Origin of the sequence: Thalassospira sp. (assembly GCF_048059015.1) — a bacterium.
Classification (GTDB): Bacteria; Pseudomonadota; Alphaproteobacteria; order Rhodospirillales; family Thalassospiraceae; genus Thalassospira.
The window spans coordinates 1-42007 of record NZ_JBLLNT010000022.1 but is presented as its reverse complement, the minus strand read 5'-3'; the positions used below and the strand labels follow the sequence as shown (position 1 = coordinate 42007).

At 53.6% G+C, this 42007-nt stretch carries 42 protein-coding genes, 3 tRNA genes and 2 pseudogenes; 25 read left to right on the top strand and 22 right to left on the bottom strand.

Going from position 1 to position 42007, the window contains the following annotated elements:
- The 7 genes from ACMZ66_RS21755 to ACMZ66_RS21725 form a co-directional block, all read left to right on the top strand.
- On the top strand, positions 1-773 hold a 773-nt coding region (locus ACMZ66_RS21755; protein ID WP_416940573.1), incomplete at its 5' end, for an ABC transporter ATP-binding protein.
- A 185-nt stretch (positions 774-958) separates the two neighbouring features.
- Positions 959-1312 (top strand): hypothetical protein, encoded by a 354-nt coding sequence (locus ACMZ66_RS21750; RefSeq protein ID WP_416940571.1) that lies wholly within the window; start codon positions 959-961, stop codon positions 1310-1312.
- Positions 1279-2382 carry a glucose-6-phosphate dehydrogenase gene (zwf, locus tag ACMZ66_RS21745; RefSeq protein WP_416940569.1) on the top strand — a complete coding sequence of 368 codons (1104 nt, stop codon included), beginning with the start codon at positions 1279-1281 and terminating at the stop codon, positions 2380-2382. Before ACMZ66_RS21750 ends, zwf begins: the two co-directional genes overlap by 34 nt.
- Before the next feature lie 73 nt (positions 2383-2455).
- Positions 2456-3175 carry a 6-phosphogluconolactonase gene (pgl, locus tag ACMZ66_RS21740; protein WP_416940567.1) on the top strand — a complete coding sequence of 240 codons (720 nt, stop codon included), beginning with the start codon at positions 2456-2458 and terminating at the stop codon, positions 3173-3175.
- Between the two features lie 5 nt (positions 3176-3180).
- The gene (gene edd / locus ACMZ66_RS21735; RefSeq protein ID WP_416940565.1) at positions 3181-5013 is read left to right on the top strand and encodes a phosphogluconate dehydratase; all 1833 of its coding nucleotides are present in this window, start codon (positions 3181-3183) and stop codon (positions 5011-5013) included.
- Positions 5013-5951 (top strand): glucokinase, encoded by a 939-nt coding sequence (glk, locus tag ACMZ66_RS21730; RefSeq protein WP_416940563.1) that lies wholly within the window; start codon positions 5013-5015, stop codon positions 5949-5951. The genes edd and glk overlap by 1 nt, the downstream gene beginning before the upstream one ends.
- A 23-nt stretch (positions 5952-5974) precedes the next feature.
- Positions 5975-6616, top strand: a complete 642-nt coding sequence (locus tag ACMZ66_RS21725; protein ID WP_416940561.1) for a bifunctional 4-hydroxy-2-oxoglutarate aldolase/2-dehydro-3-deoxy-phosphogluconate aldolase — start codon at positions 5975-5977, stop codon at positions 6614-6616.
- Positions 6617-6687: 71 nt separating this feature from the next.
- Here the strand turns inward: ACMZ66_RS21725 and ACMZ66_RS21720 are convergent, their stop codons facing one another.
- On the bottom strand, positions 6688-6942 hold the full coding sequence (locus ACMZ66_RS21720) for a hypothetical protein (RefSeq protein WP_416940559.1): 255 nt from the start codon (positions 6940-6942) through the stop codon (positions 6688-6690).
- 148 nt (positions 6943-7090) lie between these two features.
- On the opposite strand from ACMZ66_RS21720, the gene ACMZ66_RS21715 reads away from it, so the two are divergent.
- Positions 7091-7960, top strand: coding sequence for a LysR family transcriptional regulator (locus tag ACMZ66_RS21715; RefSeq protein WP_416940557.1), 870 nt, complete (start codon positions 7091-7093; stop codon positions 7958-7960).
- A gap of 141 nt (positions 7961-8101) precedes the next feature.
- Here ACMZ66_RS21715 and ACMZ66_RS21710 read toward each other — a convergent pair whose 3' ends face one another.
- Positions 8102-8386 carry a DUF1127 domain-containing protein gene (locus ACMZ66_RS21710; RefSeq protein ID WP_416940555.1) on the bottom strand — a complete coding sequence of 95 codons (285 nt, stop codon included), beginning with the start codon at positions 8384-8386 and terminating at the stop codon, positions 8102-8104.
- Between the two features lie 131 nt (positions 8387-8517).
- On the opposite strand from ACMZ66_RS21710, the gene ACMZ66_RS21705 reads away from it, so the two are divergent.
- The 4 genes from ACMZ66_RS21705 (at position 8518) to ACMZ66_RS21690 (ending at position 11368) form a co-directional block, all read left to right on the top strand.
- Complete coding sequence (locus ACMZ66_RS21705; protein ID WP_416940553.1) at positions 8518-9387, top strand: LysR family transcriptional regulator; 870 nt, start codon at positions 8518-8520, stop codon at positions 9385-9387.
- A gap of 135 nt (positions 9388-9522) precedes the next feature.
- A complete protein-coding gene (locus ACMZ66_RS21700; protein WP_416940551.1) occupies positions 9523-10065 on the top strand; it encodes a sigma-70 family RNA polymerase sigma factor in 543 nt (180 codons plus the stop codon).
- Entirely contained in the window at positions 10062-10793 is a 732-nt protein-coding gene (locus tag ACMZ66_RS21695; RefSeq protein WP_416940549.1) for an anti-sigma factor domain-containing protein, read from the top strand. Before ACMZ66_RS21700 ends, ACMZ66_RS21695 begins: the two co-directional genes overlap by 4 nt.
- A 140-nt stretch (positions 10794-10933) precedes the next feature.
- Positions 10934-11368 (top strand): DUF7282 domain-containing protein, encoded by a 435-nt coding sequence (locus tag ACMZ66_RS21690; RefSeq protein WP_416940547.1) that lies wholly within the window; start codon positions 10934-10936, stop codon positions 11366-11368.
- Positions 11369-11431: 63 nt separating this feature from the next.
- Here the strand turns inward: ACMZ66_RS21690 and ACMZ66_RS21685 are convergent, their stop codons facing one another.
- From ACMZ66_RS21685 to ACMZ66_RS21640, 10 genes are all read right to left on the bottom strand, one after another.
- Entirely contained in the window at positions 11432-12493 is a 1062-nt protein-coding gene (locus tag ACMZ66_RS21685; RefSeq protein ID WP_416940546.1) for a nickel/cobalt transporter, read from the bottom strand.
- Positions 12441-13130: a DUF1007 family protein gene (locus ACMZ66_RS21680; RefSeq protein ID WP_416940544.1), complete on the bottom strand. Its 690-nt coding sequence runs from the start codon at positions 13128-13130 to the stop codon at positions 12441-12443. The genes ACMZ66_RS21685 and ACMZ66_RS21680 overlap by 53 nt, the downstream gene beginning before the upstream one ends.
- Complete coding sequence (locus tag ACMZ66_RS21675; protein WP_416940542.1) at positions 13096-14226, bottom strand: zinc ABC transporter substrate-binding protein; 1131 nt, start codon at positions 14224-14226, stop codon at positions 13096-13098. Before ACMZ66_RS21675 ends, ACMZ66_RS21680 begins: the two co-directional genes overlap by 35 nt.
- A 155-nt stretch (positions 14227-14381) precedes the next feature.
- On the bottom strand, positions 14382-15818 hold the full coding sequence (locus tag ACMZ66_RS21670) for a hypothetical protein (RefSeq protein ID WP_416940540.1): 1437 nt from the start codon (positions 15816-15818) through the stop codon (positions 14382-14384).
- Positions 15815-17419, bottom strand: coding sequence for a GMC oxidoreductase (locus tag ACMZ66_RS21665; protein ID WP_416940538.1), 1605 nt, complete (start codon positions 17417-17419; stop codon positions 15815-15817). The genes ACMZ66_RS21670 and ACMZ66_RS21665 overlap by 4 nt, the downstream gene beginning before the upstream one ends.
- On the bottom strand, positions 17419-17877 hold the full coding sequence (locus ACMZ66_RS21660; protein ID WP_416940536.1) for a hypothetical protein: 459 nt from the start codon (positions 17875-17877) through the stop codon (positions 17419-17421). Before ACMZ66_RS21660 ends, ACMZ66_RS21665 begins: the two co-directional genes overlap by 1 nt.
- Positions 17874-18569, bottom strand: coding sequence for a phytochelatin synthase family protein (locus tag ACMZ66_RS21655; RefSeq protein ID WP_416940534.1), 696 nt, complete (start codon positions 18567-18569; stop codon positions 17874-17876). Before ACMZ66_RS21655 ends, ACMZ66_RS21660 begins: the two co-directional genes overlap by 4 nt.
- On the bottom strand, positions 18569-18910 hold the full coding sequence (locus ACMZ66_RS21650) for a c-type cytochrome (protein WP_416940532.1): 342 nt from the start codon (positions 18908-18910) through the stop codon (positions 18569-18571). Before ACMZ66_RS21650 ends, ACMZ66_RS21655 begins: the two co-directional genes overlap by 1 nt.
- Positions 18910-20442 carry a multicopper oxidase domain-containing protein gene (locus tag ACMZ66_RS21645; RefSeq protein WP_416940530.1) on the bottom strand — a complete coding sequence of 511 codons (1533 nt, stop codon included), beginning with the start codon at positions 20440-20442 and terminating at the stop codon, positions 18910-18912. The genes ACMZ66_RS21650 and ACMZ66_RS21645 overlap by 1 nt, the downstream gene beginning before the upstream one ends.
- Before the next feature lie 405 nt (positions 20443-20847).
- Positions 20848-21819 carry an amino acid ABC transporter permease gene (locus ACMZ66_RS21640; protein ID WP_416940528.1) on the bottom strand — a complete coding sequence of 324 codons (972 nt, stop codon included), beginning with the start codon at positions 21817-21819 and terminating at the stop codon, positions 20848-20850.
- A 70-nt stretch (positions 21820-21889) separates the two neighbouring features.
- Here ACMZ66_RS21640 and ACMZ66_RS21635 point away from each other — a divergent pair, with 70 nt between their 5' ends.
- On the top strand, positions 21890-22726 hold the full coding sequence (locus ACMZ66_RS21635) for a transporter substrate-binding domain-containing protein (protein ID WP_416940527.1): 837 nt from the start codon (positions 21890-21892) through the stop codon (positions 22724-22726).
- Between the two features lie 61 nt (positions 22727-22787).
- On the opposite strand, the gene ACMZ66_RS21630 is transcribed toward ACMZ66_RS21635, so the two are convergent.
- The 6 genes and pseudogenes from ACMZ66_RS21630 to ACMZ66_RS21605 form a co-directional block, all read right to left on the bottom strand.
- Complete coding sequence (locus ACMZ66_RS21630; protein ID WP_416940525.1) at positions 22788-24323, bottom strand: ABC transporter substrate-binding protein; 1536 nt, start codon at positions 24321-24323, stop codon at positions 22788-22790.
- 18 nt (positions 24324-24341) lie between these two features.
- Positions 24342-25208, bottom strand: a complete 867-nt coding sequence (locus ACMZ66_RS21625; RefSeq protein ID WP_416940523.1) for an ABC transporter permease — start codon at positions 25206-25208, stop codon at positions 24342-24344.
- Positions 25208-26146, bottom strand: coding sequence for an ABC transporter permease (locus ACMZ66_RS21620; RefSeq protein WP_416940521.1), 939 nt, complete (start codon positions 26144-26146; stop codon positions 25208-25210). The genes ACMZ66_RS21625 and ACMZ66_RS21620 overlap by 1 nt, the downstream gene beginning before the upstream one ends.
- Positions 26147-26493: 347 nt before the next feature.
- Positions 26494-28086: a SpoVR family protein gene (locus tag ACMZ66_RS21615; RefSeq protein WP_416940519.1), complete on the bottom strand. Its 1593-nt coding sequence runs from the start codon at positions 28084-28086 to the stop codon at positions 26494-26496.
- Positions 28083-29420, bottom strand: coding sequence for a YeaH/YhbH family protein (locus tag ACMZ66_RS21610; protein WP_416940517.1), 1338 nt, complete (start codon positions 29418-29420; stop codon positions 28083-28085). The genes ACMZ66_RS21615 and ACMZ66_RS21610 overlap by 4 nt, the downstream gene beginning before the upstream one ends.
- 177 nt (positions 29421-29597) lie before the next feature.
- Positions 29598-31543: pseudogene (locus tag ACMZ66_RS21605) on the bottom strand (PrkA family serine protein kinase).
- Positions 31544-32146: 603 nt separating this feature from the next.
- Between ACMZ66_RS21605 and ACMZ66_RS21600 the strand changes: the two are divergent.
- Entirely contained in the window at positions 32147-32485 is a 339-nt protein-coding gene (locus ACMZ66_RS21600) for a rhodanese-like domain-containing protein (RefSeq protein ID WP_416940515.1), read from the top strand.
- 94 nt (positions 32486-32579) lie between these two features.
- On the opposite strand, the gene ACMZ66_RS21595 is transcribed toward ACMZ66_RS21600, so the two are convergent.
- Positions 32580-33182, bottom strand: coding sequence for a TetR/AcrR family transcriptional regulator (locus ACMZ66_RS21595; protein WP_416940513.1), 603 nt, complete (start codon positions 33180-33182; stop codon positions 32580-32582).
- Positions 33183-33326: 144 nt separating this feature from the next.
- On the opposite strand from ACMZ66_RS21595, the gene ACMZ66_RS21590 reads away from it, so the two are divergent.
- The 7 genes and pseudogenes from ACMZ66_RS21590 to ACMZ66_RS21560 all read left to right on the top strand — a co-directional run bounded on the left by ACMZ66_RS21590 (position 33327) and on the right by ACMZ66_RS21560 (position 39128).
- On the top strand, positions 33327-33731 hold the full coding sequence (locus tag ACMZ66_RS21590) for a RidA family protein (protein ID WP_416940511.1): 405 nt from the start codon (positions 33327-33329) through the stop codon (positions 33729-33731).
- Positions 33732-33865: 134 nt separating this feature from the next.
- Positions 33866-34420 (top strand): helix-turn-helix domain-containing protein, encoded by a 555-nt coding sequence (locus tag ACMZ66_RS21585; protein ID WP_416940509.1) that lies wholly within the window; start codon positions 33866-33868, stop codon positions 34418-34420.
- Between the two features lie 35 nt (positions 34421-34455).
- Positions 34456-34995 carry a GNAT family N-acetyltransferase gene (locus ACMZ66_RS21580; protein ID WP_416940507.1) on the top strand — a complete coding sequence of 180 codons (540 nt, stop codon included), beginning with the start codon at positions 34456-34458 and terminating at the stop codon, positions 34993-34995.
- Between the two features lie 305 nt (positions 34996-35300).
- On the top strand, positions 35301-36290 hold the full coding sequence (gene dctP / locus ACMZ66_RS21575; RefSeq protein WP_416940505.1) for a TRAP transporter substrate-binding protein DctP: 990 nt from the start codon (positions 35301-35303) through the stop codon (positions 36288-36290).
- 179 nt (positions 36291-36469) lie between these two features.
- Complete coding sequence (locus tag ACMZ66_RS21570; protein ID WP_416940503.1) at positions 36470-36970, top strand: TRAP transporter small permease; 501 nt, start codon at positions 36470-36472, stop codon at positions 36968-36970.
- Positions 36856-38237 (top strand): annotated as a pseudogene (locus ACMZ66_RS21565) (TRAP transporter large permease). The gene ACMZ66_RS21570 and the pseudogene ACMZ66_RS21565 overlap by 115 nt, the downstream one beginning before the upstream one ends.
- Positions 38238-38243: 6 nt before the next feature.
- Entirely contained in the window at positions 38244-39128 is an 885-nt protein-coding gene (locus tag ACMZ66_RS21560) for an isocitrate lyase/PEP mutase family protein (RefSeq protein WP_416940501.1), read from the top strand.
- A gap of 43 nt (positions 39129-39171) precedes the next feature.
- On the opposite strand, the gene ACMZ66_RS21555 is transcribed toward ACMZ66_RS21560, so the two are convergent.
- Positions 39172-39465, bottom strand: a complete 294-nt coding sequence (locus tag ACMZ66_RS21555; RefSeq protein ID WP_416940577.1) for a hypothetical protein — start codon at positions 39463-39465, stop codon at positions 39172-39174.
- Here ACMZ66_RS21555 and ACMZ66_RS21550 point away from each other — a divergent pair.
- Together ACMZ66_RS21550 and ACMZ66_RS21545 are read left to right on the top strand one after the other, a co-directional pair.
- Positions 39379-39990 (top strand): substrate-binding periplasmic protein, encoded by a 612-nt coding sequence (locus tag ACMZ66_RS21550; protein WP_416940575.1) that lies wholly within the window; start codon positions 39379-39381, stop codon positions 39988-39990. The two genes, ACMZ66_RS21555 and ACMZ66_RS21550, sit on opposite strands and share 87 nt — an antisense overlap.
- 30 nt (positions 39991-40020) lie before the next feature.
- Positions 40021-40428 carry a GFA family protein gene (locus ACMZ66_RS21545; RefSeq protein WP_416940499.1) on the top strand — a complete coding sequence of 136 codons (408 nt, stop codon included), beginning with the start codon at positions 40021-40023 and terminating at the stop codon, positions 40426-40428.
- A gap of 60 nt (positions 40429-40488) precedes the next feature.
- Here ACMZ66_RS21545 and ACMZ66_RS21540 read toward each other — a convergent pair.
- Both ACMZ66_RS21540 and rlmB read right to left on the bottom strand, forming a co-directional pair.
- A tRNA-Thr gene (locus tag ACMZ66_RS21540) sits at positions 40489-40563 on the bottom strand.
- Between the two features lie 98 nt (positions 40564-40661).
- Positions 40662-41534, bottom strand: a complete 873-nt coding sequence (rlmB, locus tag ACMZ66_RS21535) for a 23S rRNA (guanosine(2251)-2'-O)-methyltransferase RlmB (protein WP_416940497.1) — start codon at positions 41532-41534, stop codon at positions 40662-40664.
- Between the two features lie 196 nt (positions 41535-41730).
- On the opposite strand from rlmB, the gene ACMZ66_RS21530 reads away from it, so the two are divergent.
- Both ACMZ66_RS21530 and ACMZ66_RS21525 read left to right on the top strand, forming a co-directional pair.
- A tRNA-Tyr gene (locus tag ACMZ66_RS21530) sits at positions 41731-41815 on the top strand.
- Between the two features lie 37 nt (positions 41816-41852).
- A tRNA-Gly gene (locus ACMZ66_RS21525) sits at positions 41853-41926 on the top strand.
- Positions 41927-42007 lie beyond the last annotated feature (81 nt).

Below are 42007 nucleotides of genomic sequence, written 5' to 3'. Positions count from 1 at the left end.
TCCTGCAACTTGAAGAACTTCTGGATCGTAAGCCCAAGGAACTTTCGGGTGGTCAGCGCCAGCGTGTGGCGATTGGCCGTGCGATTGTTCGACAGCCCGGCGTCTTCCTGTTTGACGAGCCGCTATCGAACCTTGATGCGTCCCTTCGTGTCCAGATGCGCATCGAGTTAACAAAACTTCATGAAAAATTGAAGTCCACGATGATCTATGTGACGCATGATCAGGTGGAAGCGATGACGATGGCCGATAAAATCGTCGTCTTGCGGGCTGGTCGGGTCGAGCAGGTGGGAACTCCGCTGGAACTTTATCATCACCCGCAAAATCAATTTGTTGCAGGCTTCATCGGATCGCCTAAAATGAACTTCGTTTCGGCGGTTGTTGAGGCCGTATCGCAACAAACTGTTACGGTTAAACTGGATTCTGGTAAAGACGTCGTTCTGCCCGTTGATGGCAGTGGTCTTGCCTCCGGAGATCGTGTAACAGTGGGCGTCAGGCCGGAACATTGCAGCATTGCTGATCAGGACACAGCTTTGTTCGCAGGGACGGTCGATGTGGTTGAACATTTGGGCGAGGCTGGCCTCGTCTATGTGCAGACCGGTGCCGAAGAGCTTTTTGTTGCCCGTGTTGCTGGCGATACGGCGATTGCATCAGGAAGTTCAGTGGGTGTCAGCGCCCAGGTGCAGGATTGCTATTTGTTCGACCAGAATGGGCAGGCGAAGCGCCGTCTTGCGGTTGACAATGCACCGCTTGCTGCACAGCTGTCTGCCAGATAGGCAATTTCGGAAACGCCGGGATTGCCACCACGGCAAAATGCCGTGTCCCGGTCGTCTGCCAGGATCAAAAGATCCGGGGTCCCACCTTGGCGACGGGAAGGAAACGTTGGAAGGCTAAGGGCATAATGAAACAAAGGCTGAAGCATCGTATCGCTGATATCGTGATTTTCGGTGGGACCGGAGATTTGGCGTTACGAAAACTTTTCCCCGCACTTTACGAAATGGAACGGACCGGGCGTTTCGACGAAGAGACCCGTATCTTTGGCGCATCGCGTAGCGAACATAGCGACGAAGCATTCCGGGCCAAGCTCGAAGAAGCCGGGAAGAAGTTTATTCCGAAGGGCGAGTTTGAAAAGGAAACCTGGGCAAAATTCGCAAGCCGCGTGTCCTATGTTCAGGTATCCGCCGGTGACGAAGCCGGTTTCAAGGTTCTTTATGAAAAACTGTCCGATCAGCCTGATCGTGACCGTGTCTATTCTCGACCAGCCCGTCGCTGTTTGCCGACATGGCCTTTAACCTTAAAAAGGCTGGTCTGGTAACGCCGAACTCGCGCGTTGTCCTTGAAAAGCCGCTGGGCCACGATCTTGACAGCTGCCGTGAAATCAACGGCCAGATCGGTGAAGTGTTCGAGGAAAACCAGATTTTCCGTATCGACCATTATCTTGGCAAGGAAACGGTGCAGAACCTTATGATCCTGCGCTTTGCCAATGCGATGTTCGAACCGCTTTGGAACAGTGCACATATCGATCATGTGCAGATCACGGTTGGCGAAGAAGTCGGCGTTGAAGGACGTTGGTCCTATTACGATGATGCCGGTGCGATGCGCGACATGGTTCAAAACCATATGTTGCAGCTTCTATGCCTTGTTGCGATGGAAGCACCCTATGTCCTTGATCAGGACGCAGTGCGCGACGAGAAGGTTAAGGTCCTTAAGGCCCTTCAACCGATTACGGATGCCAATATCGATAGCTCCACTGTGCGCGGCCAATACCGTAAGGGTGCTGTTGGTGGCAAGGAAGTGCCGGGTTACCTTGAAGAAGAAGGTGCCAATGTTGACAGCACGACGGAGACCTTTGTTGCGATCCGTGCCGAGCTGAACAACTGGCGTTGGGCCGGTGTTCCGTTCTATCTGCGGACTGGTAAGCGTCTGCCGAAACGTCATTCAGAAATTGTCATTCAGTTCCGTGACGTTCCGCACCAGATTTTCCCGCTGGCAAAATCCATGACCAACTATCAGGCCAACAAGCTGGTTCTGCGTTTGCAGCCTGATGACGGTATCCATCTTGTCCTGAACAACAAGAACCCGGGACCGGGTCTTGTACGTTTGCGTCCGACCGCATTGAACCTGTCATTTGCCGAGGCCTTTGGTGGTCGCAGCCCGGATGCCTATGAGCGTCTGTTGCTTGATGCGATTGATGGCAATAACACGCTGTTCGTCCGTCGTGACGAACAGGACATTGCCTGGCAGTGGGTCGATGCCATTCAGGAAGCGTGGCACAACAATCATGTCACGCCAAAAGGTTATACGTCCGGAACATGGGGGCCATCGGCCGCCATTGCCTTGATCGAACGTGATGGCCGGACCTGGAACGAAGAAGCCGGGTTCTAATTGTGCTGCCCCGGTGCGAAGGTGCCGGGGCCTTGCGCAAGCTCTGCGTTACCCCCAACTTCGGGAAGAAGACATGACAAACGAACGCATTTTTAAAAGCGGCGATGAAATGCTTGCGGCAATGGTCAAGGAAACCATTGAGCGGCTTGAATTTGCTATTGCGACCCGCGGCCATGCCAGCATTGCTGTTGCCGGTGGCCGGTTCCCAAAACCGCTTTTCCAGACCCTTTCGGCCGCACGCCTTGACTGGGCCAAAGTCACCGTGACCCTTGGCGATGATCGCTGGGTCGGGCTTGATGATGATCAGTCCAATGAAAAGCTTGTGCGCGACAATCTGTTCATCAACGAAGCCCAGAACGCCCGTTTTGTGTCGTTGAAAACAGCTGATAGCAATCCGGAAGACGCGGTGGAAACCGTAAGCGCGCGACTTCGCACCGAAATGCACTGGCCGCTTGATATCGTATTTCTGGGGATGGGGGATGACGGTCATACCGCATCACTTTTCCCGTCCTCAACGCCCGAAGCCCTTGATAAGGGGCTTTATCCAAAACATGGCGAACTGGTTGCCGCCGCACGCCCGACCGTATCCCCGGTCCCGCGTATCAGCATGACCTTACCTGCCATTCTTAACGCCCGGTATATTGGTATCCATATTACCGGCCAATCCAAATGGTCGACCTTTGAAACCGCGAAAAACGGCACAGTAATCGAAGAGATGCCGGTTCGCGCAATTTTGCAGCAGAACGATGTTCCCGTCGATCTGTGGTGGAGCGCCGAGAACCCGAAAGGCTGAACCCCATGAAACGTGAAATAGAACAGATTACAAAACGCATTGTCGAGCGTTCCAAACCGACACGTGAAGCCTATCTTGCCAAGATCGAAGCTGCTGCTTCGGATCGCCCGCATCGCTCATCGCTGTCATGTGGCAACCTTGCCCATGCGTCAGCTGGCTGTGGTGCAGCAGAAAAGGCACGCATTAACGGTGACGAGGGTGCCAACCTTGGCATCGTGACGTCTTATAACGATATGCTTTCGGCCCATCAGCCGCTTGGCGTTTATCCCGATCGCATCAAAAAGGCCGTGTTTGAAGCTGGCGCAACCGCACAGGTTGCCGGTGGTGTTCCGGCCATGTGTGATGGCGTGACCCAGGGCCGCCCGGGCATGGAGCTGTCGCTTTTCTCGCGCGATGTGATTGCTATGTCGACGGCGGTTTCGCTGTCACATGATGTGTTTGATGGCGCTCTTTATCTTGGCGTTTGTGACAAAATCGTTCCGGGTCTTGTCATGGGCGCTTTGTCCTATGGCCATATTCCGGCGGTGTTTGTACCGGCTGGTCCGATGCCATCGGGGCTTCCGAACAATGAAAAGGCCCGCATTCGTCAGCTTTATGCGCAGGGCAAAGTCGGCCGCAAGGAACTGCTTGAAGCAGAAACCGCGTCTTATCACAGCCCGGGTACCTGTACCTTCTATGGTACGGCGAACTCCAACCAGATGCTGATGGAAGTCATGGGCTTGCATTTGCCGGGGGCCGCGTTCGTTAACCCAAACACCGATCTGCGTGATGCCCTGACCGAAGAAGCCGCACGCCGTGCGCTTCAGATCACCAAGCTTGGCAACGATTATCGTCCGATTGGCAAAATCCTTGATGAAAAGGCATTTGTGAACGGCATTGTTGGTCTTCTGGCAACCGGTGGTTCGACCAACCATACCCTGCACCTGCCAGCCATGGCGCGTGCGGCCGGTATCGAGCTTCGCTGGGATGACTTTGACGAATTGTCACGCATCGTGCCGCTTCTGTGCCGTGTTTATCCGAACGGTCAGGCAGACGTGAACCACTTCCATGCTGCTGGCGGTATGGGATTTGTGATTTCTGATCTGCTCAAGAACGGTATTTTGCACCCGGATCTTGAAACAATTCATAATGGCGGCATGGCAGCTTATGGTACCGAGCCGTATCTTGATAATGGCAAGCTTGCATGGCGTGATGCGCCGGCAGACAGCCATGATGAAGAAATCCTGCGCCCGACCGAAAAGGCGTTTAGTGCAGATGGTGGTCTTCGTATGCTTTCGGGCAACCTTGGCCGTTCTGTCATCAAAGTTTCCGCTGTTAAGCCGGAAAACCGCGTGATCGAAGCACCGGCTGCGGTCTTCACGTCCCAAGAAGCGATGATGGATGCCTTCAAGGAAGGCAAACTACATCGTGACGTGGTTTGCGTTGTGCGTTTCCAGGGGCCGAAAGCCAATGGCATGCCGGAACTGCACAAACTGACCCCGCCGCTCGGCGTTCTTCAGGATCTTGGTTACAAGGTCGCACTTGTGACTGATGGCCGTATGTCTGGTGCATCGGGCAAGGTCCCGGCAGCGATCCACGTCACGCCAGAAGGCATGATGAACGGTCCGATTGCCAAGGTGCAGGACGGTGACATCATCCGTCTCGACGCGGAAACCGGTGAGCTGATCCTTAATGTGACCGCGGACGAGATGGAAAAACGTGCCTTTGCAACGTTTGACAACAAGGCTGAACATCAAGATGGCTTTGGCCGCGAAATGTTTGGTGTCTTCCGCGAGCATGTTGGTCTGGCCGAGCTTGGCGCAAGTGCTGCCTTCCCGGGGGAGGCTGAAGTCGCGTAATGCAGCTGGTTGGTGATATCGGCGGGACCAATGCCCGCTTTGCCTGGCTGGACGACGCTGGCAATCCCTTTACCCCGATGACATTGCCGGTGCGTGACTATGCCACCATCGGTGATGCCATACGGGACTTCATGGCGAAAACCAACGCTACGGAGTTGCGTGAATTTGCTGTGGCGGTGGCGTGCCCCGCCATGGCGGACACGGTCAAGTTCACCAATAACCCGTGGGTGTTTTCCAAAGAAGCGCTTAAGGCCGAATTCAATCTTGATCGGCTTGTGGTGGTCAATGACTTTACCGGCCTTGCGATGTCGGTGCCCTATCTTGGCCAAGAAGACCTGATCACTTTGTTTGATGGTCCGGGGCGTCCGGGATTGCCATTGGCAATTGTCGGTGCGGGTACGGGACTTGGTGCTTCGGGTCTTTTGCCACATGAAGGCAAATGGCTTCCGATCCAGGGTGAAGGCGGGCATGTATCCTTGCCAGCCGTTGATGACCTTGATTACGAGATCGTCAAATTCCTGGGTCAAGAGCTTGATCGGGTATCGGCCGAACGTGTGCTTTCGGGTATGGGCATTGAAAACCTGTACCGTGCACTTGCCGCCATTGATGGTGTCGACGTCGCACCGAAATCAGCGGCCGAAGTCGTTGATGGTGCGCTTAAAGATGGTGACGCCCTGTGTCTTAAGGTGCTGGATCGCTTCTGCCTGTTTATGGGCGGGGTGGCTGGCGATCTTGTTCTGACACTTGGTGCATTTGACGGTGTCTTTATCGGTGGCGGTATTGGTCCGCGCATTGCCGATTACATGAAACAAAGCGGCCTGAAAGAGCGCATGATCGCCAAGGGCCGTTTCCGTGATTTGATGAATGATGTGCCGGTGCGCCTGATGACGGCGAAATACCCGGCCCTTATCGGTTGTGCCAAAATCCTGACGGCCTGACCGGGAAACTGGAGGAATAGTTTATGAGCCTTTCATCGCGTGAAATTCTGTCCAAAGCCCCGGTTGTACCGGTTCTGGTGATTGAAGACGTCAATGACGCGGTTCCGTTGGCCAAGGCACTTGTTGCCGGTGGTCTGCCGGTTCTTGAAATTACCCTGCGTTCCGATGCCGCCGAAGAAAGCATAAAGCGCATCATCGCCGAAGTCCCTGATGCGATCACCGGTGCAGGCACGGTTGTAAATGCCAAGCAGATGGAACGTATGGCTGAAATCGGGTGTGCCTTTGCTGTATCGCCCGGGCATACCGATGGGCTGCTGAAGGCGGCGGCAGACACTGGCTGCCCGCTTTTGCCGGGTGCTGGTACGCCGTCTGAAATCATGAACCTGATCGATCATGGCTATGACACGTTGAAATTCTTCCCGGCGGAACAGCAGGGTGGTGTTTCGATGCTTAAAGCCATTTCCGGTCCCTTGCCGCAGGTGAAATTCTGCCCGACCGGTGGTGTTTCGCTTTCCAACCTTGCGGATTATCTGGCGCTGCCAAACATCATCACCGTTGGCGGTTCCTGGGTCGCACCGAAAGATGCGGTCAAAGCCGGTGACTGGGCGACGATTACCCGTCTGGCACAGGAAGCAACCGATAAGGTCAATGCCCTGCGCGGATAAGCGTTGGGTGTGAGATAAACAAAAAAAGGGACCCGATCGGGTCCCTTTTGCATTTATGGGGCGCTGGTATCTTACCGGCCGCGAGCAGGAAGCTCGTTCGACATACGGTCGATAAACCAGGTCGATCCATTGAATTTGCGCTGCAGGCCGAGATCGGCAAGTTCTGCGTGGCTCATATTCTCAAGCAGGTTGCGGTGGCTTTTGCGTTTCGCCGCGTCCTTCGGACCATTGAGCAGACGATTAATCACGCTCGCAAACGGCATGCGCGCGGTGAACGGATCGGTAACTGCGTCGAACTGGCTGTTGCCAGAAAGCTGATGTGGCATGGTGGCCTCCTGGTATCTCAGGGTTGAAAAACTCATTTGCTGCCCGGTGTATCTCACATGCAAAATTAAACGGGAATTAGGTTGTTTCGCATAGCTGGTGTGCAAAAATGAACGAAACGTCTCGGGCATAAACGACTAAGGTACGGATATGAACTGGAACGATTTACGCTACTTCCTTGTTTTGGCAGAAGAAGGCAGCCTTTCTGGGGCTGCTCGTCGCCTGCGCAAGGAGCACACGACTGTCGCCCGCCGGATCGAAGCACTGGAAGGCGATGTTGGGACCAAGCTTTTCGACCGACTGCCACGTGGCTGGCAGCTGACCACGGCGGGCAATAATTTGCTGCCGGTGGCAGAACGAGTCGAAGAAGAAGCATTGGCGTTCGAGCGTCAGGCCAAGGGAGATGAAGGTGCGCATGGTGTTGTGCGCATTTCTGTTCCGCCGGTTGCCGGGCGTGTTCTTTTTGCGCCACGTCTTGCCCGATTGCTGAAGGCGCATAAGGGGCTTGAGTTCGAAATCATTGGGGCGGCCAGCGTTGTAAACCTTGCTAGGCGCGAAGCCGATGTTGCAGTTCGCATGGTGACCCCGCGCGAACCGGGCCTGATTACCCGAAAACTGGTTGAACTGGGTGTCGGGCTTTACTGCGGGATCGGTTATCGCGACCGTGTGCCTGAAAGTGACTGGGAATTCTGCGGTTACGAAGATACCGCTTACGGCGCATCAAAAAAGGAATGGGTGCGCAATGTGCTGGGTCGCGAATTGCCCTGCCGGTTTCGGGCTGATGAAACCGAAACGGTGCGTCAGTTCATCGCAGCGGGTCACGGCGTTGGCGTTTTGCCCCGCTATCTTGGGGATCGGGACGAAGAACTTGAACTGATTCATGCCGATGTCGATGGCGAAAGCCGCGAAACCGGCTGGATGGTGGTGCATCCCGATATGCGCCGATCACCCGGTGTTCGGTTGGTGATGGATGCGTTGATCAAGGCAGCCGACAATATATCCGAAGAATTTCAGGTCTGAACCAAATCAAAGGGCCCCCGAAACGGGGGCCCTTCTTTTGCCTTGAGGGAGGCATTTCAAACATCTCCGTACCCTTACGGGGATGCTTTGGTATCCAAAGCCTGTCGCTTGCCAATGGTTCAGGGCCAATGGCGGCTTTGATCAGATCCGATAACCTTCAAGCGACACAATGCCATCGCCGGTTCGTTCCAGACCGATATCGCACAGTTGCTCGTCACTTAACCGGTGTAGGGCAACACGGCCTTGATAGCGTTTGTAGGATTTGGCAACTGTATCGAGGATCGCCGGGATGATCGCACCAACGCCCATTGCCTTGGTGTGGCGCGAGGCGGGGGAAGTCAGGCATTGTGCGATCATCTCCGACGATGACTTGGACGAAACACATCCAACGACGGGATGGCATTCAAGCTGTTTGGTCATAGCCATATTGATGCTCCTTGATCGTGGTGGCTGTTTGATGAGGCACACTCTGACATGTGTGGAAATGTGATGTAATTCCGATAAATTTCGCTATGATTGTGCAAAATTGCGCATGTCACGGTTTTGGGTGTTTCAACATGAACTGGAATGATCTGAGATTTTTCGTAGCCCTTGCCGAAGAAGGCACGCTTTCCGGGGCTGCACGGCGCTTGGGCAAGGATCACACCACTGTGGCCCGACGGATCGAAGCACTTGAAACCCATCTTGGTGCGCATCTGTTTGATCGTCTGGCAACGGGCTGGAAACTGACCGATGCGGGCGAAAACCTTGTGCCCGTTGCTGGTCGGATCGAAGAAGATGTTCTGGCCTTTGAACGTCAGGCGCGCGGCGATGAAACTGCCCACGGTGTGGTTCGGATTGCCGTGCCGCCCGCAGCAGGGCGTTTGTTGTTTGCGCCCCGTCTTGCCGAATTGCTGCGAGATCAGAAGAACCTTGAATATGAAATCCTTGGATCAAGCGTGATTGCCAATCTTGCCCGGCGTGAAGCCGATGTTGCTGTGCGTATGGCGACACCCGATCAAAGCGGCCTGATTGCCAGACGGCTGACCAATCTTCGTTTCGCGGTCTATGCCGCAAAGGGATATACCGCCCGCGTTGCGCGCAAGGATTGGGAATTTTGCGCCGATGGCCGCAATACATTTGGCGATTATCAGCAAGGCTGGGTTTGGGAAACGCTGAATGGTGAATTGCCAACCCGCGTGAAGGCAGATGACAGCCAGACCGTGTTGGCCTTTGTTGCGGCGGGTCACGGGCTTGGTCTTTTGCCGCGCTATATGGCCGATCCTGATGATCGGCTTGAGCTGGTTTTTGATGATGAACTGGGCGAGGTCAGCAAACCGGTCTGGCTTGTGGTCCACCCCGATATGCGCCGGGCACCGGGGGTGCGCATGGTGATGGATGCGCTGATCAAAGCAACCGAGAGCATCCCGTCAGAATTTAAATCATAAATAGCACTAGAAGTTTGCGATCAAACTGATCAGGTCAGCTGTTTGCTGCGTAACAAGAGATGGCTCGGGATTTTGGTCCCGTATTTTATTTCTAAGTGCGTGTGACTTCGGTTTTGCGTACGCACGGCGGTGGTTATGACAACGACCCGGGATCTTGAAAATCTGCTTAAACAGTCGATCGATGGCGATATGGATGCCTTCGAACGACTTTATCATGCAACATCTTCGAAACTTTTTGGCATTGTGCTGCGTATCTTGAAGAACCGCGCCCAAAGCGAGGACGCGCTTCAGGACATTTATGTCCGTATCTGGCAGAAAGCAGCCGATTTCGAGCCGGGCCGTGCATCGATCATCACATGGATGTCGACGATTGCACGTAACCGGGCGATTGATATCGTGCGACGCCAAAAGCCGGAAGTCGATGCAGATGATGCCGAAATCGAAACGATCGCATCTGAAGTATCGATATTTGACGAAGTCGTCCTTGCCAGCGAAGTGCGCCAGCTTGACCTATGTATGAGCGGTCTTGAAGATGATCGTCAGGAAATGGTCAAATTGGCGTATCTTGAAGGCTGGTCACGGGCCGAGCTGGCAGAACGCTTTGCTCAGCCCGTGGGAACGATCAAGACCTGGCTGCACCGCAGCCTGAGACAATTGAAGGAATGCCTTGGATCATGACGGATCGGGACAATATTGACATGCTGGCGGCGGAATATGTGCTTGGCACACTTAAATCCGCACAGCGCCAGTCTGTAGTGGCCCGTCGCATGAACGAGCCTGACCTTGACGCGGCTATCGATGAATGGGAAGTGCGCCTTTCGCCACTTAATTCCCACTATGATGCGGTGATCCCACCCAAAAACCTGTTTGCCAATATCCGCACCCGGATTGACGAGGCGGGCAAGGCAATTACCGATCATATGCCAAGTCTGGCCGAGTTCGCCCACATGAAACGCAAGCTGGCAATGTGGCGTGCAGGTGCGCTTGGGTCTGCCGCGATTGCCGCAAGTCTCGTCATTGCTGTTTTGGCAACAGACGTCAGCGCACCGCTTCAGGATGATGGGAAGTTTGTGGCGGTATTTCACCGCGATGATACCCAGCCTGCCTTTGTCATGAGTGTTGATTTGGAAACCCGTGCGGTCACCATCCGCCCGGTCGAGGCAACTGTTCCCAATGGCAAAACCTATCAGCTTTGGATCGTATCGGAGCAAACCGGGCCGAAGCCAAAATCGCTTGGTCTTCTGGAAAATATCAGTCAGCCAACGACCAAGCAGCTTGGCGAATTTAATCCGGCGATGCTGCGCAATGCGACTTTTGGCATCAGTCTGGAACCGGCGGGTGGTTCACCAACCGGGCAGCCAACCGGTCCTGCGATCCATGGTCGTCTGATTTCTGTCGAACATTGAAGAAAAAATATCTCCTTTTCTGAAACCCGATTGATTTGCCTGCGTAGCTTCGGTGTGTGCGGTGAAAACCCCACAATAAAACCGAGATACGAGCGAACCGCAAAAGGCGTGTTCCAGATCAAAAGCAAAGGAGACTTCACATGACGTTCAAAACCAAAGCAACCGGTCTTGTTGGTGCCATGATGCTGAGCGCTGGCTTTGTCTTGGCAAGTGCTGCACCGGCAAATGCCATGGGTCCGATGGTCGAAGCCATGGATCAGGATGTGTCTGCGGGGACTGTTACCGCATCGAAAATCATGGCCGGTGAAAATGGTTGGCTTGTTGTCCATCGTACCGACAAGGACATGAAGCCGGGCCCGGTGGTTGGTTATGCGCCGATCAAAAAGGGTGAAAACATGGATGTCGCCGCCATCCTGCAGGAGCCGGTCAAGTCCGGCGAAATGCTGATGCTGATGGTTCATGCGGAAACCGGTGGCATGAAAACCGGCATCTTTGAATACACCCTGGGTGCCAAGGAAGACGGCCCGATCAAGCCGGATGGCAAACTGGTGATGAAAGTCGTTAGCGCGAAATAAGCGCCGAAGTTCAGGATTTCCAACAGCCCGCAGGTCCATCAACCTGCGGGCTGTTTTCGTATGTCAAAGCCAGCCCAGCTGTCGGGCGGACGCCATCAAAAGAAGTACGCCAAACAGCGTGATCGTCGCCGCACCGGCAAAGCCAACGGACCGGCGGATCAGGCCAGATGAGCTTTCCGAGACGGAAAACAAATGCTGGGTCCCGGTGCGAATGCCGATTGCGGCCAGTCCAATCAGGCTGATGGTCAAGGCAACCCCAATTGCCATGGCAAAGGCTGCACCAACCCCGATCAGAACCATCCCGTTTGCCAGCGTAAACAGCAAAACAAGGATCGATCCGGTGCAGGGGCGCAAGCCCACAACAACCCCGCTTGCAATCATATGCCAACGGTTTTGGCTGCGCGGGGCATCCATATGCCCGTGATCATGGTCGCAGGCATGGCCGTGATGGTCGTGATGATGATCATGCGTATGATGGTGGTTATGATGATCGTGATGGTGGTCATGATGATGCGCTGAACCATGATCACAGCAATCATCACGTCCCTGCAAAATCCGAAGCGCCATTAGTGCGCCAAGCCCGGCAATCAGGGCATAGGACACAGCTTCAAGAATAAGACCGTTTTGCGTGATCGCCGCCGGGCCAAGGTTCAGAATGATCGCCATGCCCCCGACCAGCGCAATCGCGGTGACGGCTTGAACAGCGGCAATCAGGGTTCCCATGGCAACACCCTGTTTCCAACCGGCATCGCGCGACAGGAAATAGGTGGTGGTGACCATCTTGCCATGCCCCGGGCCAGCCGCGTGAAACACGCCATAGGCAAAAGATAAACCGATGATGACAAGCCCCGGCCAGAAGCTGTCGCCGTCTTTGGCTTCGCGAAGGGTTGCGGTGATTTCACGGTTAAGCTTGGTCTGAATGATCACCGCCTGACCGACAATATCGGAAAGCCAATCGGGCAGGGAGATGAGGCTTTTATCTTCGGCGGCTTGGCTGGTGGTCGCCGCTGGCGGTGCTTCGCTTGTGCCCGCACCGCGCCCCAGCAGATTGGAAGACTGGGCGATTGCCGGATTATTTGACGAGAACGAATTCGCCAGGAGCAAGACCGCCAGTACCGCTGCCATCTGCCACTTTGCCCGCGCAAACAAGATCGGCACGGACCGGCGCGACAAGGTCAAAATAGATGCGGTTCTTTTCATCTTCGCTCATCTCGAAATGACAGGAGAGTTCCTTGTTGCCCGAAAACAGGATCGGGTCGACCTGTGTGAAGGCAACATCGATATAATATTCGGCATCATAGACCGACAGGCTGACATCATCCTTTGCCGGATCAAGCGGTTCGGCCAGGGTGAGCTTGAAGTCGTAAGTCACCCGGCGGTCGTCGGTGACATCGGCCTTGAAATCGGTAGCACCGGTAAAGCCCACCAGATTTTCATTCTGGCGCAGATGGGTTAGCCACGAAACGTCGGCCAGTGCGGCAAAGGCATTGTCACGCACGGCGATGTTTTCTTCATCAAAGAACCGGGTGTCGTGATTTTTGTCGAACTCGTCAATCAGCGTCATGCTGAACAGGTCGTCAAACAGCCAATGCACGTGAACGGCCGTGATCTTGTCACCCTCAAACACAAATTCCGCATTGGCATCAATCCAGACATGGGGATGTGCCGATGCGGAATGGCTGGTTGCCAGCATCAGGGTGCCGGCAACCAGTGATGCCGTGATGCTGTTACGAACCTTTGCCGAGGCAGTCGACAAGGGCATCAACATTTTGCGTAAGAATGTTCTGATAGGCATCCGGGCTAGCCGCGATGTTCGCACCCAGCGGGTCAAGAATTCCGGTCTGAATGCCGGTGTCGGAGACAACAGCTTCGACAATGGCCGGACGGAATTGTGGTTCGGCAAAGATGCAGACTGCGCCTGTGTCACGAATTTTGTCTTCGATTTCATGAAGGCGTTTGGCTCCGGGTTTTTGATCGGGCGATACCGTAATCGAACCAACTGCATTCAGACCAAAGCCGGCCTCCAGATACTGATAGGCATCGTGGAAAACGACATAGGGTTTGCTCTGAACCGGTTCGAGTTTTGCCCCAAGATCATCCCCAAGTGACTGCAAGCTTGCAAGTAACGTTTTGAGGTTTTCCTGATAGTCACCGGCATGTTCCGGGTCGATCTCAGCCAGCTCATCGGTGATTGCGCGTGCAATTGCAACACCATTGGCCAGATCCAGCCAGATATGCGGATCAACGCCGCCATGTTCATGATGGTGATCTTCATCACCATGGTTTTCATGCTCGTCATGTTCTGCATGGGCATCGTGATCGTCATGATGCGCATGATCATGGGTATCGTCATGACCGTGTTTGTGGTCTTCGCCGTGATCATGGTCTTCTGCATGGTCATCATGGTCATCATGGTCATCATGGCCATGTTTATCGTGATCATCTTCGCCGTGACCATGCGCGTGGGTTTCCCATGTGCCGCCTTCACGCATATCGCGCAGGGTCAAACCCTTAAGCGCGACCAATTCAAGCTGATGGCTGTTGGTCGACAGGGTCGAAAGTGGCTTTTCGAGAAAAGCTTCCAAGCTGTGAGACACATATACAACCAGATCCGCATTGTTCAGCGCGCGCGCTTCACTTGGGCGCAGCGAATAGGAATGCGGCGAGGATGCCCCATCAAGCAGAAGAACCGGCTCGCCAATGTCTTTCATAATTGCGCTGACAATGCCATGGATCGGCTTGATCGATGTTACGACCTTAGGCGCATCATCGCCATGCGCATGGGCAGTGGCGGCAAAGCCTGCCACCAGCGAGGTTGAAAGAAGCAAACGGCGAAGGGCAGAAGGAAAGGAGGACATATATTCGGACCGGTTTATGGTGGGAGCTGTAAAATGCGTTGAAAATTGTTATGTTATATCATAACATGACGTCAAGAATAAAATGGCCGGTGCGTGTTTTTGCTCATCGCTACCGGCCATTCAGTTTGTCATCAATTCTGCCTGCATGTGGCATATCAGGTGGCAGGCGCCTTATGCAGTTTTGGTGCAAGCCAACGCCACAACATCAATGTGGTGGCAAGCAGGACAGCACTGACCTGCACCACGAAAACCATCTGATAAGCAGGCGTTACGCCAAGCCCGGCAAGCTTTGACAGCTGAAAAGTAATCTCAAGGATTTCAATGCCGACTTCGGTGCCAAACATGATGACAAAGGCCGGGGCCAATGTGATCAGTTTGTTGCCATTGGCAGATGCAATCACCTGACTAACGACAATTGTCGTCGCAATCCCGATCCCGATGCTTGAAAGCATCTTGGTCCAATAAAACAGCGCCGCATCGGTTGCCGGATAGGGATAAAAGATCGTCGCAATCGATGAAATGATCAGGCAGGGAATGGCAAGCAGCCAAAGCCGTTCACGCCAGACCGGATTGCGCGCAATCAGGGCCCCGGCGCCAAATACCATGATCACCTGACTTGCCGCGCCAAGGGTTGCGCGATCATCAATCAATTCCGATGAACACAAATGTCTAACCAAATAGGCGGTGTCATAGACGCCCGTGGTCGGGATTTCCAAAATGAACAGAACGACCAATAGGAAAATTGCATCTGATGGCAGTTTGGCATCACTTGGCTTGGCCGACCTGACGCCAAAATAAAGTGCGACCGACAGCGCAAGAAACGCCGTCATCAAACCAAGACCGATCGGGCTTTCAACTCCGACAAAGCTGTTGGCTGTTGTCCATGCCTCGAACATGATGACAACAGACATGAAAAGACCAATCAGTTTCCAGTTCGGCGCCTGCTTTTCATCGGTATTTGCTGCTTCGTTCCCGGCTTCATGATTATGCGGCGTACGCATCACGACGGGCATGATCACCAAGAACAGGATCGGCAAGGCAGCAAGGATCAGGAAGTAGTTCCCTGTACCGACATCAAAGGCGACATATTTCACCAGTTGCGGGGCAATTAGAAATGCGATGGGTTGGGCCGCGGTCCAGACGGTCGTTAGCATCGACTTTTCGCGATCCGTCTTTGCCTGACTGATGGCAAGCTGTGCCAAAGGTGCGAAGAAGGAAATCGCAAAACCACCCATGCAGAAGCTGGCCAGAACGATAATCTCGCGCACCGAAAGTGCCGGGTCCCAATGCATGGTCAGGCCGACCATCGCATAACTGGCACTGGCCAGAAGGGCGGTGGCAAGGCACACCCGACGTGCAGTGTTGCTGTTGATCACAAAGGGCGCGATGGCCAGTGCCATGACAGCACCACCAATCAGAACTTCGATCAGAATGTCGGTCCGCTCGACCGAGATATTCAGAAAGCTGGCAAACTCGCCTTGGGAAACAGATACCGTCATGGTGGCGACAGATCGCAATCCGTTGCCCAGAAGAATGAACAGGGCGAGAAGCCCTGTTTCAATCAAGATCAGTTGTTTGAGTGGTGCGTTCATTTGGTCAATGCATCGGCCATATGGTCTGCTGCACGGATTGCCAGTGCAGCGATGGTCAAGGACGGAGCATTGACCGGGGTTGTTACATGCGAACTTGATCCCAGAATATAAAGGTTGCTGTGATCATGTGCGACAAGATCCGGGTTCACCACCGAGATATTCGGATCCGTCCCCATAATCGTCGTCCCGCCGATAATCGCATTCGACAGATACGGCGTATCGGTCTTCATGTCCTTTACACCAAGGGCCGCAAAGATCTTGCGATTGACCTCAAGCGCGTTTGACAGTCCCTTTTTGGTGTAATCATCAAGGGTAAAGGTCACCTTCGGACGCGGAATGCCAGAGCTGTCCTTTTCATCGGCAAGCTCAACCCGGTTGTTCCAGTTTGCCAAAACTTCGGCCGAGCTATTGAGACGCAAATGGCGTGAAATCTGATCATTGATGGCATGCGCCAGTTCCTGACCGACCATGCCCTTTTTTATCAGATCCTTTGCCAGATTGGTGGCATCGGAATTCCCCGACCACCCATCATTCATGAAACTGGTGCCAACGGCGGCATAATCTGATCGGAATTCACCATCACGCAACTCAACCAGACCACCGGTCTGTTGTGGCCCGCGATAGGGGAATATCTGTTCATCAAGCGTGCCCCAGCTGTCCTGGTTGGCTTGCGTCAAAAGATTGCGGCCGACCGCATCGGAACTGTTGGCAACGCCGTTGGGTGCTGTGTCCTGTTTGGAATTCAAAAGAAGACGCGGGTTTTCAATCGCGTGACAGCAGACAGCAAAATATTTGCCGCTGACCCAGAATTCGGATCCATCCGGTTTGCGGACTTTTACCCGACTGATCTTCTGATCCTGGCCAACCTCGATAAAGCTGACCAGTGCCTCGGTCTCAACGCGCACGCCAAGGTCTTCTGCCTTTTGCGCATGAACCGATGCATCATACTTCGCGCCAATCGGACAGATCGGCACGCAGGTATTGTTGCCGCAGCAGACCGGGCGTTTATCGAAAATCTCGGAATTGCGCGCATGGGAAAACGGTGCGGAATGCAAACCCAGTTTATCAAGCGCCTCGGTCACCTTCTGATCCATATAGCTCATCGGGATTGGCGGCATCTGATAGGGGGCGCCATCGCGTGGTGCGCCCCACGGATAGTTCGGATCCCCCGCAACGCCCCAGCGCTTCTCCGCTTCGATGTAATAGGGAACCAGAAGGTCGTAATTGATCGGCCAGTCGCGCGACACGCCATAGGTTGACTGCATGGTGAAATCATGCGGGCGTAGTCGATCGGCAAAGCCGGTCCAGTGCCAGGTGGTACCGCCGAACAAACGCAGATAGGCCCCAATGAACTGATCCGGGCCACCCTGAACGTAGAAGTCGTTATACTTCCCGTCCTCGGGATGGGGTGCATAGGGTTGCGACGGATAGGGGGATTGCGGCCCCTTGACCGGGTTTTCATAGAAGTTCTTGAGGTTTTCGGCGCGTGTGCGTTTCGGACCTGCTTCGAGCATGATCACATCAATGCCCTTTTGCACAAGGCTATAGGCCAGATGCGATCCGGCCATGCCCGATCCGATGATGACGACAGTTGCTTCCATCACATATCCCCCGCGACCGGATGATGGGCCCAATGGCCAAAGGCCGGACCACCACATGTGCCCGGTGCCGTCGCAAAGCTCAGCGACTTCCAGCCCAGACACCACGGGTAATAGATCGCCTTATAGGCACCATCACGCATGACTTCGCCGGTATAAAGCAGGCGGGCGATAAAGGCTGCCCGTTCCTGAATTTCCGGGCTGGCCTGTTTGATCCGCTCGGAAATGGAACCTGTGCGAAGCGCATTGACGAAATTGCGCTGGGCCAGTTCGCCGTATGTCGCGAGGAACTCGTCATTGGCGGCATCAAGAAGATGATCCGAAATATCGGGGATGCCGCCAATTTGACGCACAATGTCATAGAAAACCGCATTGCTGCCCAACGCCTGTGCGCGGGCGGCAACCGGTGCCAGTGGCAATAATGAGATTGACCCTAAAAGGGCGCGGCGTGAAATCTTCATTTGCTTACCACGACAAGACCACGGGCCTTGTTCGAACCATCATCAATCGATGCCATGGCCTTGCGCAGGTCTTCAATCGTCATCCAGACCGGCGGGTATTTGTATTTGGCAACATCCAGAACCAGCGCGCGGTCGGTATCTTCGTCATAGGCAGCAATCGGCGATACATGCCCGCCACCGACCTGACCGATCGGTTTGCGCGAATAGTTCGCGACCAGACGTTTGTTCGGGTCCGCAAGCGTTGCCTTGATGGTATCGCGCAGCCATGCTTCATCGAAATTGTTGGCGTGATGGTATTCTGCCTTCACACCAAGATTTTCAAAGAAGGTGGCAATCTGGCTAAGGATCAAGCCGTCATGTTCGACCATGGCATATGATTTGACCTTTTGGTTTTCTGGCGTGAACACCGTTTCCTGGGTAAAGAAAGCCCAAGGATACAGGCGCTGGGGCTGCGGGCGTTTGACACCAAGACTGTTCATGGTTGCGGCAATGCTGGCCGGGCCACAGAAGGTCAGGATATGTTCGCTTTCAAGGTAGCTCGCCAGTTCGAAATAGGGGCCGGTATATTCGGCATCCATGAAAATCTCGGTACCCTTGGCATCGGTCAGATAGATCAGCTCATCAGCAGTTGCGTGCATGATCGGGGCGGCCATCATCAGACCGGCAAGTGCAGGAAGCATAAAGCGTTTCATTATTGTGTCCCTCCGAACCAGGTGGCGATGGCCTTGATATCCGCATCGCTCAGATCTTTTACGATTTCATGCATGACAAGCGCCTGACCACCGGTACGGCGACCGTCCTGATAGGCGCGAATGGCGTTTTCCAGATAAAGCGGCTGCTGCCCCAAAAGGATCGGAACATCCTTAAGGGCCGGGTTGCCGTTCGTCCCGTGACAGGACAGGCATTGCGATGCCGCCGTTGGCATTGCGCCTTTTTGCGTGTCATCGGCCAAAGCTTCTGACGTCGAAAGGGCGGACCATGCGATCACGATGGCCGCGGTGACGCTTGCGGTTTGAATAAGGGATCGCATCATCATACCTCTATATTGACGTTGATCATCATGCCGGTGTCTTCATGTGGCAGGATGTGGCAATGCATTACGTAGCGGCCGGTGAAATCAACAAAGCGCGTTCTGAAAGTCACCGTGCCGGCTGCCGGAACGGCAATGGTGTCCATCCACGGTTTGCGCGTGTCAGGTTCGCCATTGATCGAAACCACCTGGAACGGATTGACGTGGATGTGCAGTGGATGGGGGAACGGCGTTGTATTGATCAGTGTCCATTCTTCAACCGCACCCAGCTTGGCGACAACATCGTCACGCCGTGGATCAAATCCCCGATCGTTGATGGTAAATTCCGTGTCATCAAAGAAGCCTGACACGTCCTTCACACCCAACACAAACTTGCGTCGGTTGGTGATTTCATCATCGGTGATGTCTGTCAGGATTTCGTTTTTCGGAAGATCCCCGGTCGGGATCGACTTGCCGAATTTAACGCCGCTCGCCACACGTGGATCATCGGCTGCAATCACGATGATATCGGCAAGATGTTCTTCGGGAAGGCTGGCCTTGCCCTGCATGAAGGCCGGACGACGTAGCGCATAGGTCCCGGTTTTAACACCCTTGATCAAAAGGTTCGCGCGGTTGCCCGGTGCCAGAAGGAATTCTTCGGTTTCTTCGGCCTTGGGCAGCGGATTGCCATCCAGACCGATCAGATGCATTTCCATGCCATCAGCGCGCAGCGGGATGAACTGCGCGTCACCGGCATTAAGCAAACGCCAGTGCTGAACTTCGCCTTCGCGGATATAGATCTTTGGGCGGTACTGACCATTCACAAGGAAATCGCGTTCTGCATCCAGCGGCCAGATCGGCTTTTCGCTTTCCAGCAGGCCATCAAGACCCGGAACCGGTGCCTGAAGCACTAAAACGCGTTCAAGGGCGGCGGCAACTTCGGGCACTTCATCAAGCGTACCGCCAATGATGGCCATACCTGCTGCACCCGATGCGACCTGTGCCGAAACCGATCCATGGCGATGCGGATGATACCAGTAATTGCCTGCCGGATGGTCGACCGGAAGCTTCACGACATAGTTAAAGCTTTGCCCCGGTTCGATCTGAAGATACACATTGTCGCTGTTGCCGCGCGGGCTGACATGGAAGCCGTGGTAATGGACATTCGTGGTGTTAAACCGGTTGGGCACATTGGTGACCACGTCCTTGCCAGCATCCTTGTTGGGCGGCATCCGATTTTCAAATGCCAGTTCAAGCGTATCGCCGGGCTTCATGCGAATGGTCGGGCCGGGGATGGATGCATTAAAAATGCGAAGCTTGGCTGGACCACTGGGCAGCGAATAGTCGCTGGCATCCATGAAGAAGTCCGCCTTAAGGCGTCCATCGACCGAATGAATTTCCATCGGGTTGGGTAGATCATCGGTGATACCGATCGGGGATTGGCTTGCAATCGTTTCCATCGCATTGGATGGCGAAACAAGCCACGGCATTGGACCAATACCTGCAGCAACGGTCGCTGCAGCCGACCCTTTCAGAAGTCCGCGACGCGTGATCATATGTTGGTCTCCCTCAACGTACCGGAATGCGGTTCCCGGCACGGCAGATGCTCTGTGTTATTCTTGTGCCCCATTTGGGGGGCAGGTTATTTCGGGAAGATAAAAGCATCGCCTGAAATGCGATGTGCCCACCGTCACAGAAGCCTGATATGGAACAATTATTCTTCTAAAACCCCGTCCAACTATTGTACCGCAATTGACCGATCTATCAATCCAGAGTTGCACGTATCTGCATGACGGTTAGATTAAGTATGGGGGATGTCCCGTGGGGATTGTTGGGGCGTTTGATCAAATTAAGATCCATTGCCTGATCGAAATAGGTGCATTCCATATCCGAAACAAAAAATCCGCACCTGTAGTTAATGCGGATTTTTGGCTGTTTTGTTTGGGATTTGGTTTGTGTGGCTAGACCCGAACACCTTTGCCGAGCTTTTTCTCGACCCGGCTTTGGATATATTCAAATGTGCCTGACATGACCCAATAAATGATCGCCGCCGAGATCAGCATTTCCATATATTTGAATTCCGACCGGCCATGGGTACGCGCCAGATACATCAGCTCCCACACGCCCATGACGGATACCAGCGAAGAGTCTTTGAGCATCGAAATAAACTGATTGCCCGTGGGCGGGATCACCAATCGAAGGGCCTGGGGCAGGACAACCAAACGCATCATCTGCCAGGGTTTCAAGCCAAGCGACATGGCGGCCTCTGATTGACCTTCGGGGACCGCTTCGATCCCGGCACGGAAAATCTCGGCCATATAGGCGCCATAACAAAGCGACAGGGCAATGATGCCTGCTGGCACCGCCGAAAGAACAATTCCAATCTGCGGCAGGCCGAGATAGATCAACATCACCTGGAGCAAAAGCGGCGTTCCGCGGAAGAAGGATGTGTAAAAGGTCGATACGCCAAAGAACACGCCGCTACGTGACAGACGCCCAAGGGCGGCAAGCAACGCCAGTATGATCGCGCAGAAAATTGATATCAGTGAAATGAACAGGGTCAGCACCGCACCCTGCAAAAAATCACCCTCAAGCGAAAGACCCAGTAGATAGGGCAGGCGAGATCCGATGAAGTCAAAGCTCAGATCAAAACTGTAAAAGAACGTACCAAACAGGACCAAAAGCTCGGTCCAGATGATGGCGGTTTGCAGCTTGAAACTTAGCCGATGCAGAAGTTTGAAATGCGCCCAAAGGACTGCCGCAGCCGCAACCGAAATCCCGAAATCCATCACATAGCTATCCGCACCAAACCAGATACCGGGACGGGCAGACAAAATGATCAAACCGCAAATGGCGGAAAACAGTCCAAGTGGCCAACCCGGCTTATGGGGCATTGTTGGCGAATTGGCTGTTTCTGAAACGGGAATGTTCATTGGCGCTGACATCTTTTTGGATTTTGTATACAAGGTTTGCCAGAACTACACAAAAAGTGAGCCCAATGAAATGAACTTTAATTCAACGAAGATGCTTCTGGCTGGTATGGCGATGTCTGTGGCACCGCTGATGACGACAACGGCTGGCGAGACGCTTGATCGTGTGATGGAAACCAAAACACTGGTTGGTGCAACGGCAGACGGCTATCCGCCGGTCGCCTTTACCGATGAAAACAACCAGCTGACCGGTTTTGACGTTGAAGTTGCCCGCGAAATTGCCAAACGCCTTGGCGCGGAATTCAAACCTGTTACCCCGTCATGGGAAGCACAGGTTGCCGGTAACTGGGCAGGTCGTTGGGATATTGCTGTTGGCTCCATGACCCCGACCACGGCACGAGCGGAAGTTCTCGATTTCCCGGCTGTCTATTACTACACCCCGGCCATTCTGGTCGCACACAAGGACAATACCAGCTTTGAAAAGGCATCTGACCTTGATGGCAAGGTGGTTGGTGCCTGTGCGGCGTGTTCTTATGAAGATTATCTGCGCCACAAACTGGTGATGGATGTCGAAGGCGTTCCGGCGTTTGAATATGAAGTCACCCCTGGCCGTATTCAGACCTATGAGTCTGATGGTATGGCATTTGATGATTTGCGTTTGGGCGATGGCGTGCGTGTTGATGCGGTTCTCTCGAACGTTCCGACCGCAACGGCGGCAATTGAAAACAACATGCCGTTCCGTATGGTTGGCGAACCGCTTGTTTATGAGCCGCTGGCAGTTGCGGTTGATAAGGGGGATGCAGAATTTTCCGCCAAGATCACTGAAATCGTCGATGCGATGCGTGCTGATGGCACCTTAAAAGCACTTTCGGAAAAATGGTTTGGTGTTGATCTGACCAGTGCGAACTAAGCCGGTTTTGGTTCAGACCAAAAAGCAAAGAGCCGCCCACTGGGCGGCTCTTTTTGTTGGATCACTTCGAGACATTCTTGAAGTCAAAGAAGAAGCCCGACGGATGGATGCGGTAGTTTTCCAAATTCTTGGTCGAGGCAACTACAAACACCTTATGCACCAGCGGAATGATCGGCGCGTCGTCGTGAAGCACATTCATCGCCTTGGTGTAGGTCGCGACCTGTTCTTCGCCAAGATCAAGGGTACGGCCCTTATCCACAGCAGCGTCAAAGTCAGCATTTCCCCAGAACTGATAGTTCAGGCCCGCTTTGGAATGGAACTGTGACTTCAGATGAAGGTCCGGATGACCGGTCATTTCCGGCGTCCAGAAGACGACAGAGACGTCATATTCACCCTGTTTGACCAGATCAAGCATCCCGCCCCAGGTATACATGCCAACTTCGGTGGCAATGCCCTGTTCGTTCAGAAGGGCGGCCATGGCCTCGGTGATCATCGGCATTTCAGTACGCGAAGAATAGCTCAGGATACGAAGGGTAAGCTGTTCACCATCCTTCATCCATTTGCCGTCGACCTTCGCGTAACCTGCGTCAGACAGAAGTGATGCAGCCAGTTCCGGATCAAGGGCATATTTGGCATCGGCCTGCGGTGCCCAGTCAAAGCCCGGCGCAAAGAATTCCCATGCCGGTTCGCCAACGCCATCAAGCGCACCTTCAACCAACAGGTCACGGTCAACAAGGGCATTAACCGCCTGACGGATGCGCACATCAGACAGAACGCTTTTCTCACCGGCATTAAACGCACCGTAATAAAGACCAGATGTCGGCTCTGCATAGACCTTGAAGGCGTCATCTTCAGACAGGCGCTTCACATCAGATGGCAGCATGTTGGTGACGAAATCGATCTCGCCTGCTTCAAGTGCGAGCGTGCGCGAATTGTGATCCGGGATGAAGCGGTATTCGATTTTTTCCAGTGCCGGCTTTTCGCCCCAGTAACCGTCAAAGCATGAAACGATGGTGCGGTCCTGCTTGCGGTATTCTTCGAATTTCCACGGGCCGGTACCAACCGGTTTTACGAACTCACCCGCATCGTCAAAGGATGATTTGGCATAAACAACCGTGATTGCATCGGAAAGCTGGTTTGGCAGGGCTGCGAACGGTTCGGTGTTTTCGATCTCAACGACCAGCGGTGAAACCGCTTTGATCGATTTGATGTTCAAAAGGTCAGCAGCATAAGGAAGAAGCGCGATCACCCGTTCGAGCGAGAATTTGACAGCTTCGGCATCAAGCTTGGTACCATCGTGGAAGACAACGTTTTCACGCAGTTTGAACTGCCAAACAGTCGGCGATACACGGTCCCAAGCGGTCGCAAGACCTGGGATCGGCTTCAGGTCATAATCAAGCTTGACCAGGGTATCGAGGATTTCGCTTTCATTAAAGAAGCGCGAGCGGCGCGGCTTCATCGCAAGCGGCTGTGATTCCCACATGGTGCCGATCACAAGGGTCTTGTCGTCGGATGCCTTGGCATCGGTTACCCCAACCGAAAAACTGCCAAGGGCAATGGCTGCAAAGGCAGCGCCAAGAAGTGTCTTTTTGATCATTTTACGGTCTCTGTCCATCTAATGAAGGTAGTTGATCTGACGAAGTCGGAAACGGTCTCCCAACAGGTCTCCGAGAAGGTTCACCGCGACGACGAAGGCCGCGATGGTCAGGCCCGGTGCAAGCACAAGGCGTGGGTAGTCGCGCAGGTAATTGCGCGATTCAGCAATCATCAGGCCCCATTCAGGGGTGCCGGGTTCGACCCCCAGTCCCAAAAAGCTCAATCCGGCAAAGACCGGGATCGCCCAGGACATGGAATAGGCCGCCAGTGTCAGAAGCGGGCCGATGATATTTGGGAAAATGTGACGGTGCGCGATGCGGTGGCGACGTGCGCCAAGTGCCTCGGCCGCCATGACATAGGGTTTGGTGCGCTCGACAATCACGGCATTACGGACAACCCGGGCATAGTCGGTCCAATGCACCGTGATCAGCGCAATGATCACAGCCTGCAAGCCAAGGCCCAAGGTACCAGCAATGATCATGCAGATGGCGAGCGCCGGGAAAACCGACATGCCTTCGCAAAACCGCATGATCATGCGATCAAGAATGCCACCAACCATCCCGGCAAAGGCGCCGATGGCACTTCCGATCAGCGACGCACTGACCACAACGATCAATGCCGACGCCGTGGTCAGGCGCGCGCCATACATCAGGCGCGATAAAACGCACCGTCCCAACGCATCCGTGCCAAGCGGGTAATCCCAACTTGGCGGTTTCAGGCGAAACAGGAACTGCGCCTTGTAAGGATCATTGGGGGCAAAAAGCGGTAGGAACAGGATGGCTAGAAGGATCAGGACCATCACAAGCGCATAGCCACGAAACACGTTGCGCCCGGCTTGAAGCAGTTTGCCGCGGGTAAAGGACATTTTGTCGATCGTGACCGGCATCAAACAATCTCCCGCGTGCGGGGATCATAAAGGGCGATGCACAGATCAACTGTCAGATTGACCAGAATGTAGCTTGCGGCAATCAAAAGGAAACAAGCCTGAATGGCCGGGTAATCACGGTTCAAAAGGGATTCAACCAGAAACCGCCCGATGCCTGGCCAGGCAAACAGGGTTTCGACAATGATCATGCCATCGAAGATCCGGGCAAACTGCATGCCTGAAAACGTCAAAACGCCCGGTGCAATGTTGGGCACTGCATGACGCAAAACCGTGCGCAGCCGACTTAGCCCCTTGGCCTTTGCCGTGCGGATATAGGGTTTGGAAAGTTCTTCCAGAAGGCTTCCACGCACATAGCGCGATAAAACACCGGCGACCGATGTCGCAATTACCAAGGTTGGTAAAACCGCATGGGCCCAGGTGCCATGTCCGCCGGTTGGCAGCCATCCCAGCACAAGCGAGAATAAAAGTGCCAACAGCAGCGAGTACCAGAAATTCGGGATCGACATGCCAATGACACTGATCATCCCGGCAATGCGATCAATCCGACTGCCGGGAAAGCGCGCGCATAAAATGCCAAGCGGTACTGCAATCAAAAGGGCCGTGATTAGCGATAAAACCGCCAGCAGCAACGATTGCCCCAAACGAAGCGTGATGTCGTTCAGGATCGGTTCATTGGTGATGAACGACTTGCCAAGGTCGCCCTGCAAAATGCCCAAAAGCCAGCGTGCATATTGCTGTGGCAATGGATCATCCAGGCCATTCTGGCTGGCAAACAGCGCAACGTCATTGGCGGTTGGCAAAGTGCCATCCATCTGCGCCATCAAAAGAATTTCGGCAAAGTCGCCCGGCATTAGCCGCAACAAGGCAAAGCCGACCACTGATACGATGAACAGCAAAATCAATGCATGGGTTATGCGTGCGGTCACGCGCGAAGCCATAAAACGGTCTTTCTATCCGGCGCAATCGGGGCGAGGTAGTTTGGTGGTGGCTGATTTCGAAAGTAATAATCATTCTTAAATTAATGACGCAACTGATTTTCGTTATTAATTGATTGGTTTCGAATTTTGGCATGAATAATAATGCTCATGCGTGTTTCGTGATTTTTAAGAACACGCATAAGTAGCTAATTTCGCCAATTTCACGTCGTGGAACTGTACGTAAGGGGTGGGAAAGTGACGGGAGTCGGATTGCCAGTGATGGCGTCACATCCTAGCGATAACTCAGTCATCTGGCGAAAAATGCACAGACGATGCCGTGAAGTCGCGATAGGGTCGCTGGCAGGCGATCAGTTGCCTGCCAGATCTTCGGGCGTGTAATTCATTTCATGCAGGATCTCGCCGCTTTCATAATCAACGGCCTGCAACGTAACGCCATATCCCCAAAGTTGGCCGATATAGCCCAAGGTCATCTGGGCTTCGGATTTGTCCAGGCGGACACCTTCATGCTCGGTATGCTGGATATAAAGTTGCCGGTTGCCACGGATATCGACATCGACCACCTGCATGTCGGGCTCACGCACCGAAATGTCATGCATGCGCGCAAGGGACCGGCGAACTTTGCGATATCCGTTATCATCATGGATGGCAGCGACTTCAAGATGTGGCGATGTGCTTTGATCATCAATCATGAACATCCGCATATCGCGCATCACCTTGGGTGACAGGAACTGCAGGATGAAGCTTTCATCGCGGTAATGCGCCCATGCTTCTTTCAGCGTTTCGACAGGCTCGTTATTCCCGGCGATGTCGGGGAACCATTTGCGGTCTTCTTCGGTCGGGTCAACACAGATGCGGTGGATGTCCTGCATCATGGCAAAACCGAGTGCATAGGGGTTAAAGCCCGAATAGCGTTGATCATCGAATTCGGCCTGGAATACAACGCGGGAATGGTAATCGATGAATTCCATCATCGCGCCTTCGGAAATCAGCCCCTTGTCATAAAGGCTGTTCATGATGGCGTAGTGCACATAGCACGCACAGCCTTCATTCATCATCTTGGTCTGTTTTTGCGGATAGAAATACTGCCCGATATTGCGCACGATGCGCAGTAATTCACGTTCCCATGCCTGCAAGGCAGGTGCGTTTTTCTCAAGGAAATAAAGCAGGTTCTCTTCGGGCAGTCCGAACTGTGCCCGGCGTTCTTCAACCCGCATCTTGCGTTTAAGCTCGTCAATGTCCTGATCATCCTGATCAGGTTGGGGCAGGGTGCGCCACAAATCGTTATAGGTTTCGTCTTCGTATTTTGCCCGTTCGCGTTCGCGTTCAAGTTCGACCGCGAGATTGGGTTTTTCCGGATGGGAATAGCGGTTAACGCCTTGTTCAATCAGAGCATGGGCAGCATCCAATACCCGCTCAACCGCATCAAACCCGTATCGGTCTTCGCATTTGGCGATATAGCCTTTGGCAAATTGCAGGTAATCGAGAATGCCTTCTGCATCCGTCCATTGTTTGAACAGATAGTTGTTTTTGAAAAAGTGATTATGTCCAAACGCCGCATGGGCAATCACCAAGGCCTGAATGACGATGGTGTTTTCTTCCATCACATAGGAAATGCATGGGTTGGAGTTGATCACGATCTCATAGGCCAGTCCCTGATAGCCCTTGCGATACATCACATCATCACGCACGAAGCGTTTGCCAAATGACCAGTGATGATACATCAGCGGCATGCCAATCGATGAATAGGCATCAAGCATCTGCTCGGACGTAATCACCTCGATCTGGTTGGGATAGACGTTAAGCTTAAGCTCCTTAAGTGCGATTTCTTCAATCGCATCATAAGTGGTTTTAAGGGTCTCAAAATCCCAGTCTGCACTGGTGAAAAGAAGTTTGCTGTCATCGGTTTGTTTGGCATTTCCGGATTTGGTTTTGGTGCTCATACCCGGGCCTCCGAACGATTTTTGGCAAAGAGTTCCCGAAATACCGGGAAGATATCAGCCGCTTTGGTTACACGTTTTAAGGCAAAGCGCGGATTGTCTCTGGCAAGCGGGGCATAGGCCTTCCACAGGGCGGTTTCGCCCTCGGCGGCGGCAAATATCTCTGCCTCGCGCTCATCAGTGATTTCGATATAGGCGTAATATTGGCATTTCGGCAGCAGGTCTTCGGCAAGAAGGCTGGTGCATTTCGCGCCGTCATTGGAGTAGTTGTCGCCATCGGATGCTTGGGCTGCATAGATGTTCCACTGATCGGTCGGATAGCGATCCACCAGTACCTTTTTCATTTCTTCGAGTGCCGTGGAAACAATCGTCCCGCCCGTTTCGCGTGAATAGAAAAATGTCTCTTCATCGACCTCGGATGCGCGCGATGTATGGCGGATAAACACCACCTCGACATGCTCGTATCGACGGTGCAGGAAGAGGTGCAGCAACATGAAGAACCGCTTTGCTAGTTCCTTCATCTGTTCGGACATCGAACCCGATACATCCATCAGGCAGAACATCACTGCCTGCGTATTGGGATCGGGAATTTGTTGGAACTGGTTATAGCGGGTGTCGATCGGATCAATGAACGGGATCGCCTTCATCCGGCGTTTGGCTTCTTCAAGATCGGCCAGAAGGGTATGAAGCTTTTCGTCATCGGCCTTGGTCAGCTTGCCGTTGGGGCGCTTTTCCGCTTTGGCCTGAAGGGCCGTGATCTGTTCTTCAAGTTCGCGCACTTCGGACGTTTTCGGGCGCCGAAGGCCTATGCGGCGCGCCAGTGAATTACGCATGGTACGCACAAGGCTCAGGTTCGAAGGTGTTCCTTCAACCGAGAACCCGGCACGCGCATTGCGAAAGGCTGTGGTCTGCTTCAGGCTTTTTTTCAGAAGATCGGGCAGTTCAAGGTCTTCAAAGAAGATATCAAGAAACTCATCACGGGTAAGCGTGAACTGAAATTCGTCCTCGCCTTCGCCGTCGGGGCTTGCTTGTGATCCTCCAGCACCGCCATCACCACCTTGCGGACGGGCGATACGGTCACCCTGAACGAATTTCTTGTTGCCGGGCAGGACGTAATTGCGGTTGCCGCCCCGGCCTTGATGATGAAAACCCGGTTCTTTCAGGGTCTTGCCCGGAATAGTGATTTGGTCGCCACTGGTAATATCGGTGATCCCGCGTGAGCGGATGGTGTCTTCGACCGCTTTTTTGATTTGTGCCTTGGCACGGCGCATGAAGCGCTGTCTGTTGCCAAGGCTTTTGCCTGTCGGATTCTTGCGACGGTCAACGATATAAAACATGGGCAGTCACTTCCTTGGACGGGCACATCCTGCGCAAAGTCTAGGGTCTGACTTCAAGATCGTCTGTGCCCCGGTCATCCACAGGATCGACACATCTCGCCGCATCCTGATTTGGAAAGAAGACCGGGCGGACAAGGGAGAAACCGCCCGGTAGGGTCGGAAAGCCGAGGGCGTGGCTTATCCGGCCTTGTTCACGCGCATATACCATTCGACCAAACGGCGGGTCTGACGTTCGGTATAGCTCCGATCGATCATGCGTTTGACGAACTCGTTGTGTTTCTTCTCGGTTTCGCTGTCTTTCTTTGAACCGAACGAAATCACCGGCAGGAGGTCTTCGACCTGACTGAACATGCGTTTTTCAATCACATCACGCAGTTTCTCATAAGACGTCCAAGCCGGGTTTTTGCCTTTGTTGTTTGCACGTGCACGCAGGGCAAATTTAACGACCTCGTTGCGGAAGTCTTTCGGGTTGGCAATGCCAGCCGGTTTTTCGATTTTCGAAAGTTCCTGATCAATGATCTTGCGATCAAGAAGCTGACCGGTATCGGGGTCCTTGAAGTCCTGATCCTCGATCCATGCGTCGGCATAAGACACATAGCGATCAAACAGGTTCTGGCCGTAATCGGAATAGCTTTCGAGATAGGCTTTCTGGATTTCCGCACCGATAAACTCGGCATAGCGCGGGGCCAGTTCGGACTTGATAAAGTCCATATAGTCCTTCTCGCGTTCTTCCGGATATTGTTCTCGCCGGATGGCCTGTTCAAGCACATACATCAGATGTACCGGATCAGCCGCAACTTCATGGGTGTCGTGGTTAAAGGTTTCCGAAAGAACCTTGAAGGCAAAGCGGGTCGAAATGCCGTCCATCCCTTCATCCACACCGGCCGTGTCACGGTATTCCTGCATGGATTTCGCTTTGGGATCGACGTCTTTAAGCGTTTCGCCGTCATAGACGCGCATCTTGGAATAAAGGTTGGAGTTTTCATGTTCATGCAGGCGCGACAGAACCGAAAACTGTGCCAGCATCTTGAGCGTTCCGGGCGCGCACGCCCCTTGTTCAAGCTCTGATCCCTGAAGAAGCTTGTCGTAAATCATGGTTTCTTCAGAAACACGCAGGCAATAGGGCACCTTGATCACCGAGATACGGTCAATAAAGGCTTCGTTATTCTTGTTGGCCTTGAAGCTTTGCCATTCTGCTTCGTTCGAGTGCGCAAGGATCAAGCCTTGGAACGGAATGGCGCCAAGGTTTTCCGTGCCGATATAGTTGCTTTCCTGTGTTGCGGTCAGCAACGGATGGAGCATCTTGATCGGGGCTTTGAACATCTCGACAAATTCAAGAAGCCCTTGGTTGGCACGGTTCAGACCGCCCGAATAGCTATAGGCGTCCGGATCGTTCTGACTGAAATATTCCAGCTTGCGGATATCGACCTTACCAACCAGAGACGAGATATCCTGGTTGTTCTCATCACCCGGTTCGGTTTTGGCTATCGCGATTTGACGCAGGCGGGACGGGATCAGTTTGACGACCGAGAATTTGGAAAGATCACCACCAAACTCATCAAGGCGTTTGACAGCCCATGGTGACATGAGGCCCGTGAGGCGGCGTTTGGGGATGCCGTACTTATCTTCAATTGCATCACCCATTTTGGCCGGGTTAAACAGGCCAAGCGGGCTTTCGAAAACCGGGCTGATTTCATCACCGGCTTTCAGAACGTAAATCGGCTCGCGTTCCATCAGTTCCTTGAGCCGTTCGGCAAGGGAACTTTTACCGCCACCAACCGGACCCAACAGGTACAGAACCTGTTTGCGTTCTTCGAGCCCCTGTGCGGCATATTTAAAGAAGCCGACGATACGTTCGACGGTTTCTTCCATGCCAAAGAAGTCGGCAAAGGCAGGGTAACGTTTGATGGTGCGGTTTAGAAAGATGCGGCCGAGGCGGGAATTGTCGATGTGTCGATCAGTTCCGGTTCACCAATCGCCGAGATCATGCGTTCAGCGGCCGAGGCATAGGCCGTTGGGTCTTCGCGACACAGATTGAGGTAATCGCGGATGGTCAGTTCGGTTTCTTGCTTTCCGTCATACCCTTCCGCATACAGCTCGAAGATGTCCTTGTCTTCAGCCATGGCGCGGTCTCCTTTCAAACGTTATCGCACGCGTGTCAAACTTACGTTTCCTGTCTTTCCTGTTTTGCGTTGCAGCAGGCCAGATAATGGCCGTCTGATTCTGTGTGCGTCGGCAAATGTCGTTTCGATGCATTCGCCTGACGGTAAATATTTTAAAGAAGTCTATTTAGCTTAAGGTTAATAGATGGCGGAATGTGCCAAGAGTTTGAAACTGCTGTACTTGCCATTTCACAATCAAATATTTGCTACTTTGGGTTGCGATATTTGGGTCCCATTGCGGCGACCCTTAAGGTCGTCTTGCGACCTGTTTGGGCAAAAACCTGTCGGGTGACCATGGTTTCTGCCATCGGAAAATGTCCTATTAATTGACTTGGGAAGCACGAACAGGTTCCGCAAGGTAAGACCTAAGTATTATTGAAGGAATTTCGATTTGCCCGATCACGTATCGGTGACCGAATTGTGGGGGCGGGCCTTGGTTTTATGCTATCTGGTTGGCGCGGAAATATTTTGCGTTTGCACAATTGCAACGTCGGGCTTTATCACTGCACCCCATTGGGACCATTTCAAAGTCGCTGGTGCGGATCACCAACAAGGAAGTTTTTAATGACCGATGGTGCAGTAAAGTTTGTCGAACCCCACGAGCTGGATCTTCTGATCGGGCAGGAAACGGTGACGGTTATCGACGTCCGCGAACCCGATGAGTTTGCCACGGGGCATATCGAAGGGGCGATTAATATCCCGACATCGAACTTCGATATTCCGGCCCTTGTCGACCTGACAGATGAAAACGAAACTGATCTTGTTTTTGTCTGTGCGGTGGGGCAGCGATCCTTTGGTGCGGCAAACGCGGTTCTGCCCCATGTCGATTGCGACGTCAGCAATCTAAAAGGCGGACTTCAAAGTTGGAGCCGCGCCGGGTTTGACCTGGAAGACGGCAAATAAGCCATCATTCCCGCCTGATCTGAGACGGGGCAGGGGGCGATTTGTGACGCATCCGCCCCCAAATGCCTCCACCGCCCGCAAGCCAAAAGCAGGTTTAGCTTTCCTGTGGTGTCACCAGAACACCTGCGGCCAGGCATTCAAAGGCGGCAATTGCCTTATGCATTGTATCTTCGGGATCATCGCTTGCCGCGACCCAAAGGGCGGCGTTTAGCGCAACCCCGTTTAGCAACCGCGCCAATGCTTCGATATCAACCGATTTGATCGCCCCCTGATCCGCCAAAGCTGTCAGCGTTTCAATAGTTGCCTGCAAGCAGCGGTTCTGGCTGGGCCATTGGGATGGATCGCCCAAAAAGGCCGGACCATCGCGAAGAACAATGCGCTGAATTTCCGGGTCGCGTGCCAGCTTGATATATGTTCGTCCTTCGGCCATCAGTCCGGTCCAACCACCACCGGCTGCCGTTCCGGCATCTTTGGCCTGTTGCGCCATGGCCGAGTCTATCTCGTCAACCACGGCTGCAAGCAACCCGCGCTTGTCCCCGAAATTATGATAGAGCGCGCCGCGCGTCAGCCCGGCGTTGGCGGTAAGCTCATCCATTGATGCGTCGGCATATCCCTTTTCGGCAAAGGCTTTCCGCCCCGCTGCGATCAGTTTGACGCGGGTTTCTTCCATCTTTTCAGCACGGGTCTTGGCAGCCATCAGGCACTCCAATTTTAACATACGTCACGTATGTGAGTTGACATACGCTGCGTATGTGAATATATCTGCGTTCACATACGCAGCGTATCTGAAATGGGTTCGAAACACCATACCCACTGAATTTATCCAAACAGGAGGTCCCCTATGACCCTCGCAAATGAAGCAATCTTTCCGCCGAACCGCCATGCCCTCTATGAGGCGCACGGTTACTCACCTGCGATCCGTTCCGGTGATCTTCTTTTTGTTTCCGGTCAGGTCGGCAGCCGCGAAGACGGCTCCCCCGAACCGGATTTCAAAAAGCAGGTTGAACTGGCATTTGAAAACCTGAAGGCCATTCTCAAAGCCGCTGGAGCCAGCCTTGATGACATTATCGATGTCACCAGCTTCCACACCGATCCGGAAAACCAGTTTGCCGACATTATGGAAGTAAAGGGCGCGGTCTTTAACCAGGCACCGTACCCGAACTGGACGGCTGTCGGCGTCACCTGGCTTTCCGGCTTTGATTTCGAGATCAAGGTTGTTGCCCGTATCCCTGCCGGGAACGCCTAAGTCACGCTACCTCGCGCAGCGCCAGCTTAAGCAAGCATAAACCGGCCCTGCCATCACACGGTGGGGCCGGTTTTTCATCTTGACGAATTCTCATAAATGGAAAAATATCCCGATATTGAGATTAGAGGTAAAAGATGGACGATATCGAAACACGGCTTGCGGCCCGCTTGTCATCACTGCGCGCGGAACGCGGTTGGTCATTGGATGAACTTGCCAAGCGAAGTGCGGTCAGCCGTGCCAGCCTGTCACGCATCGAAAATGGGGATGTCAGTCCGACGGCCAGTGTGCTGGGCAAGCTTTGCGTTGCCTTTGGCGTGACCTTGTCGCGCCTGATGCAGATGGTCGAAGAAGATTTTTCGCCCCTGATTGCGCGGAAAGATCAGGAAGTTTGGACAGATCCGGAAACCGGTTATCGCCGCCGACTGGTTTCGCCTGCATCGCGCCATTTGTCGGCAGAGGTGCTCGAAGTCGAAATCGATCCGGGTAAGCGCATCGAATATGCCGGATCGCCGCGCGATGGACTTGAACACCATCTGGTGATGTTAGACGGCGAACTTTCCATGGACATTGCTGGCACAATCCATCGGCTGTGGCAGGGCGATTGCCTGCGCTATCAGCTGCGCGGCGGCAATGTGTTTGAAACGCCAAAGCATATAGGTGCGCGCTATCACCTGTTCATCATCGAATAGCGTAACCAGTCGTAACCCAGATACGAGAACCCGAAATGACCACCACCACAGCCCCACAGATTATCCCGCTTGATGCTGATGAACTTACTGCCAAGCTCGATCAGTTTGGCGACATGCTTCATGCCTGCGTTCATGACGGCGCCAGCATCGGTTTCATTGAACCTTTCCCGCTGTCCGAAGCCACTGCCTTCTGGCGCGACCGTATTGTTCCGGCCTTGCGTGGTGGTAAGCGCACCCTTTATGTCGCTCTTGATGGGGATCGGGTGGTTGGCACGGTGCAGCTTGATACCGATAGCATGCCCAATCAGCGCCATCGCGGCGATATCAGTAAACTGATGGTTCGTCCGGATTGCCGCAGACGCGGGATTGCCAAGTTGCTGATGCAGGCCGCCGAACAGCGCGCGAGAGAACTGGGCCGGACCCTTTTGACACTCGATACCCGCACCGGGGACAGTGCAGAAGTACTATACACGACACTTGGTTTCGAAACGGCGGGCGTAATCCCGGAATATGCCCGCGATCCATTTTCCGAGAAGCTCAGTGCGACCACCGTGATGTTCAAACGATTGCCTTGATAGGGCTTTGAAAACCGGCCCGATTCTCGTAATTGTATTAAGAATGACCATTCTGGCATGCCAGAACCATTTCCGAACCAATCCGGCGGCTATCAAATTGCATTACTGCATCGCCGTAAAAGGCATGCGTGCAAACAGGCACAATCCTTTTTGCCGTAACGTTTTATGCGCCATTGCAATGCACTAAGGGTTTTCCGATAGAGGGTTATGGCGCGCCAAAACATGTTGAATGGGGCCCGTTATTGGGCGCATCTTTGCTTCCGAAGCTAGAGAAATAAAATAATAGTTCTCGGAGGACGTTCATCATGAAGAAACTTGCTCTTGCCGCAGCCCTGATGGCGGCAGTCGGATTTTCGGGTGCAGTTCACGCAGCCGATTTGACATTGCGTATTTCCCTTCAGCTGCCGATGAAAAGCCACCTTGGCCAGAACCTGCTGATGTTCAAAAACGAGGTTGAGGAAAAATCAAACGGCGACATCGCTGTCGAGATCTACGACTCAGCCCAGCTTTATAAGGACAAGGAAGTTCCGGCTGCTGTTGGATCGGGTGCCATTGAAATGGGTGTGGCGTCGCTGACCCGTTATGTTGGTGATGTTCCGGCCGTTGATATCTTCTATCAGCCGTTCCTGTTTGATTCAGAAGACAAAGTCCGCAAGGCCGTTGCACCGGGATCGCCGGTTCGTGGTCCGCTTGATGCGGCAATTGCCGAAACCGGCTCAACCGTTCTGTGGTGGCAGGCTTATGGCGGCTCGATCATGCTGTCCAATGATGGCCCGATCAAAGGCCCGGATGGCCTTAAGGGTCAGAAAGTGCGCGTGTTCTCCAAAACCCAGGGTGATTTCATCTCTGCTGCTGGTGGCGCGCCGACCCTTATTTCCGGGTCCGAACAGTATATCGCCTATCAGCGTGGCACGGTTGATGTCGGCATGACCGGCATGTCGGGCGTTAAATCCCGTCAGCTTTGGGAAGTCATGGATACGGTTACCACTACGAATGATGCCGATATCGAATTCATCGTCGTTGTGAATACCGATTTCTGGAACGGTCTGACCGATGCGCAGCGTGACATCATTTCGACCGCGGCGGTAAATGCCGAAAACGATGTGCGTGATCGCATGTCGACCATCGAGGCAGATGCATTCGCAGAAGCCAAAGCCAATGGCATGACCATCTATACCCCGACCGCTGAAGAACTGGCTGCATGGCGCGAAGCGGCAAAGCCGGTTCATGCTGAGTTCCTGGAACATGCTGGTGACCTTGGTAAACAGGTCTTTGAAGCTGCCCAGAAGTTCTGATGATTTTCGCCGATCACCAATGAGTGCTTTTCTGATTGGTGATCGGCTTTCTGCCTTTATCACGCGCGGTCTCAAAACTGTTTTGCCACCAAGCAAGTCCGTGCTGTGATGTTCCCCATCCCTTGAAGTTCAGGAGATCGCCGTAACAGATCGTCGGTCAATCGGCGTGATCGCACGGCATGGATGAAATGATGTTTGATCGATTGACGCTGTTTCTGGCGTGGGCTGCTGCTTTGCTGTTTGTGCTGGCGGGTTGCATGCTCACCTATGAAGTCATTGCACGTTACTTCTTTATCCGTCCGACAATCTGGGCGGCAGAGCTGTCACAGCTTTGTCTGATCTGGGGTTCTTTGATGGGGATGCCTTGGGCCTTGGCCGCACGCCGACATATTTCGGTCGATGCCGTCACAAGGCTTCTGAAGCCCAAGATGCAGCGCGCTGTCGAAATACTGGCGATGGTCTGCATTCTGGCCTTTTCCGTCATGGTAACGGTGAAGGGCTGGGACATTTTTTATGAAAGTTTTGAACGCGGACGCACCAGCGGCACCATGCTTGATCTTCCGGCATGGGTGGCGGAGCTTCCGGTTGCCATTGGCTTTGCATTGCTATCGGTTCAATCCGTGATCGAGATTGTCGGTCTTCTGCGCGGCAAGGACATTCCAAAAGGGGCCCACGAATGACGATTGTTCTGACCCTTAGTGCGATGTTCGCGCTGCTTTTGATGCGTGTGCCGGTTGCCTTTGCACTTGGCGGACTTGGCCTTGCCATGTTGGTGCTGGGTGGCTTTTCACCGCTTATGGCGCCACAGGCGGTTTTATCGACGCTTGATGGCTTTATCCTTTTGGCTGTGCCGCTGTTTTTGTTGATGTCCAACATCCTGTTGCGTGCCGGTGTCGGCAATGATCTGTTTGCCGCCGTCAGTGCATGGGTTGGCCATTGGCCGGGCGGTCTGGCGGTTGCAACCATCCTGTCATGTGGTGTATTCGCCGCAATTTCCGGATCATCGGTGGCAACAGCGGCAACGATCGGGACCGTCGCCATCCCGGAAATGATCAATCGCGGCTATAACAAGAAATTCGTCTATGGCCTTTTGGCGGCAGGCGGCACACTGGGCATTCTGATCCCGCCATCAATCCCGATGATCATTTATGGTTTTGTCACCGAAGAATTGGTGATTTCGCTGTTCTTGGCCGGGATCGGACCGGGGATCGCGCTTTTGGTGTTCTTTATCATCTTTTCGATGATCTATGCCCGGATGGGCGGGCAGGAGCTTGAACCGAAAAAGGATTGGGCTGAACGCAGGCGGGCGACGTTCAAGGCATTGCCGTCAGTGATCCTTGCCGTTCTGATTATCTCTGGCATCTATTCCGGGGCCTTTACCCCGACTGAGGCGGCCGCAATTGGCTTTGCCGCAGCTCTGATCATTACCGGGCCGATCATGCGGGTTCTGACATGGGATGCGCTGAAAAAGGCGGTCTTTGATTCGATGGCGACCACGGTTGCGATCATTTTGATCATTGCCGGGGCAAAGATATTCGGCAAAGCCATCACGCTTTATCGAATCCCCAAGACATCTCGATGATGATCACCCAGGGAATTGATACCGATCTTGGCTTCATTCTGGTCGTCACGGTGGTTCTTCTGGTCATGGGGCTGGTGTTTGAAGCGCTTTCGATGGTGCTGATCATGACGCCGGTTCTGTTGCCGGCCGCCTTGGCGCTTGGATTCGATCCGATCTGGTTTGGCGTCTATATGGTGATCATGGTCGAGTGTGCGCTGATCACGCCACCTGTCGGACTGAACCTTTATGTCATTCAGTCTGTCGCCAAAGCCCGATTGGGCGAGGTCGCCAGTGGTGTTGCCCCGTTCCTGATCCTGATGTTCCTTTGTGCCGCCATTCTATATGTCTGGCACGATCTCGCACTTTATATACCGTTCAAGCTGTAAAGACCGATGACACATTCAAAATCACCTGCCGATCACCTGCGCGCCCTTCTTGCCACCGGTGATCTGATTACGATGCCCTGCTGCTTTGATGCGCTTTCTGCCAAGCTGATCGAACAAGAAGGCTTTGGACTAACCTTCATGTCGGGCTTTGCGACTTCGGCCGCACGGATTGGCGAACCTGATCTCGGCCTGATGTCTTACGGCGAAGTGCTTGATCAGGCGCGCAACATCACCGATGCGGTATCGATCCCCGTGATTGGTGATGGGGATACCGGCTATGGCAACGCCATGAATGTCAGACGCACTGTCACCGGCTTTGCCAAGGCGGGCTGCGCAGCCGTCATGATCGAAGATCAACTGGCACCCAAACGCTGCGGTCATACCAAGGGCAAGGAAGTTGTCGGTCGGGACGAGGCATTTGATCGTATCAAGGCCGCTGTCGATGCCCGTGATGCCGGGGCGGATATCCTGATCCTGGCCCGAACCGATGCCCGTCATCAGCACGGATTGGCTGAGGCGATTGACCGCGCGGCGAAGTTCAAGGAACTCGGGGCCGACATCTTGTTTGTCGAGGCCCCCAAATCCATCGATGAAATGCGTACACTTTGTGCCGAACTTCCCGGACCGAAGATGGCTAATATCGTGGAAGGCGGCGAAACGCCCGATCTGTCACCTGAAGAGCTTAAGGAAATCGGCTATCAGATTGCGGCTTATCCTTTATCGCTGATGGCTGCCGCGATGAAGGCAATGGTCGAATGCCTGCAAACCATGAAGGCCGGTCAACCGCGCACAAACAAGCTGATGGATTGGGCTGAACTTCGCGAACGCATCGGTTTTGACGCCTATTATAAAGAATCGGAACGTTACGCGTCGTCCCGCCGAGACGGATAGAATCGGCATTGAGTTGCGGTTCAAGATAACAGGGCGGTGGCTTCTACGGATTGCGCCGCCCTACCTGTTTGTATAGGCTGGTGGTGTAGGTAACCCCAATACAGAACATCAGATGATCAAAGCCGCCGCCTGTTTTGCCCTGCTGTTTGCGATATGCACCCCAATTGTCAGCTTCGCGCAGGAAAGTGTGCGAATCTGTTTTGAAGAATGGGCGCCCTTCGCCGAAACGCGCGATCACAGGCCCCAGGGAATCCAGATCGATATCATGCAGCGTGCTTTTGATCGGGCCCGCATACCTGTGCAATTTCTTGAAATGCCCTATGTCCGATGCCTTCAAAACGTTCGGGCAGGACGGTTTGATGCGATTCTTGCCTCATCGGATGAAGCAGGCCTGACGCCGATGAACATTTCGGTTCTACGTTGGGAACTGGGTGTTTTTGTCCATGAAGACAGACCGGGGCTTGTGTTTCAGTCGCTCGATGATTTTGTCGGCAAGCAGATCGGTCTGGTGGATGGCTATGACTACGGTCCCGATATCATGGACCGTCTGGCAGATTGGGATGTGCAAGAAGCGCCTGATGCTGTCTTTAACCTGCGCAAGCTTGCCAAACAGCGGATCGATTTCACCATCGTCGATGTTTTGTGGGCACAAACCGTGATCCGGCAGGAAAATTTGCCGATCAAGGCCCTTTTCCCGACCATCAAATCCATCCCGCAATATACCTATTTCCACCCGGAGCGCGCCGATATCATCCCGCTGATCGAAGCCGCGATGTTTGAAATGAAGGCCGATGGTACGATAGAGCTTATTTATCGTCGGCAAACCGGCTTTGGCGTTCCAAGCCGTTGGCTGGCACAATAACCAGAACAACAAACATCAAAGGGGCAGGGGATGAGCAATACCCATCATGGCAGTTGCCTGTGTGGCGCGGTCACATATGAAGTTGAAGGCACGTTTGACAGCTTCTTTCTGTGTCATTGCAGCTATTGCCGCAAAGACACCGGATCGGCCCATGCCGCCAATCTGTTTTCAAAATCGGCAAAGCTTAGATGGCTGACCGGTGAAGATCAGATCACGAGTTTTACCGTGCCGGGTACGCGCCACTCTAAAACGTTCTGTAAAACATGTGGATCGGCAACTCCGCGCGCGCAGATTGGCGGACGTCTGGTTGTTGTTCCGGCCGGAAGCCTTGATAGCGATCTTTCCCAACGCCCCGATGCACATATCATGATGGGAAGTAAGGCCGATTGGGATGATAACCTGCACGAGGTTGAAACAACGGATGGTTTGCCTGGCTAAGTGATCTTAAGTGAGCAAAAGAAAACCCCGCTGCCAGAAGCAAGCGGGGTTTTCTTTTAATGGTGCCGGCAGAGAGACTTACTCCCAACCTTCTGATTACAAATCAGCTGCTCTACCAATTATAGCTATGCCGGCGTGAGCGGCGCGAAACATAATCCGGGCCGCGTATGAATGCAAGACTTCAAAACAGGGAAAATGACATCCCTGTATTTGGTCTCAACCGAAGCCAAATTTTACTTACGATACAGCTCGTAAAGCGCAACTGCAGCAGCGTTTGAAACATTGAGGCTTTCGATGCGATCAGACATCGGAAGCTTGACCAGAAAATCACAGCTTTCACGCGTCAGACGACGCAGGCCTTCGCCCTCGGACCCCATAACAATCCCAACACGGCCATGCAATTTTGCTTCGGCAAGCGTCTGTTCGGCATAGCCATCCATACCCGCCAGCCAGAAATGAGCACCTTTAAGCTTATCAAGCGTCTGGTTGAGGTTGCCTGCATGGATATAGGGAACGGTTTCAAGCGCGCCGCTGGCGGATTTGGCAAGAACACCGGTTTCAGGCGGTGCGTGACGGTCGGGTACAATCACGGCTGATGCGCCAAAGGCGGCTGCACTGCGCAGGATAGCGCCGACATTGTGCGGGTCGGTGACCTGATCGAGAATAAGAACAGTACATTGTTCCGAATCCCGATGGTCTGCGATCAGCTCTTCAACAGAAAGCTGGGGCAGGGGAGCGCAATGCATGGCCATGCCCTGATGAACGGTGCCCGGTGGCAGCATTTCATCAAGATCGGTGCGACCGGCCGAATTTACTGCGATGTCGGTGCGCTCGGCATCGGCCAGAGCAGCATTGATCTCGTCACGGACATTTTCGGTTGCCCAGATTTTGTGAATTGTGCGCTGCGGGTTGGCAATTGCCATCATAACCGGGTGACGCCCGAAGAGAATCAGGCGTGAATTTCCACCACCTGTTCCGCTATCGCGGCCGCGCTTTCGTCCACGGCGCGAATTACCTTCACGGTTTTCATCGTTGTGCGGGAGGTTATCCTGCCCGACGTCACCTTGATGACGATTTCCTGAACGTGGTTTGTTGCGTCGCGACATAATGGCGGAAACCTCCGGGCCGTAAGGAACTGAATGCACTTTGTTTGACTCTAAGAGCAGAGCTTGGGGAACATATAGGAAAGGAAATGCGATTTCGTGTTTTTTTTGCTGTTGACAACACATGCTCCTCCACCGTATTCCCTCCCTCGCCGCAACGAGGCCGGGGTCAAAACCCGGACGGCGTTACGACCCTGATGGAGGGGTGGCAGAGCGGTCAAATGCAGCGGACTGTAAATCCGCCGACTTAGTCTACGCAGGTTCGAATCCTGCCCCCTCCACCACTCTCTCGCCCTCGCGAGAGCTCGCAGATAAAAATATGCGGGTGTAGCTCAATGGTAGAGCAGAAGCCTTCCAAGCTTACGACGAGGGTTCGATTTCCTTCACCCGCTCCAATTTTATGATGCAACCCGTCGGCTCGTGCGGTGGGTTTCTACGTGTTTTTTTGGTTCGGATATAGGATCTGAGGGCAATGG

Bases quoted from the DNA above. Each gene is read 5' to 3' on its own strand.
- zwf (WP_416940569.1), top strand. From the start codon at position 1,279: ATGGCCTTTAACCTTAAAAAGGCTGGTCTGGTAACGCCGAACTCGCGC.
- pgl (WP_416940567.1), top strand. From the start codon at position 2,456: ATGACAAACGAACGCATTTTTAAAAGCGGCGATGAAATGCTTGCGGCA.
- edd (WP_416940565.1), top strand. From the start codon at position 3,181: ATGAAACGTGAAATAGAACAGATTACAAAACGCATTGTCGAGCGTTCC.
- glk (WP_416940563.1), top strand. From the start codon at position 5,013: ATGCAGCTGGTTGGTGATATCGGCGGGACCAATGCCCGCTTTGCCTGG.
- ACMZ66_RS21725 (WP_416940561.1), top strand. From the start codon at position 5,975: ATGAGCCTTTCATCGCGTGAAATTCTGTCCAAAGCCCCGGTTGTACCG.
- ACMZ66_RS21720 (WP_416940559.1), bottom strand. From the start codon at position 6,942: ATGCCACATCAGCTTTCTGGCAACAGCCAGTTCGACGCAGTTACCGAT.
- ACMZ66_RS21715 (WP_416940557.1), top strand. From the start codon at position 7,091: ATGAACTGGAACGATTTACGCTACTTCCTTGTTTTGGCAGAAGAAGGC.
- ACMZ66_RS21710 (WP_416940555.1), bottom strand. From the start codon at position 8,386: ATGGCTATGACCAAACAGCTTGAATGCCATCCCGTCGTTGGATGTGTT.
- ACMZ66_RS21705 (WP_416940553.1), top strand. From the start codon at position 8,518: ATGAACTGGAATGATCTGAGATTTTTCGTAGCCCTTGCCGAAGAAGGC.
- ACMZ66_RS21700 (WP_416940551.1), top strand. From the start codon at position 9,523: ATGACAACGACCCGGGATCTTGAAAATCTGCTTAAACAGTCGATCGAT.
- ACMZ66_RS21695 (WP_416940549.1), top strand. From the start codon at position 10,062: ATGACGGATCGGGACAATATTGACATGCTGGCGGCGGAATATGTGCTT.
- ACMZ66_RS21690 (WP_416940547.1), top strand. From the start codon at position 10,934: ATGACGTTCAAAACCAAAGCAACCGGTCTTGTTGGTGCCATGATGCTG.
- ACMZ66_RS21685 (WP_416940546.1), bottom strand. From the start codon at position 12,493: ATGGCAGCGGTACTGGCGGTCTTGCTCCTGGCGAATTCGTTCTCGTCA.
- ACMZ66_RS21680 (WP_416940544.1), bottom strand. From the start codon at position 13,130: ATGCCCTTGTCGACTGCCTCGGCAAAGGTTCGTAACAGCATCACGGCA.
- ACMZ66_RS21675 (WP_416940542.1), bottom strand. From the start codon at position 14,226: ATGTCCTCCTTTCCTTCTGCCCTTCGCCGTTTGCTTCTTTCAACCTCG.
- ACMZ66_RS21670 (WP_416940540.1), bottom strand. From the start codon at position 15,818: ATGAACGCACCACTCAAACAACTGATCTTGATTGAAACAGGGCTTCTC.
- ACMZ66_RS21665 (WP_416940538.1), bottom strand. From the start codon at position 17,419: ATGGAAGCAACTGTCGTCATCATCGGATCGGGCATGGCCGGATCGCAT.
- ACMZ66_RS21660 (WP_416940536.1), bottom strand. From the start codon at position 17,877: ATGAAGATTTCACGCCGCGCCCTTTTAGGGTCAATCTCATTATTGCCA.
- ACMZ66_RS21655 (WP_416940534.1), bottom strand. From the start codon at position 18,569: ATGAAACGCTTTATGCTTCCTGCACTTGCCGGTCTGATGATGGCCGCC.
- ACMZ66_RS21650 (WP_416940532.1), bottom strand. From the start codon at position 18,910: ATGATGCGATCCCTTATTCAAACCGCAAGCGTCACCGCGGCCATCGTG.
- ACMZ66_RS21645 (WP_416940530.1), bottom strand. From the start codon at position 20,442: ATGATCACGCGTCGCGGACTTCTGAAAGGGTCGGCTGCAGCGACCGTT.
- ACMZ66_RS21640 (WP_416940528.1), bottom strand. From the start codon at position 21,819: ATGAACATTCCCGTTTCAGAAACAGCCAATTCGCCAACAATGCCCCAT.
- ACMZ66_RS21635 (WP_416940527.1), top strand. From the start codon at position 21,890: ATGAACTTTAATTCAACGAAGATGCTTCTGGCTGGTATGGCGATGTCT.
- ACMZ66_RS21630 (WP_416940525.1), bottom strand. From the start codon at position 24,323: ATGATCAAAAAGACACTTCTTGGCGCTGCCTTTGCAGCCATTGCCCTT.
- ACMZ66_RS21625 (WP_416940523.1), bottom strand. From the start codon at position 25,208: ATGCCGGTCACGATCGACAAAATGTCCTTTACCCGCGGCAAACTGCTT.
- ACMZ66_RS21620 (WP_416940521.1), bottom strand. From the start codon at position 26,146: ATGGCTTCGCGCGTGACCGCACGCATAACCCATGCATTGATTTTGCTG.
- ACMZ66_RS21615 (WP_416940519.1), bottom strand. From the start codon at position 28,086: ATGAGCACCAAAACCAAATCCGGAAATGCCAAACAAACCGATGACAGC.
- ACMZ66_RS21610 (WP_416940517.1), bottom strand. From the start codon at position 29,420: ATGTTTTATATCGTTGACCGTCGCAAGAATCCGACAGGCAAAAGCCTT.
- ACMZ66_RS21600 (WP_416940515.1), top strand. From the start codon at position 32,147: ATGACCGATGGTGCAGTAAAGTTTGTCGAACCCCACGAGCTGGATCTT.
- ACMZ66_RS21595 (WP_416940513.1), bottom strand. From the start codon at position 33,182: ATGGCTGCCAAGACCCGTGCTGAAAAGATGGAAGAAACCCGCGTCAAA.
- ACMZ66_RS21590 (WP_416940511.1), top strand. From the start codon at position 33,327: ATGACCCTCGCAAATGAAGCAATCTTTCCGCCGAACCGCCATGCCCTC.
- ACMZ66_RS21585 (WP_416940509.1), top strand. From the start codon at position 33,866: ATGGACGATATCGAAACACGGCTTGCGGCCCGCTTGTCATCACTGCGC.
- ACMZ66_RS21580 (WP_416940507.1), top strand. From the start codon at position 34,456: ATGACCACCACCACAGCCCCACAGATTATCCCGCTTGATGCTGATGAA.
- dctP (WP_416940505.1), top strand. From the start codon at position 35,301: ATGAAGAAACTTGCTCTTGCCGCAGCCCTGATGGCGGCAGTCGGATTT.
- ACMZ66_RS21570 (WP_416940503.1), top strand. From the start codon at position 36,470: ATGGATGAAATGATGTTTGATCGATTGACGCTGTTTCTGGCGTGGGCT.
- ACMZ66_RS21560 (WP_416940501.1), top strand. From the start codon at position 38,244: ATGACACATTCAAAATCACCTGCCGATCACCTGCGCGCCCTTCTTGCC.
- ACMZ66_RS21545 (WP_416940499.1), top strand. From the start codon at position 40,021: ATGAGCAATACCCATCATGGCAGTTGCCTGTGTGGCGCGGTCACATAT.
- rlmB (WP_416940497.1), bottom strand. From the start codon at position 41,534: ATGTCGCGACGCAACAAACCACGTTCAGGAAATCGTCATCAAGGTGAC.